Origin of the sequence: Pararhizobium mangrovi, from assembly GCF_006516965.1 — a bacterium.
Lineage (GTDB): Bacteria > Pseudomonadota > Alphaproteobacteria > Rhizobiales > Rhizobiaceae > Pararhizobium_B > Pararhizobium_B mangrovi.
Map to the genome: position 1 here is coordinate 1 of NZ_VHLH01000031.1, position 47,926 is coordinate 47,926.

A 47,926-nucleotide genomic window follows, 5' to 3' on the forward strand; every position below is an offset into this window, starting at 1 on the left:
CCGATCGGGCCCCTTCGTGCGTCGCGCCTGCCATCGCCGTGGCCGACTTTTATTCCGCCCGAGTGGCCTGGTTTGGCTCCGTCGTTGACAGTAGAGAACTCTGAAGCCGAAGGCCATCTCTCCGAGTGTTGAACGCCACTTCTGATAGAGCTCTCTGGTTTCCTCTTAGATGCGCGAGCATTCGTGCTCTACGTCGCTTCTGACCGCCATGGTTGTCATGTCTCTCTTTAGCTCACGAGTTGCACTCAACGTGACGGGACGAACGGCGTCAGACAAGTTATTCGCGCGCGCCCTGCTAGTTGGGAGGGTGCGGCTCCCTCTGCCGTGTCCCGGCCATCCGTTTGCTTTTGACCAGAATTGGAAAGGGGTGCCGGGGGAACCTTCGAGCGCTGCTATATATCAGATTGGCCGCTCAAATTTTTCTGCCAAACCTTCCGGGGTGTCGGCATTCAGCCAACGCCCGCCGATGATTTTTACGCGTGTTGGAACCTGCTAGCGAAAATCGCAGCATCAGGGAAGTTCAAGAGTTCATCCAATCTATAAACTCTCTCCAACTAACTTTCGGTCCCGATTGCGCTTTCCCGTTACACCACGTGAGGCCACTCTTTGTAATCTGGATGTCACCAAGGTATGACTTTCCATCAGGCGAGTATACGTCCAGCGTCATCCCCTTCGTTTTCACGTCCATGTCTAAACCAAATTCTTTGATCCGAACCTTCATCTATATATTCTCCCTTTACTTGATTTTTAATTCTTTTAACTTAGTAATCCAATAATATCAAGATAAAAACCTCAGTTTTTAGGAATAAATTACGAATTTAGGCTTACGAAAGAACTTTCGGTAAGGTCACCTTTCGGGCCGCCCTTAGGAGCTTCGGTGGGTTAGGCCCCGTGTAATACCTTCCGAGCCCCTGCCCTTGCTGCTTGTGACCAACAAAATAATCCGCGATGTGCCGCTCGATGTCACCACCAATCTCGATGAGTTTCACCGCCCGATAGCGCCAACTGTGGTTCGCAACGATCTCCGGGACGTCATTGATCTTGTCGAGGGCTCGCGCCACCCTCTTTTTGTAAGCGCTCTCGCGGCCGTTTTCCTTCGAGGCGCCATTGATAGCTTGGAAGACGTATCCCTCGCCTCGCCCTTGGGCACGCTCTTTGAGCCTAGAAGCAACGGTTTTGTTTACAACAGGCACGCTCCGCGCCGCCGCTTCGGTCTTGCCCTCAGGAATCGTGATCCACACTGCCTCGTCGGTGAACTCCAAGTCGTCAACGGTGAGGCTTGCCACTTCTCCTACGCGCATACCGGTGACGGCCATAAGCTCCGCGATGGCTAAATCGTCCGGGTACTTATGGGTTTGTTTTGCAAGGCTTGCCAGCAACGCGCCAGCCTCCTCCTCTGTAAAGGCACGTCGCTTTTGTTCGTCGCCTTCCCTTGGTTTGACGGATTGCCGTTCCCAAGGGTTTCGCTGATTATCTGGAAGGTAGCCACGGTCCACCATCCATTGCCAGTAACAGCGGTAGGTGGTCAGTCGCCTGTTTATCGACGCCGGCGCAAGGCGCTGCCGTAATACGTGTCTCACAAAGTCACTTGCGGCCCGGCGATCCACCTCGTCGGGAATGTCGAACCGTTCCTTTAAGTCGCGCATTGCGCGGCGGTGATCACTAGTGGTCTTCTCGGAAACGTCGTGATCGGCAAGCCATTCCTCGAAGTGCTCGTCAATCTCGATTGAATCGGTCAGCGCAACCTTGCCGAACTTATCGGCATCCGCCCAAGTGGTGCTTTGCGACTTGGCTTCCTTCATCGTGAGGGGGTCGCCTTCCTCATCACGGGTGTCTGGTGGCGGCGCTCCTCGCTGCCATATCTTGTCAACGCGATCGACAACGGCGTCTCTTAGAAGCTCTCGCTGTGCGGGGTCCCTCTCCTCGTGGATAAGCTTCCTCCACACTCGCGCTTCGATGACTGTCTCGTCATCACCTCGCCAATGATCGATTTCCTGTTTCCAATGCGCAACGAGAGGGGCAGCCAGTCGAAGGGCCTTGCTTTCGTTTTCGGTTTGCAGCGATTGGAAGAACCGACGCTTCCCGTGAACGTCCTTGGGAATATCAAGCGCAGCATACCATCGCCGCGCGCGCTTCTCGATGTAGTTCGGCACAAGGGCCTCCTTCCCCACATGTTTTCCCCACTTCTAAAGCGGAAAATATCAATCATGCAAGGATGTTAGGGGCTTAACGAGTAAAGCCGCCTCCTCCCCTTGGGCGTACCATTTTAATTATTTTGAGAACGTCATCTAAAGTTGTCTGTTAATTGGATTGTTCGCTAACGGTCGATGATGCTGTGATCGCACGATCGCGCTTCCGTTTGAAGAAACATCTAATAGAAGCCGCTTGGTCGAACGCAACTTCGCCAGAATGATCGTGCAGTCGATGACCAATGGGATGCTCGGAGAAGCAACCATGATCATCGCCAACCTTCCTCTCTTCCCATGTAACCGAGAGACCGTTCACTTCCGCCATGGCTAATATCCTCAAGGACGAAATCTGGGAACCGAACACGCAGTATCCAAGTATCAAAGCGGAGCTCTTTATTCTAACACGGTATGCAATCCGCAAATCCTCTTGGGAAGAAAGAAGTCCGATCGCGACGGAAGAGGGCTTCCTGGCCTGGTTCGAGGAACGCAATCGCTTGTTTGAACGCTGGTGCCTGCCTTCCGTCGCAGCGCAGACAAAGCTTCCGAAAAAATGGATTCTTGCGTTCGACGAAACGCGCAGGCCGCATGTCGAACGTTTTCTCGACAGACTGACCTTGGGGCGGGATATCATCGAGCCGGCTTGGCAGGACACCTCCGGCGCAAAACCGGAGTCCGACAGTCGGTTGTGCGCGAGGCGCGTATCCGAACTGCTTAATCCAAAAAGCGATTATGTTATCACCACACGTCTCGACAACGATGACGCAATTCACCCGGACTTCCTCCGGATCGCTCTGAAATACTGTACGGCTCTAGCGCATCGGTATCCGCAGGAACCGGATATGTGGGTTACCTTTCCTTTCGGCGCCCAAAAGACAAACGACACCGTTTCGGCCTATCTCTATTCGTACAACCCATTCGTCATTCGTATGCAGACACGAGAAGCCTTCGTTTCCGACCGGTCCGCTGGCTCCCTTCATGGCAACCATACGCGTCTGAAGGAAACCGGACACTCACATTTTGCTTTGACGAACGAGCCTATGTGGCTGCAGATCATCCATGAAGGAAACCTTCGCAACCGCGAGAAGGCAGCCCACCTTGCGTTCGAGCGGGGGATCGACCTGTTCTTCCCGCCGGACGTCGAGACGCTTGAGCCGTTAACCGAAACTGCAGAGGGTTCTCCGCCTTCGGCCAAAGCATCCTCGTGATCCGGTTCGACTGGCGACTACCCAAGCCGACGAAGGACGAGGGGCTGCAAGTTCGCCGTATGCTCGGCGTGCGGCCGACAATCAGCTGAATGCGGCGCCTATCCGTAATGCCACGAAGGCTTGTCCCTGGTGCCGTGAAACGCGACGCCGATGCGGTTGCCGGTGCGCCAGCGCCGTTCCGTTTCGTAGGCGACGCCGTCCTTCGCCACGTAGAGCAGGAAGGTCGGCGGGACGGGCGTTCCCTCCGGCACCTCGATCATCGCACCGTTCGGCGTCATGTTCCGGATGACGCATTCGGTTTCCGACTGCTCCGGTCCGCGAAGGATCGTCGCCCCCTTCAGGACGCGGTGGCGCTTGTCCTGGCGGCCGTCTTCCGGTGCCTCGTTCGCTGTGTCGGGCGGGTTCGGCTCGTCGTCACCGGTGGGTTCGATCGCGATCATGGCATCCCGTGCGTTTCGCGGAGAGAGCGCCTCGTGGATGGCGCCGAGGCTTTTTAACCGAGGTCGAGACCGGCACACAAGCGCTCGAGCATGAGGGGCGACACTGAAGCGAGCCGACCGTCGGACGGAGCTATCCCGTACCGAAGACGGGTGCGGCGTCGATAAGGCGGATCTGCACGCGGCGGTCGCCCTGCCACTGGTCGGCACCCAGCGTTCCGGCAAAGTGGAAGCTCGCGCCGCGGCCTGCAAGCAACGCCTGGCCGAGCGGCGTGTCGGCGCTTCGAAAGGCGATGCCGCCGATCCGTGCACGATCGGGCCCTTCCAGCGTTACCTTGACGTGGTTCTGGCCGACCGGCCGGGCGTCCGCCAGGCGGTGGGCCGGCAGTGCGAAAATCGGCTGCGGATGACCCGAGCCGTAGGGCCCGGCGCGTTCGATCTCGTCGATGAAGGTGAGCGAGGCGCCAGAAGCGGAAAGCGCGCCGTCGATGGCGAGCGTATCGTCGCCATCCAGTGCCGCGACGGTCCGGGCGGAGTAGCGCTCGAAAAAGTCCCGAAGCGCGCCCAGCTTGGCGCGCTCGATCGTGATGCCGGCGGCCATGGCGTGCCCCCCACCCTTTTCGAGCAGGCCTTCGGCGACCGCCGCGCGAACCATGGCGCCGAGGTCGAACCCCGGAACGGAGCGGCCCGAGCCGCTGCCACGCCCCTGCGCGTCGAAGGCGATGGCGAAAGCCGGCTTGCGCATGCGCTCCTTCAGCCGCGCCGCCAGCAGGCCGACGATCCCCGGATGCCACGTGTCGCGCGCGGTGACGATGACGCTCGGTGCACCGGCACCCGTCGCCTCGGCAGCAGCTTCGGCTTCGGCCTCGGCGAGCATGGCGGCCTCGAGCGCCTGACGCTGCTTGTTGAGACTGTCCAGTTCCTGTGAGATCGCCTCGGCCTCGTTCGTGTCGTCGAGGGTGAGCAGACGGCTGCCGAGCGCCGCGTCGCCAATGCGCCCGCCCGCATTGATCCTTGGCCCCAGCAGAAAGCCGAGGTGATGCGGCGTCAGCGGTCCGGTGATGCCGGCGCGCCTCGCGAGCGCCGCGAGGCCGGCATTGTGCATGCGGCGGATGACGACGAGCCCCTTGACCACATAGGCCCGGTTCAAGCCTCGCAACGGCACCACGTCGCAGACCGTCGCCAGCGCCACGAGGTCGAGCAGACCGAGGAGATCGATGCGCGCCGCTCTCGGGTCGCCGCGCATGCGCAGCATACGCTGGACGTTGACGAGAACGAGGAACACGACACCGGCCGCACATAGATGCCCGAGGCCGGAAAGGTCGTCCTGGCGGTTAGGATTGACGAGTGCGACGCAGGGTGGACGTTCGGCGCCGAGCTGGTGATGGTCGATGACGACCACGTCGACGCCACGTTCGCGCGCGCGTTCCAGCGCTTCGATGCTCGTCGAGCCGCAATCCACCGTCACGATCAGGTCCGCGCCACGGTCGACGAGTTCGTCGATCGCGGTGGGGTTCGGTCCGTACCCTTCGAAGATGCGGTCGGGAATGTAGATCTCGGTCGCGCTTTCGAAGATCCGGCAGAAACGCGCGACCAGCGCCGCCGAAGCGGCGCCGTCCACGTCGTAGTCGCCGAAGATCGCGATGCGCTTGCCCGCGGTCAGGGCGGCGACGATCCTTTCGGCCGCGGCGTCGCAATCCGTCAGCACGGAAGGATCGGGCATCAGCGAACGGATGGTCGGATCGAGAAAGCCCGGTGCCTCCTCGACGGCGACGCCACGTGCGGAAAGCACCCTTCCGATCAGTTCGGAAACGCCGTGCGTCTGCGCCATGGCGAGCGCGCGGTTGTGCCCGAGCTGGTCGAGCCGCGAGATCCACATGCGCCCGGCAAGCGACCGTTCGACGGAAAGGAAAGCGCGTTGGCGCGCCGGCGCGGCTTCGTTCATCGGAAGGCGAGCGTCCTTGGTTTCATTTCGGCGCGCAATGTGCGTCGCATCGTGCCGGCCGTGATCCATGCGCCGGCACGATGCAGGATATGACCGAGCTCTGGAGCATTTTCCAGCCAGACCGATCGAGCCTGGCTCCGCGAACACCGCGCGAAACAGAAATAGAGCGCTGGATCCGTTCAGTCAGGTCGCGAAGCGCTTCAGTCGAACTTGCCCTCTTCGCGATGGTGCGCGCGGATCTCGCGCACCGTCCGGCTGGAGGAACGCAGGACCAGCGTGTGAGTCGTAATGCGATCCTTCGAAAAGCGGACGCCGGAGAGCAGGCTGCCATCCGTCACGCCGGTCGCCGCGAAGATGACGTCGCCGGCGGCCATGTCCTCAACGGCGTAGATCCGGGCGGGATCGTCGACGCCCATGCGTCCGGCGCGCGTGATCTTTTCGTCGGTATCGAGGATCAGCCGCGCGCACATCTGTCCGCCGATACACCGCAGCGCCGCGGCGGCGAGCACACCTTCCGGCGCACCGCCGATTCCGAAATAGAGATCGATGCCGGTTTCTTCCGGATCGGTGGTATGGATAACGCCGGCCACGTCGCCGTCGCCGATCAGCCGGATCGCGACACCGGTCTCGCGGAGTTCGTCGACGAGCGCGGCGTGGCGCGGCCGGTCGAGCACGCAGGCCGTCACCTCGCCCACGTCGATCCCCTTGGCCTTCGCGACGGCATGGACGTTGTCGCGCGGCGTGGCGTCGAGTGCGATGGTGCCGGCCGGGTATCCAGGCCCGATCGCGATCTTCTGCATGTAGACGTCCGGCGCATGCAAGAGCGTACCGCGCTCGGCAAGCGCGATGACGGCAAGCGCGTTCGGCTGGTTCTTGGCGCAGAGCGTCGTTCCCTCGAGCGGGTCGAGCGCGATATCGACGGCCGGTCCGTCGCCGGCGCCGACCTCCTCGCCGATATAAAGCATCGGCGCTTCGTCGCGCTCGCCCTCGCCGATCACGACCGTACCGCGGATCGAAAGCATGCCGAGTTCGCGACGCATCGCGTCGACTGCGGCCTGGTCCGCGGCCTTTTCGTCGCCCCTGCCCCGCAGCCGCGCGGCCGCCACGCCGGCGCGTTCGGCCACCCGCGCGAGTTCGAGGGCGAGGACCCGGTCGAGCCCGCCTTTTTCGCCTGACATCGTCTCCATCGCCTCGCGCTCCCTCGCATTGCCCCGATCGAGCTTTACCCGGAGCGAACGGGACGCGCAACGTCGCGCTCGCGAGCGGCGAAGCCCGATCCATACTGGCCGATACGCACCGGATGCGGGCTATATCTACGCAGGCATGTCGTCAGTCGACGATCGGTCGCTCGATGCGGATGACCTGCGCGGTGCCGAGCACGTAGCCCTCGCTGGTGATGGCTGCGACGGCCTTGCGTACGGCGGCTTCCATCGTTGCGTGGGTGACGAGGACGACGGTCTGCGGCCTTGCGCGAACGGTATGATCGCGCGAGCGCTGGACGATGGACTCCAGCGAGATGCCGTTTTCCGCCATGCGCGCGGCGATGCTCGCGAAGACGCCGGCCTTGTCCTCTACCGAAAGGCGAATGAAGTAGCCGCCTTCGTGGCTGCGCATGCGCGCGCGCTCGTATGGCGCGAGCCGATCGGCGGGCGTGCCGAGCGCCGGCACACGCTGGGCGCCGGGCCGGCTCTTGGCGATATCGGCGATGTCGCCCATCACGGCCGATGCCGTCGCTTCGCCACCGGCACCGGGGCCGGACAACATCAGTTCGCCGAGGACGTCCGCCTCGACTGCGACGGCGTTGGTGACGCCATCGACCTGCGCGATCTCGGAACTGACCGGCACCATCGTCGGATGCACACGCTGTTCGATACCGGTATCGGTACGCTGCGCGACGCCGAGAAGCTTGATGCGGTAGCCGAGATCGGCAGCGGCGCGGATATCCTCGATCGAGATGTTCTCGATGCCTTCGAGATAGATGTCGTCCGCGGCGATTTCGGTGCCGAAGGCGAGGCTCGTCAGGATGGCGAGCTTGTGCGCCGTGTCGTGGCCGCCGATGTCGAAAGTCGGGTCGGCTTCGGCGTAGCCGAGGCGTTGCGCTTCGGCGAGGCATTCGTCGAAGGAGATCCCTTCGCGTTCCATCGTCGTCAGAATGTAGTTGCAGGTGCCGTTCAGGATACCGAAGACGCGACGCACCCGGTTGCCGGTGAGCGATTCGCGCATCACCTTCACGGCCGGAATGCCGCCGGCGACCGCGGCCTCGAAGTTCAGGATGACACCGTTTTCTTCGGCAATGCGGGCGAGTTCGACGCCGTGACGGGCAAGCAGCGCCTTGTTCGCGGTCACGACATGGCAGCCGCGTGCGAGCGCGGTGCGGACCGCGGCATGGGCTGGGTCGTCGTCCCCGCCGATCAGTTCCACGAAGACGTCGATTTCCGCTTCGCGCGCGAGCTTTACCGGATCGTCGAACCATTCGGACGCGGAAAGGTCGACGCCTCGGCGGCGATTGCGGTCGCGCGCCGAAACGGCCGTTACTTCGATGCGTCGGCCGCACAGTTCGGCGAGGTAGTCCGCTCGTTCGGCGAGCGTCGCGGCGAGTGCGGCGCCGACGGTGCCGAGCCCCGCAATGCCGATCTTGAGGGCACTGTCCATCGTCTTATCCGGATTCTCTTGCATGAACGAAATGGAGAGGAAGGACGGCGACGGCGCGAACGCGAACCACCCTTCGAGCATGGGCGCGGGTAGCGCGTTTCACCGAGCAAGGCAAGCTGCGGAGCCCGGAGGAGGCCGGGTCCGGTCATCCCGCCCTATTGGGCGGAGGTACCGGTCTGGCCGGCCTTGCTGTTCTGGCCGGTCTCTTCGATCGCCTTCAGCGTGTCGCGCGTGCTGTTCTTGGCGATGGCATCGAGAAGCTTGCGACGTTCGGCGACGGCATCGGGCGAATCCGCCTGTTGCTCGTTGGCCTTCATGCGTTCGTCCATCGTCTTTTCGAAGGCCTTCTTCTGAGCGTCCGTCATCTGCGTGGTCGCCTCCTTGGGCGGCACGAACTTCGGATAGGTATCGCCCTGGCGCGCGCCCTCATCGACGAATGGGGCATTCTGCGAGGCAGTGCCGGACTGGCGTGTCTGCCCGTTGGCGGCGGTCGTTCGGGCGGCCGCAGTCCGCTGCGGCGTCGTCGCGGCGGCCTGCGCGCGCGTTGCCTGGGCCTGCCGGCGCTGCCGGCGCACGTTCGAGGTCGTCGTCGACTTCGCAGCCGCCCTGACGCTCGACGGCGTCGTCGCGGTATCGGTTCCGACATTGCCGGAACTCGACGCGGTAAGGGCCGAGGTCGATGTCTCGGCATCGGTCGATGCGGTAGCCGTGCTGAAGGTGCCCTTCGTCTCGACGGGCGGCGGCACGGTCAGCGCCTCCTTCAGGCTCGTCTGCTGACAGCCCGTAAGAGCGGTGCCGAAGACGAGGACCGCCGCGAGCACGCCGCTGTTTCCCGATCGCACGGATCGCCACGGCACACGAGCGCCGCCCGACACGGCATTTTTTGCAAACCCCATCGCTTCGCACCTGACCAAAACGCAATACCCTTCCGTCATAATCCCTTAAACGGAAGATGTGTCAAATGATGGCAGAGTGCGAAATTCGCCGTTCGTCTCTTCCGTCGCGACGGCAAGCACTTACATCAGGCGGTGCGCTTCATGTAGGATCGCCGTAGAGCCTGCAGCTTGAGTGGAGGAAGCCGTGTCTGCGGAAAGAAGCGAGGCCGCCGCAGGAGGTGGCGCCGGCGGTTACGATTTCGACGCGGATGCGATCGAACGCTACGTCGTCAAAGATCCGGAGGCCTTCGCCCGCAACCTCGCGCGCATGCTGGAGGAACTCGGCCGTGCCGCCGCTGCCTGGCTGGGGCCGCGCGAACGTGGCGAACGCATCGACACCATGTCCGAATCGGTCAACGACGTGGTCCAGACGTTCTCCCGCATCACCGAATACTGGCTTTCCGACCCGCGCCGCGCCCTCGACGCGCAGACCCATCTGCTCAATGCCTACATGGCGATCTGGTCCGGCTCGATGCGCCGCTTCGCAGGCAGTGCCGACGGCGAGGCACCGGCGCCGGACAAGCGCTTCAAGGACGAGGACTGGCGGCGCGTCGCCTTCTTCGACGTCCTGCGTCAGGTCTACGTCGTCACGTCGAAATGGGCGGAAAACCTGGTCGACGATGCCGAAGGGCTCGACGAGCATACGCGCCACAAGGCGGCCTTCTACATGAAGCAGGTCACCAGCGCGTTGTCGCCGGCGAACTTCGTGATGACGAACCCGGAACTCTATCGCGAGACGATCGCGGAAAACGGCGCCAACCTCGTTTCGGGCATGCGCATGCTCGCCGAAGACATTGCCGCCGGCAAGGGCGAATTGAGGCTGCGCCAGACCGGCAGCGAGGGTCTGGCGCTCGGCGAGACGATGGCGACGACGCCCGGCAAGGTCGTCGCGCAGAACGAGCTCTGCCAGATCCTGCAATACGCCCCGTCGACCGAGACGGTGCTGAAGCGCCCGCTTCTCGTCTGCCCGCCGTGGATCAACAAGTTCTACGTGCTCGACCTCAACGCGAAGAAATCCTTCGTCAAATGGGCGGTCGACCAGGGCCACACGGTCTTCCTGATTTCCTGGGTCAATCCGGACGAACGCCACGCCAGCAAGGACTGGGAAGCCTATATCGACGAGGGCATCCGCTTCGCACTCGAAACGGTCGAGGCGGCGACTGGCGTACGAGAGGTGAACGCGATCGGCTATTGCGTCGGCGGAACCCTGCTTTCCGCCGCCCTCGCCCTGATGGCGAAGACGGGCGACGAGCGCATCCGCTCCGTGACGCTGTTCGCCACGCAGGTGGACTTTCGCCACGCCGGCGATCTCAAGGTCTTCGCCGACGAGGAACAGATCGCACATCTGGAAAAGACGATGGCGCGCACCGGCTATCTCGAAGGCTCGAAGATGTCGTCGGCCTTCAACATGCTGCGCGCGTCCGAACTCATCTGGCCGTACGTCGTCAACAACTACCTGAAGGGCAAGGAACCGATGCCCTTCGACCTTCTGCAATGGAATTCCGATTCCACGCGCATGACGGCGGCGAACCACTCCTTCTATCTGCGCAATTGCTACCTCGAGAACAATCTTTCGGCCGGCCGCATGACGCTTTGCGGCGAAAAGCTTTCGCTGAAGGACGTGCGCATTCCCGTCTACAATCTCGCCACGCGCGAGGATCACATCGCGCCGGCGAAATCCGTCTTCATCGGCAGCCAGTTCTTCGGCGGCGAAGTGACCTTCGTCCTTTCCGGATCGGGCCACATCGCCGGCGTGGTCAACCCGCCCGACCGGGGCAAGTACCAGTATTATACCGGCGGCCCGCCGGTCGGCGACGTTTCCGACTGGCTCGAAAACGCCGAGGAACACGCCGGTTCCTGGTGGCCGCACTGGCAGGGTTGGATCGAGACGATCGACGGAACGCAGGTCAAGGCGCGCAAGGTCGGCATTCCGAGACGAAAGCCGATCGAGGACGCACCGGGCTCCTATGTCCGCGAAATGGCCTGATCCGGCCCGTTGAGCACCGCGACGCCGGGCGGCGTCTTGCGCAGGCCATCGATACCGCGCTACGCCGGCCCATGCTGTTTGCCGAACCGCTCACCCCTGCCGTGCTCGTGCGCCGCTACAAGCGCTTCCTCTTCGATGCGCGACTGGATGACGGGCGGGCGATCACCGGATCGTGCCCGAACACGGGCTCGATGATGGGCCTGACGGCGCCCGGTTCGCGCATATGGCTGAGCGAGCACGACAGCCCCACGCGCAAGTACCGGCACGCACTGGAACTCGTCGAGGCGGATGGCACGATCGTCGGCATCAATACCGGACTGCCGAACCGGCTCGCCGAAGAAGCGATACTGGCTGGGCTCGTTTCCGATCTGGCGAGCTATGCCCACTTGAAGCGCGAGCAGAAATACGGCCAGGCCTCGCGTATCGACCTGCTGCTCGACGATCCGGTACGCGGGCGCGCCTATGTCGAGGTGAAGAACGTGCATCTGATGCGCAAGCCCGGACTTGCCGAATTTCCCGACAGCATCACAAGCCGCGGCGCTAGGCATCTTCAGGAACTCGCGGCGATGGTCGCGAGCGGCCACCGCGCGATCATGCTCTTCGTCATCCAGCGCAGGGATTGTCGACGGTTGCAACTCTGCCGCGATCTCGACAAGGCCTACTGCGCCGCCTTCGATCATGCGATCGCCGCCGGGGTTGAAGCCTACGCGCTCCGGTGCGAAATTAATACGGGATCGATCACACCGAGCGGTCTCGTTCCCATCGAAGAAGCCGGCGTTCCCGATCTGGAACCGGGACGCACTTACGAAAGTCGCACATCATGGTGAGCTACGTGGAGGCGGCGGCCGCGCCGCTCAAGAATACCGGCCAGATCCGCCTCTACGACGAGGAAGGCTTCGCCGGCATGCGCAAGGCCTGCGATCTCGCGGCGCGCTGCCTGGACGAACTGGCCGAACGCGTCGAGCCGGGTGTGACGACGGACGCGCTCGACCGTTTCGTCTATACGTTCGGCATGGACCACGGCGCCGTTCCGGCGACGCTCGGCTATCGCGGCTACACGAAGTCGTGCTGCACCTCGATCAACCACGTCGTCTGTCATGGCATTCCGAACGCCAAGCCGCTTCGCGACGGCGATGTCGTCAACATCGACGTCACCTACGTTCTCGACGGCTGGCACGGTGATTCGAGCCGCATGTACCCGGTCGGCACGATCCGCCGTTCGGCGGAGCGGCTGCTCACGGTCACGCACGAATCGATGATGCGCGGCATCGCCACCGTGAAGCCCGGCGCGCGCATCGGCGCCATCGGCGAAGCGATCCAGACCTTTGCCGAGGAAGAGCGCTGTTCCGTCGTGCGCGATTTCTGCGGACACGGGGTCGGTCGCCTCTTCCACGACACGCCGAACATCCTGCATTACGGCCGTGCGAGCGAAGGCGTGGAAATGCGCGAGGGCATGATCTTCACGATCGAGCCGATGATCAATCTCGGCCGCCCACACGTGAAGGTTCTTTCCGACGGCTGGACGGCCGTGACGCGGGACCGCTCGCTCTCGGCCCAGTACGAGCACACCGTCGGCGTGACGAAGGACGGTTGCGAGATCTTCACGCTTTCGCCAGCCGGCCTCGGCATGCCGGGCCTTCCCGCGGCGTAAGGCGGGTCGCAGGCCATGAACGGCGCGGACGGCGCCCCTTCGCAAGCGCTTCGCAATCGCGAGGCGTTCGGTCGCCGTCATCGGCGGATACCGAGGGGTTCGGCCGGTACGACGAGAGGGAGCGCTTCCGCATGACGACGAAACGCTCCAGGGCGGAACAGGACATTGCACCGGACGAAAGCGACGCGTTAGCCGGTCTTGCCGAGGCGAGCGTGATCGGCGACGTCTCCGGCCATCAAGGTCATCGCGACCGCCTTCGCCAGCGTTTCCGCAATGGCGGCGAGGCTGCGCTCGCCGATTACGAGCTCCTCGAGCTCCTGCTCTTCCGCCTGATCCCGCGGCGCGACACCAAGCCGATCGCCAAGGCGCTGATGACCCGTTTCGGCTCGCTGCCGGAAGTCATCGGCGCGCCCGAGAGATTGCTGTGCGAGACGAAAGGCATCGGCGAGAACGCCGCGACCGATCTCAAGCTCGTCGCCGCCCTCGCCCAGCGTTCCCTGCGCAGCCGGCTGACGGAACGGCCAATGCTCAGCTCGTGGACCGCCGTCATCGAATACTGCCATTCGGCGATGGCATTCGAGGCGAAGGAGCATTTTCGGGTCATCTTCCTCGACAAGCGCAACAAGCTCATCGCCGACGAAGTGCAGCAGACCGGCACCGTCGACCACACGCCGGTCTATCCCCGCGAAGTGGTGAAACGCGCGCTCGAGCTTTCGGCGACCGCGCTCATCCTCGTCCACAACCACCCCTCGGGCGACCCGACACCGTCGCGCGCGGACATCGACATGACCCACATGATCATCGCCTCGGCCAAGCCGCTCGGCATCACGATCCACGACCACGTGATCATCGGCAAGAGCGGCCACGCGAGCCTCAAGGGTCTCCGGATGATCTGAACCTCGCTCCGAGCGAAGAAGGACGCGCGGCTTGCGATAGCGCGTGCTACGTGCCTGCCCACCAGTCGTAGCCCTGGTCCTCCCAGTATCCGCCGTTGCCGCCATTGATGTTGGCGAAGCCCGAAACGAGCTCGATGGAGCGGATGTATTTGGCCATCTTGTAGCCGAGCTGCCGCTCGACGCGCACGCGAAGGGGCGCGCCGTTCGAAACGGGCAGCGTCTTGTCGTTGAGGCCGTAGGCGAGGATCGTTTGCGGATGGCGGGCGGAAATCAGGTCGATCGTTTCGTAATAGTACTGCACCCCTTCGAGCGTCGCGCCCATGGAATCGTAGCAGTGGAAGAGGACGTAGCGTGCCTGCGGCTTCACACCCGCCTGGTCGAGCAGGCGCGAAAGCTGCACACCGGTCCATTTGGCGATGACGCTCCACCCTTCCACGCAGTCGTGCCGGGTGATCTGCGAGCGAGCGGGCATGTTGCGAAGTTCGTCGAGGCTCAACGACAGCTTCTTGTCGACGAGCCCGCCGATTTCGAGCCGGTAATCGGCGAAATCGTTCTTCTGCAGCTTGGTGTAATCGTCCTGATTCGGGCTCGTCGAGCCGTTCGGACGCATCTGCTGGCGGATCTCGCTCGGCGCGTAGGTCCGCGCCAGCGCTTCCTCACCGAAAAGCAGGCGCTGGGCGCGATAGGTCAGCTGGTTGGCGCTCGCCAGTACGTCGCGAACGCGGTCGTTCTGGCCGAGCATGGCGTCGAAGGCGTCGCAGCCCCCGAGCGACAGCATGGAAGCGCCCGCCCCTGCCGTCGCCAGAAAACGCCGGCGGTTGAAGGATGGCCCGTCGCTCATCGCGCTCCCTCCTCTTCGCTTTCCTCGTCGTCCACCCGGTACCAGCCGGTGATGATCGAGCGCAGTTCGTTGATCGGCCCGGCCGCGACGACCATCAGCACGTGAACGATGAAGAAGAGGACCACCAGGAGCATGCATACGAAATGGATCGTGCGCGCCGTCTGTCGTCCCCCGAAGAGATCGAGCAACCAGGACCAGGACGGCACGACACCGGGCGACATGGTGAGCCCGGTCAGGATGAGGAGCGGGATGACGACGACGAGGATGCCCGCATAGCTGAGCTTTTGGAGCACGTTATAGGACCGCGTGTGATGGAAGCGCAGCCTTGCGTGATCGCCGATGTCGCTCGGCAGGCGCTTCAGATCCTTTCCGCCCGGCACGATGTCGCGCCACAGATGCCGATTGACGAGCGCCGAGATCCACCACACGAGCATCGTCGCCACGAGGATCCATGCGAAGAAGAAATGGACCACGCGGCCGGTGCCGAGATCGTAATAGGAAGGGATCGTCGCCCAAGCCGGAATCGCACGGATCGTCGGGTTATCCGCGCTGCCGCTGACGCCGAGGAATCCGGTCGTGTCGAATGGATGTCCGAAGACGCGCGTCACACCGCGCACGCCACCGTCACCGGTGCGTTCGGCACCGATGCTCAGCACGGTATTGTCGAACCCGAAGCCGGATTGCTGCCCGACGTAGAGATCCGGCCGGGCATTGAAGATCATCAGCCCGCTCGTCACCATGAAGAAGATGCACACCGCCCAGACCCAATGGGTCAGTCGCGTCCAGATGGACTGTCGGTAGACCAGCCTGCCGGAACGCCGGCTCGTCGGCCCGGTCTCTTCGCCTCTTTCGATCGCCGTCGTCCTCGACGCCATCAAGAATCCATCTCCACCTCAGCGAGCATATTCTTCGAGCATATCGCCCGCCCGCGCAGCGGCAACTTCACTTCGTCGTGTTTGCATGGGTGCGCCGCGCGCCAATGCGACGCGGCGGCCTTGCTTGCGGATAGCGCGCGGGTCAAGTTCCCGGCGTCGAATCGGGAGATGATCTTGCGCTCCACCATTCTTTCCTTCCTGGCCGCCCTCGCCATGACGCCGCTTCTCGCCTCCTGCTCGAAGGTGGCGCTCTTCGATACCCTCGTACCCTACGATTCCGGTGCGCGCCGGGTTGCACACGATGTCGCATACGGCGACGAACCGCGGCAATCGCTCGACATCTACCGACCGAAGAACGCCAGCGGAAGCACGCCCGTCGTCTTCTTCATCTACGGCGGTTCGTGGGACAGCGGCAGCAAGGCCAACTACGCCTTCGTCGGCAACGCCTTCGCTGCGGCCGGCTACGTCACGGTCATCGCCGATTACCGCCTGGTGCCCGAGGTGCGGTATCCGGCCTTCGTCGAGGACGACGCGAAGGCGCTCGCCTGGACGGTGCACAACATCGCGCGTTACGGCGGCGATCCGCACCGGCTCTTTGTAGCGGCGCACTCGGCCGGTTCGTACAACGCGATGATGCTCGCGTCCGATCCGCACTTCCTGCGTGCGGAAGGCCTTTCGCCCTCGGACCTGAGCGGCGTCGCCGCCCTGTCCGGTCCCTACGATTTCCTGCCGCTCGCCGCTCCTTCGACGAAGGCTGCCTTCGGCAACGCGCCCGACCTGAAGGCGACGCAGCCGATCAACCACGTCCATTCCGGCATGCCGCCGATCTTCCTTGCGACCGGCAGGGCCGACACGACGGTCAGACCACGCAACACCACGCTGATGGGCGAAAAGCTCGCTGCAGCCGGCGTGCCGCATACGGTGAAGACCTATCCGGATATCGGCCATGCCGGCATGGTCGTGGCACTCGCCCGGCCGTTTCGCGGCCGCGCACCGGTGCTGCACGATATGCTCGCCTTCTTCGCGCGCCACGGTGGCGTTGCGCCGTCACAGTGACTGGAGGAACTTGTCGGCGTCGGAGCGCATCGTCCGCTTCTTCGTGGCGTCCATGCGATCCATGGACTTCATAATAAGCTGCATGCGATGGTTGTCGCGCAGCGCCTCGGCGTTGCGCATCAGGAAGTCCCAATAGAGATAGTTGAACGGGCACGCACCCTCGCCCGTCTTCAGGCTGACGCTGTACGCGCAATGCTTGCAGTAATCCGACATGCGGTTGATGTAGGAACCGGACGCCGCATAGGGCTTCGAGGCAAAAAGGCCGCCGTCCGCAAACAGGATCATGCCGACGACGTTCGGCATTTCTACCCACTCATAGGCGTCGTGGTAGACGATCAGGTACCATTCCTGCACTTCCTTCGGGTCCAGACCCGCGAGCAGGCAGAAATTGCCGATCACCATCAGCCGCTGGATATGGTGGGCGTAGGCGTTCTCCCACGTCTCGTCGATCGATTGCTTCAGGCAGTTCATGTCCGTCTCGCCGGTCCAGAAGAATTCCGGCAGCGAGCGGTTCGCCTTGAAGAAGTTCTCCTTGCCGTAATCCGGCATGCGCAGCCAGTAGATGCCGCGGATGAACTCGCGCCAACCGATGATCTGGCGAATGAAGCCTTCGGCCGCGTTCAGCGGCACGTCGCCGTTCTGCCAGGCCTCTTCGGCGCGGTCGCAGACCTCCCGCGGTCCGAGCAACCCGCAATTGATGAGCGCGGAAAGGTTCGAGTGGAAGAGAAGCGGCGCGCCTTGGCGCATGGCGTCCTGGTAGGTGCCGAATTTCGGCAGCGCCGTCTCGACGAACCATTTCAGGTAGTGGATGGCCTGGGCGCGCGAGACGGGATATTCGAAGTTTTCAAGGCTGCCGCCGTGTTCGCCGAACCGATCTTCGACGAGGTCGAGAACCTCCTGCGTGATGTCGTCGACCTTGAAGTTCGGACGCTCCGGCTCCTCGATCGACGCCGGAAGGCTCTCGCGGTTCTGCTTATCGAGGTTCCATTCGCCACCGGCCGGCCCGTCGCCGTCCATCAGATAGCCGGTGCCCTTGCGCATTTCGCGGTAGAAGAATTCCATGCGCAGGCTCTTCGGCATGTCGCCGTCCTTCTTGCGCGCCCAGTCGAGAAAGAACTCCTGCGAGGCGAAGAAGCGCGTGTCGGAACGGATCTCGACGTCGCAGTCGAGTGTTTCCTGCCAGTCACGCATCATTTCGAGGACGCGGTATTCGCCCGGCTCCGTCACGACGACGGTTTTCGGCGAAAGATCCTTCACCGCCTTCTGAAGCACGTCGCTGAGGCTCGTCTCCCCGTCCTCGAGGCGAACGTAGCGCACCGTATATCCGTCGGTTTCCAGATCGCGCGCGAAATGGCGCATGGCGGAAAACAGGAAAGCGATCTTGCGCCGATGATGACGAACATAGGTCGTCTCGTCGGCGACTTCGGCGATCAGCACGACGTCGTTGTCACGGTCGACGCCTTCGAGCGCGGCGATGTGGCGGGAAAGCTGGTCGCCGAGGATGAAGCGCAGGGTCTCGGTCAAGGGGGCCTCGATATCCGGAACGTACGGGCAGCCCTTTGCCCGATCGAGGCCGATATGTCGCAGCCGGTCGACGGATCAACCCGCGCACAATGCGCCCGCGCGCCGCGGGAGCCCTTAGGGCTTCACATGAACGCGCGTGAACGCTCAGACGTTCTCGTTGCTGCCCGGCGCGAAAAGGGCCGGGTTCTGGTCGATGATCTGGCGCCCCTTGCTGAGGCTGAAGGATGCCGCTTCGTCTTTGGAGGCAAAGAGATCGGCGCGGATGAAGGCGCGCTCGACGGTCTCACCGTCGATCTGCTTGGTGATCCTGCCTGCCAGACGCCACTGCGAATCGGCCCGCATCGGCGTCGCGACGATCGTGCAGTCGCGATAGTTTTCCGATCCGGCCGCTTCGCCGCCGCTCTTCGCCTCGGGCTCGCCGCCCTCGGACCCACCGAACATCTTCTTCAAGAATGAGATCATGGACGTTTCCTAGCATGGTTCGCGTCATCGGCAAAGACGAGAACCCGGCTATCGAATGCCGCGTTCCGGGCCGCAGCTTTACCGGCCGTTTACCGAAGGCAAACCATACTCGGGACTTCCATATGGAAAGGATGTTCCGAATGTCCGCCGTGCAGTCAAAAGCTTCGAACCCGAGCGATGGCCGCGCTTGCCGCATCAAGGCGACCGCGCAGTGCCTCGGCCGGGAAACTCCCGCCGCCGTCCTCGAACTGTCGAGCCGATCGATCCAGATCTATCTGCGTGCCGATATCGGCGCCGAAGTCGGCCGGCCGATCGCCGTCAGCACCGAAGAACTCGGCATGCTTTCGGGCACGGTGGCATGGACCCGCCTGCCCTATGTCGGCGTGGAGGTCACGCGCTCTTCGAACACCTCGGCGCAGGTTTCGTCCTACTTCAAGGCGTTCGGATAGGCTTTCGTATCTACGCAAATGTGGTGCGGACGGGGGGACTCGAACCCCCACGGGGTTTCCCCCTACGGATTTTCGTACCGTCCACGGCTTTCGCCGCCGCCGACAAGCCGGCGTTTGCGGTCTGGACTATCCCTTCACCCTGCGCGGCGCGAAGTCCGCGTTTAGGTGCTGCCCGTCTAGTCTCTACACCTTCCCGGCTGCCGCCGGGCTTGGCTCGGGATCGCCAGATCAAAGGGTTCCCCGAGTTTGAGCAGTTCTGCACCGGCAGTTTCCCTCCGGGCACCCAATCCTTCAAGTCCGTTGCGTCTACCGATTCCGCCACGTCCGCTTGAGATGGGTTGGGTAGCCGCATCGCGCAGCGCGATCAAGGGCGGCGATGCCAAGCGCATTCGAGGCGCACCCGGCGACGATCAGGGGCCGATGCATTCGCGCACCGTCCCCGAGCACAAAAGATATGTTTCGCCTCAGCCTGCGAGTTTGGCAGCGATCTTCGCGACGTGATCGCCCTGGAAACGCGCGGCGTCGAGTTCGACCTTGGAGGGCATGCGCGAGCCGTCGCCATCGGCGATCGTCGTCGCGCCGTAGGGCGTTCCGCCCTTGACCTCGTCGACACCCATCTGGCCCTGAAAGGCGTAGGGCAACCCGACGACGACCATTCCGTGATGCAGAAGCACCGTGTGGAACGACTGGATCGTGGTTTCCTGGCCGCCGTGCTGGCTGGCGCTCGAAGCCATGACCGAACCGACCTTGCCGACGAGCTTGCCCTCGGCCCAGAGCCCGCCGGTCTGGTCGATGAAGTTCTTCATCTGCGAGGCCATGTTGCCGTAGCGGGTCGGCGTCGCGAAGATGATGCCGTCATATTGTGCCAGTTCCTGCGGGTCGTCGATGACCGGCGCATCCTGGTCCAGCTTGTAGTGGAACTGTTCCGCGACGTTCTGGGGAACGAGTTCGGGCACCCGCTTGACGGTCACGTCGGCGCCCGCACCGCGTGCGCCCTCGGCTGCCGCGTTGGCCATCTGCTCGATATGGCCCCAGCTGGAATAGTAGAGCACGAGTATCTTCGACATCGTCCGGCTCCTTGCCTGTTCATACGATCGATACCCAGCCCTATCGCATCGCGAAGCGATCGCGAAGGGCCGCGCTGGTCGACGCTGCGTTCAACGTCCGCGAGGATCGCTTGTGCCTTCCCGGCCGGGCCATATATTCCATGCCAGCCAGCAAGCCTTCTCCTTCCAGGATCAAAGATCGATGAGCGTTCCGACAGACGAAAGCCCCGTGACCGCCGCCATGCTCGCGATCGGCGACGAACTGCTTTCCGGACGCACGAAGGACGCGAACATCGCCCATCTCGCCGCGACGATGACGGCCGTCGGCATCGACCTGAAGGAGGTGCGCATCGTCGCCGACGACGAGGCGGCGATCGTCGAGGCCGTCGATGCCCTTCGCAAACGGTATCGCTACGTCTTCACCTCCGGCGGCATCGGCCCGACGCACGACGACATCACCGCCGACGCGATCGCCCGTGCCTTCGGCGTCCCCTGCCGTCACGACGATCGGGCCATGGCCGTTCTCGCCGAGCATTATCGTGGGCGCGGTGTCGCCTTCACCGAGGCGCGCCAGCGCATGGCGCGCATGCCGGAAGGCTCCGAGCCGATCGAAAACCGCGTATCGAAGGCGCCGGGCTTCAGGATCGGCAACGTCCACGTCATGGCCGGCGTGCCTTCGGTCTTCCAGGCGATGCTCGATGCGGTCCTGCCGACGCTTCAGACCGGTGGCACGGTCCACGCCCGCGCGATCGCCTCACCCTTCGGCGAAGGCGACATCGCCGCTCCCCTGGCCGAGATCCAGAAGGAGCACCCAAAGGTGTCGATCGGCTCCTACCCGCGCTTTCGCGACCGCAATTTTTCGCTGGAAATCGTCCTCCGCAGCCGCGACGAAGCGGCCCTTGCTGCCGCCGAGGACGCCGTTCGCGACATGCTGGAACACCGGTAAGCCAAACCCACGAAGCCATCCCGGCACGAAGCCGACGAGCCGGCGGCGGTAAGCCGATGTCTTCGAACCTCGTCACGATCGGTAAATCGTTTTCGAAAAGCGGCGCATCGTTCGGGCCGGCTGGAGCGGGTAGCGGGAATCAAACCCGCATATCCAGCTTGGAAGGCTGGACAAGGTTGAACAATTTCAACGGCCTGTGTCGACGCATTCGGCATCTTTCTCGATTTTCCCGGCGGTGTAATACTGGCGTGTCAAAGCCGGTTCCCTTACCGTCGCCATCACCACGGGGGGGGGAGCGGATCCAGCGCCAAAAAGACCCTTTACATCGTCCAGCAGTTCGAGAAGCAGGGCCACAAGCTCGTGCAGGGCCGGCAGACGGAACAGCCGTCGGCGGATGCGGCGCGCGGTAGGGCCGAGCGGGATGCCGAGCGCGTCTCCGGCGTCATCGCCGTCGCTCAAACCGTCGACACCGAGACCGGCGAAGTGCTGAACGAACCGGAGATCCTGGCACACTTTGGGGAGTTGCCTGCAGGTATTATCCCCGGGTGATCCTCGCGCTTCACATGTAGGTTTCAAGGAGTCGTAGATTTTCCCGCCGCTCGCGTCGGGTCCGGATCTGTCTGGTCGCTACACGCTGTGGCTGAAGGTAGGTTTTGCCCTCTTCGTTCGTAACCACATCGAACTTGCGTTCAGCTGCGATCGGCATGTCCTCCGAAGAATGAATAGCTATGACCTTCAATTCAATTCGCGAGGTCTGTTCGGAACGGTAGGCCGCAACGTCAGGGCCTCGGTGGCTCTCAAGTACACGGGTGGCTAGGTCGCGAAAGGACCCGATTTCTTGATACTGCCCACGCGCGAGGGGTCCTTGCCGAGTATATTTTTTTCGGTCTGCATCGCCCTCAAGTGCCGAAATGTCAGTTACAGCAAGGCTCCACTGTTCATCGCCAATCTCAACCGTGGCGATAATGCTCTCAACATAAATGGGCTGCGTGCTCATGTTGCTGATGATGCAACACCCGTCGAGTCCGGATCCCTCGCCCCGATTGATGAGGACTTTGGGTTTCCGCTCCTCTCGAAACGCCAAGAAGAAGAAGTTCAGATAAGCCAACCAAACCACCAGCATGCCGGCGTTCAGGAGTACGCTGAGAATATCCGTATGCTTGAAAAGCCATGCCCACATGGTGCGCATTCCCTACGTTTGCTGGAATTAGCACCCTAAGACAGCCATTTCGTGCAATGTTCCACAAGCCGCCGCCGACCGCTAAGGTCGGCGGGGGCGTCAGTTCGTTGAGGACTGATAAAACAAGATCAATCCTTGTGTTCCGGCATGTCCTTCAGTTGTTCTTTCGTCCAGCCTGTTACGGCGTGAACATTGCCGTTCTCGTCGCGCATGAACTTCAGCTCGGACGCTGAAACCGCAACGGACTTGGCTCCAACGCCAAGAAAGCCGCCGACGTCAACTGCTACCCGTGCGGCGGAACCGGCTCCATGCACATGGTCGACCGAACCAATCTTCTCGTCGCCGGGTCCGTAGATCGTCGCGCCATCGAGGGTGGCCTCGGTGAGCTCGTTTTCCGTCAGCGGAGTGTGGTTGCTATGGTCCATGAGTTTCCTCCTCGTTGAACGCCGTAGAAACCGACATCATCACGGCTTCGTTCCGCCAACTCACAACAATCGCTGCTAGGCAAACGCAAATAGCCCCGCCGACCGAGCTCGTTTTCCATGTCTCGACGAATGGGTAGGCCACGCCGGCAGGGTTACTCGATGTCGCGCACGGCATGGCGGGTGCGTCGATTGACGCGGCTGGTGATGCAGATGGCGGGATCGTTCGCGGCAAGACGCGATGGCCCGGGCCGTCGGCCAATGTGGTATCCCCTGATCTGGTCCTACGCGCCGATGCTACGTCGAAGACGGGGCGTAAAGCGCGCACGACCCGAAGCTTTGCCCATTGGTGATGCGCGTCCTGAAAGACCACAGCATGCCCGCCGTTGGGCCTCTTATCGTGTCCGAGAAGACCGGCATTCCCTACCGCGAGAAATACTACGCCACCGATTGGCGAGAGATCGCGAAAAAAGCTGGCGTTCCAAGCGAGGTCTGGTCGATGAACTCGCGATCGGGGGCAATCTCGGAGGAGGACGGCGCGACCGGTAATCTTGAACCGGCGCGGAAGTTCGCCACGCACAGCAGCACGAAGACGACGTTGCGGTACGCGAGGAACGACGTGCTGGAGAGCAACCGATCTGCCGCGCTCGCCCGGCAGAAACTGCGCCCGTGACGCGGCTATGACGCGCGTTGACACGGCACCATTGAGCTTAACCGTAGAACGGCAATAAAATTAGTCTGTTAAGCTGGAGCGGGTAGCGGGAATCGAACCCGCATATTCAGCTTGGAAGGCTCCGGGAAGCGCTGCAAAAACAATGCGCCGTTTCACTCCCTTAGTCATCCGTTCTGAAACAGGTTCACGGTTCGCCCTGCCGTTTCATCGCCCGTCACCTGGACAAAATAATCGCCCCAAGGCGCATTTTCGTGTTGCTAAGCGAAGCTTAAAATAGGATAATATTCCTATTCCGACATTCGCGAAAGCAAACACGATGGCCGACAAGGCCGTTCTCTCTCGATTCACGAATCTCTTCCGTGGCTCGCCTTCAACCAGCAGCACGGAAGAGGTAAAGAGCGCGCCAGCCGCCCAGCCGAACGGCTGGCCGCTCGACCTATTCAGCGCCCCGACGATCTCCGGTCCCTCCGTTACTTCGACGACGGCGCTCCGCGTGCCGGCAGTGCTTCATGCGGTGCGCTTGATCTCCGAAAACGTCGGCAGCTTGCCGGTGAAGGTCTACCGCCACAACGGCGACGGCAAGGACCAGGACAAGACGCATCCGGCTTATCGCCTTGTGCATGGCCGTGCGAACGAATGGACGTCGGCCGGCGATCTCCGCATGGCGATGACCCTCGACGCGCTCACGACCGGCCACGGCTACGCGCTCGTTACGCGCTACCCTGACGGCCGGCCCTTCGAGCTTCACCGCCTGGATCCCTCGCGCGTGACGCGCCTACAGGACGAATTCACCGGCGCCCCGATCTATCGCCTGAACCTCTCCGATGGCGGGCAACACGACTACGGTTTCCGCGACGTGCTCCACGTCTCCGCATTCGCCGGCGTCGCGCCGATCACGCTCGGCCGCGAGGCGATCGGCGTGGCGATGACCTTGGAGAAACACGCCGCACAGTTCTTCGGTTCTGGCGCCCGTCCCGCTGCCGTCATCTCGCGCGAAAAGGATGCCGGTGAACTCGGCGAGACTGCCGTCCGAAACGTCATGGCCGCTTACCGGCGCGCCTCGGACTCCGGCTTCAAAACGCCGCTCTTGCTCGACCAAGGCATGAGCTACGAACAAGCGTCTTTCGCCTCGACCGACGCCCAGTTCCTCGAACATCGCGTCGAGCAGATCAACGAGATCAGCCGTCTCTTCGGCGTGCCGCCGCACCTTCTCTTCAACCTCGACCGTGCGACGTGGAGCAACGCCGAGCAGCTTTTCGAAAGCTTCGTGACGCTCGCACTCCGGCCATGGCTCGACCGCTGGCAGGACGCTTATGCGACCGTGCTTCTCGACGACGAAGAGCACGACGACGTGTTTATCGAGTTCGTCGTCGACGATCTCGCCCGCGCCGACATCGCCGGCCGAACCGACGCTTTCGGAAAGCTCATCGCTGCGCGCGTCATGACCCCGAACGAAGCACGGGGCGCGATGAACCTGCCGCCGCGCGACGGCGGCGACGAACTCGCCAATCCCTACACCACGACCACGACGACCCGGCCGGCAACGCCGCCGGCGAAGGACGCCGCATGACGATCAGCACGATGCAGTTCTTCGGCGACGCCGAACGCGCTTTCGCCCTTCCGATGCAGCAGCTCGTCGAGCTTGAACGCAAGCTCGGCTGCGGTGCCGGCGCAATCCTGAACCGCCTCGTCGCTCACCAGTATGCCATCGCCGATCTCGTCGAGACCATCCGGCTCGGCCTCATCGGCGGCGGCACTTCCCCCTTCGAAGCGGAAGCCCTCGTCGTCGCCTATGCACACGACCGGCCGCTCGCCGAGATCCTTCCCGTCGCGCTCGCCGTGCTCGAAGCGCGCTTTTTTGGCACCGCTGCCGCCCAGGAAACGCCCTCCGATGAATGACCAGCTTCTGATTGAATGCAAGTTCGCCGTCTCCGACGCCGGCGAGATCGAAGGCAAGGCTTGGGAGTTCGCTTCCGCCGATCGCATCGGCGACATGATCGAACCGAAGGCTTTCGAGAACGCGCCCCTGCCGATCCCGATGCTCTTCGGTCACGACCATAACGACCCGGTCGGCTCCTGGACCGAAGCAACCATCAAGGAAGGCGGCCTGCACCTGAAGGGCAAGCTTCTCGTCGACGATCTTCCGCGCGCTCGCGAAGTGCGCGCGCTCGTGAAGTCTGGCGCCGTTCGCGGCCTTTCCGTTGGCTTCATCACCCGGAAGGCAGCGCCCCGCAAAGGCGGTCGCACGATCCATTCCCTCGAATTGCTTGAGGCGTCCCTTGTGACGATCCCCATGCATCCGGCCGCGCGCGTGACCAGCGCGAAGTCGGCGATCCAGGCGCTCGCGATTGCCGACGCCATCAACCGCGCAGCCGCGCACTTCAAAGGATAACGCTAGTGCAGCACACCCATATCGAACTGAAGGAAGCCGATCCGGTCGAACCGGATCAGATCGTCACGAAGGCACTCGCTGATTTTCAGCAGGCCGTCGAAGATCGTCTGAAGGCCGTCGAAGCGAAGTCGGCAGACAACGCCGCGCTCGTCGGCCGTCTCGACAAGATCGAAGCCAAGGTTTCCCGTCCCTTCGTCGCGAACGCCCCCTCGATCGTCACGCCCGACGAGAACGTCGAGCGGAAGGCTTTCGTGAACTACCTGCGCAGCGGCCGCGTCGAGGAAAAGACGCTCGCCTATGCACCTCCGTCCACCGGCGGCATCCTCGCCCCGGACCAGACGGCGAAGACGATCATCGAGCGCATCGCCGAGTTCTCGCCGGTGCGCGGCTTCGCCAGCACCATCAGCATGTCTGGCCCGCTCCTTCAGCTTCCTCGCCTCGTCAACGAAGTTCAGGTCGGCGAAGTCGGCGAGACGGATGACCGCCCCGAAAGCGAACCGTCCTTCGAGCAGATCGACCTGAAGCCGTTCGAAATGGCTGTCATCGTCCCGGTGACGCGCGTCCTTCTCGAAGATTCCCAGATCGACCTCGAAGCCTACATCGCCGCCCACGTCGCGCGCCGCTTCGGCCAGAAAGAGGCCGGATGGTTCGTAAAGGGCAACGGCACGACCCAGGCCGAAGGCGTGATGAACTCGGACGAGATCGGCACCGTCGAGGCGGGCACCGATGCCGTCACCGCGACCGACATCATCGATACCTTCTATGCCATCGCCTCCGGCTATTCCTCGACCGGCTCCTGGCTCATGAACCGCTCGACGATGGCGGCGGTGCGCAAGCTCACCGACGCGCAGGGTTCCTATCTCTGGCAGGCGTCGATTGCCGCCGGGACGCCGCCGACGCTTATGGGCCGCCCGGTCTATGAGGCCGTCGACATGGATGGCCCCGACGCGGGCAAGTCGCCGATCATCTTCGGCGACTTCGCTTCCGGCTACCTCATCGGCGACCGCGTCGGGATCTCGACGCTGCGCGACGAATACACCGGCGCCTCCAACGGCATCGTCAAGTTCCACGTTCGCCGCCGCGTCGGCGGTCGCGTCGTGCTCGGCGAAGCCCTCACGAAGCTGACGCTGAAGGCGTAACGATCATGCGGCTCGCAACTTCTCCCCTGACGATCGCGCACGGTTCCGACGCCGTGCGCCTTCGGCCATCGTTGCGGGCCGCGCATCTTCTCTACCAGGCGCACGGCTTCGGCAGGCTCGTCGAAGGGATCCAGATCACGACCATCTCGACGATCCTCGACATGATCGACGCCGGCACCGACTTCGACCCGCTCGGCCATCAGATCGTCGAACGCACGATCGACGAGCACGGCGTCATCGGCCTCTCCGCATTCTCCGAAGCGCTCTTCCGCTTCGTCGCCGAGACGTTCGGCGTCGACGAGACCGAAGAGCATCCGGCCGAACGTGACAAGCGCACGACCGGAAAGCCCTTCGACATGGGCAAAGCTCTCGACAACCTTTTCGAGATCGGCACCGGATGGCTCGGCTGGACACCGGAAACCACCTGGACCGCCACGCCCGCCGAGATCATCACCGCCCATCGCGGCCTCATCGCCAAGCTTTCGGCCATCCATGGCAGCGCCGACGACGAAGGCCAGCCCGGCCCCCATGACGACGGCGAGATCAGCCCCGAGCAGCTTCGTGAGAACATCGCCCGCTTGAAGGAACTCGCAGGGGGCGCAAGCTAATGGCCGCTCGCTTCCCCTTCCTCTGCACCTGCGGAAACGTCGTGCCCGCCGGCGAGCGCTGCGCCTGCCAGATCGCACGCGCTCGCGCCCGGAAAGCCCGCCACGACGCCCGCCGACCGAACGCTCGCGCACGCGGCTATAACCGGCGTTGGGAAGCGGCTCGCCGCGACTACCTCGACGCGTTCCCATTCTGCCGCCGCTGCGGCAACCCGGCGACCATCGTCGACCATATCACCCCGCACCGTGGCGACGACCGTCTCTTCTGGGACCGCTCCAACTGGCAACCGCTATGCGCGCCTTGCCACAACCGGCACAAGCAACGCGAAGAGCACCAGCAATGAACGCCGATACCCCGGTCACCTTCGACGGCATCACCCAACCGATCACGGAATGGGCGTTCGACTACGGCATCCCCGCTGACCTCATCGTTACACGGCTCGACGAAGGCATGCCGATCGAAGCGGCGATCACCACGCCGATGGTCGCCGTCGCTGGCCAACGCCTTCCGAAACCCCCGCGAACTCGGCTCTACACGCTCGACGGCGAAACCCTTTCGATCAAGGAATGGTCCGAACGCACCGGCATTCCGAAGTCGACGATTGCGCAACGCCTCTCGCGTGGCACTCCCCTTGAAGTCGCTATCGATCGCGAGAAGAACCCAAAAAAGAACCTTCCCCATACCCATGACGGCGAGACGCTGACGGTGGCCGAATGGGCGGCCAAGAGCGGCATCAGCTACGAGACGCTAAGTCATCGCATCCGAAAAGGCATGACGATCGGCGAAGCACTAACCATGCAAAAGCATGCGCATCCGCCGATTCCTAAGAAGACGGGAACGCTGACCAAGCCGACGAGCGCGAAGCGAAAACGTCGCACGGTGCCCGTCGAGAACGCGGTGACGATCACGGTCGGCACCATCCGCATCACCATCACGACCGCTGACGATGACCGGGGGGTGCCTTCCAATTGCGCGATCTCTTTGGAGACCGGCGGACGGTCCACGACACAAGATAGCGTCAATTTAGATTTTTCTGAAAGATCGCCCGAATGACGACCCTCGTCTCCATCGACCTTCTGAAGGCCCAGCTTAATCTCGTCGGCACCGACGACGACGTGCTTCTGGCTCACAAGCTCGGCGCTGCGGAAGCATGGCTTGCCGGCTACATCGGCAAACCCCTCTCGACCTTCGACCCGCTGCCGGCCGATCTCGTCGAGGCGGTCCTCCAACTCGCCGCCTATCACTACGAGCAGCGCGAGGCGGCGAGCTTCGGCGTCTCCACCCTTCCGGTTCCCTTCGGCGTCACCGACCTTGCCCGGCCGCACCGGGAATGGAGCTTTACCGATGCGTTCTGAAAGCGGCCTTCCCGAGACGCTTGCCGCCTTCGAACGCGTCGTCGAGGCTGCGCGCGAGGCAGTGAAGCCAGCGCTCGAAAAGTCCGGCGAGGAAATGGCGAACGCTATGCGCTTCGCCGCCATGCCCTCGCGTGCGACCGGCAAACTCATCGAAAGCATCGCCGTCACGCTGCCTGGCGAGACGACGCCGCCCTACTCGCAGCCCGGCGGCTCACGCGTTGCCGGACCCTTCGAGGCGATCGTCACCGCCGGGAACAAGGACGTGCGCTATGCGCACCTCGTCGAATACGGGACCAGCAAGGCGGAAGCCCAGCCGTATTTCTGGCCCGTCTATCGCCTCCTGAAGGCCCGAGCCACGCGCCGCATCACGCGTGCGATAAACAAGTCGATCAAGGAAGCTTTCGATGCGTGAACCGACCGTCGCGCTCGCTGCCGCTATCCGTTCCCGGCTCATCGCCGACCCGGCCGTCACCGCGCTCGTCGCACCCGATCTCGTGCGCGCCGGCTCGACGCGTCCCGATCGAATGCCGACGATCATCCTCGCCAGCGGACAAACGATCTTTCTCGGCAACGCCGCCGGCTCACAACTCGTCGCTACGGTCTACCTCAACACGCACATATGGGCGCTCGAAGACGGCGCCGAGACGGCAAAGGCGATCGGCTTCGCCGTGATGAACGCGCTGCGCATCGCTCCGGCTTCGCCCGACTTCGTCATCGACGAATGGGAGCACCTTTCCGTCCGATGGATGCGTGACCCCGATCCAGCACAGAACCTGACGCACGGCGTGATGACCGTCGAGGCGACGATGCGATGGGCGGCGGATGGCTCGCCGATCGGCGGTGAAGACGCCTACCAGCCGGCCGAACCGATGCCGGATCTCGTCGACCTCTTCAACGCGGGACTTCGATAATGCGTGCCGGCAAACTCGACCGAACGATCAGCCTCGAACGCCAGACCGAGACCGTCGCGGACAGCGGCGCCATCTCGAAGACATGGACCAAGATCGCCACGGTGCGCGCCGAAATTGTCACCGCGTCGATGCACGAGCGTCTGACGGGATACGGCGAAGCCGAGAACGGCAACGTCGTCTTCCGCATTCGCTACCTCGCCGGCCTCACGACCGCCGATCGCGTGACCTACGATGGCAAGCACTTCGACCTCGACGAGATCGTCGAGATCGGCCGCCGGCGCGGCCTCGAACTGCGCGGCACGTCCACGTCATGAGCACGCACCTTCGCGGTGTGAAGCCGCCTCTCTCGCAGGATCGCGAACCGCTGACGAAGGCGCCGCCGGTTCCCCGCTACTTCAACGATTATGCGAAAGCCGAATGGCGCCGCGTCATGCCGCGCCTCATCGAAGATCGGATCATCACGAAGGCCGATCTCGGCGGCATCGAGGATTTTTGCGTAGCGCGTGGCCGTGTCCGCGAGATCGAAGACGCCTTCCGCACCACCGGCCTCGATAAGACGCTCTTCGGGATGCAGAACCGCGCCATGCAGACGGCCCGGCAGCTTGCCGCCGAATACGGCCTTTCGCCGACCAGCCGCGCGCGTGTCCAGGCTGGCGAGCCGGCCGAAGCCGACGACAACCCGCTCGACGTGCGATGAAAGCGAGCACGTTCCCCGCCTGGATCTTCGACGAGACCCCGATCGACGACCCGCTCGGCTGCGGCGAGCGTGCCGTCAAATTCCTGCGCCGCCTTCGCCATCCGCAAAGCTCCGCACCCGGTCGTGCGTTTCAGCTTCACCCCTGGCAGGAACGCATCGTGCGGCGCATCTACGGCCCCCGTCACCCGGATGGCCGGCGGATCGTTGAGACGGTTTTCTTCATGATCCCGCGCGGCAACCGGAAGACTTCGCTCGCCGCCGCGCTTGCCCTTCTCCATACGCTCGGCCCCGAGCGCGTGCCGGCCGGGCAAGTCATCTTCGCCGCATCCGATCGCGAGCAAGCGGGCATCGGCTTCCGCGAGGCGGCGAACATCGTTCGCGCCGACAAGCGCCTCGTCGCCGCCACGAAGATAAACGATGCGTGGAACGCGCCGAAGCGGATCGTCTACAAGGCCGACGACGTGACGCTGATGGCGATCTCGTCGGATGGCGCCGCCCAGCACGGCAAGACGCCGAGCTTCGTGCTCGTCGATGAAATTCACGTCTGGAAGGGCCGCGAGCTATGGGAAGCGCTGCGCTCCGGCATGGCGAAGACCGCCGGCGCCCTCATGGTCGTTGCCACCACCGCCGGCCGTGGCAGCGAAAACTTGGGATTTTCGGAATACGAGTATGCCCGCCGCGTCGCCGCCGGCGAGATCGAAGACCCGGCCTTCCTGCCGATCATCTTCGAGATGCAGGACGGCGAAGACTGGCGCGACGAAGCAGTCTGGCACCGCGTCAATCCCGGCCTCGCCCATGGCTTCCCGAACCTCGACGCGCTGCGCACGCTCGCCCGCGAAGCCGAGCATCGACCCGCCGAACGGCACGCCTTCGAGCAGTTTCATTTGAACGTCTGGAAGGCGCAAAGCCGCGATCCACTCTTCGACATGGCGACCTATGACGCGGGGAAGTTCCCGATCGACCTCGACGACCTTGCCGGCCTGCCGTGCTTCATCGGCGTCGATCTTTCCATTTCCGGCGACCTGACGGCCATCGTCGCCGCGTGGAAGCACGAAGACGGCCGGATCACCATCCGCCCGACATTCTTCATTCCCGGTGACGATCTCGACGAGCGCGCGCACCGGGACGGCGTGCCTTACGGCCTATGGCGCGACCAGGGGCACCTCGTCGTCATCGATGGCCCGATCATCGAACCGACCGCCGTCGAGAACGCCATTCGCAACCTCTGCGCGACCTTCGACGTTCGCGAAGTCGGATTCGATCCGGCCCTCGCGCGCACCATGATGACGCGCCTCAGCCGGGACGGCATTCCCGTCATTGAGATGCGGCAAGGCCCGTTGACGATGGGACCGGCGATCGGCGATCTCGAGCGCATCGTCAACGGAAGGCGGATCAGACACAGCGGGCATCCGGTCCTTCGGCATCACTTCGATTCCGTCGTCGCGTCTCGCGGCGACACCGGCCTCGTGCGGATGCACAAGGCGAAGGCCACCGACCGGATCGACGGCGCCGTCGCCTGCGCCATGGCCGTATCGCGCGCAGCCAACCACCAGATCACCAAAAGTATCTTCGACATGGGCGCCGACGACTTCGATGCGCTTTTCGAAGCCGCCGCATAAGGACAAACGAAATGGCAAACGACGGGCAAATCCTCGCCGTCACCCTCGAAGCCAAGCTGAACAAGCTCGAAGCCGGAATGCGCCGCGCCGGCGTGCTCACCGACACCGGCTATCGACGCATGGAAGCACGCGCGAAGCAGTCCAGCGAGCGCATGGACTCCTACTTCACGAACGCCTTCAAGGGCATTGCCCGCTCGGCCACGGTCTACCTCGCCCCGCTCGCGCTCATCGGCGCCGCTGGCGCACTCGGCAAAAACTTCATTGAAAAGACAGTCGCGCAGCAGAACGCTGTCAACCAGCTGAACACGGTGCTCAAGTCGACGAAGGGCGTTGCCGGCGTCACCTCCGAAGCCGCACAGAAGCTCGCCGCCAGCCTTCAGAAGGTGACGACCTACGGCGACGAGACGATCCTTTCCGCGCAGTCGCTCCTGCTGACTTTCACGAACATCAAGCAGGACGTTTTCCCCCAGGCGACGGAAACCGTCCTGGATATGTCCAAAGCGCTCGGACAAGACCTGAAGTCTTCGGCGACCCAACTCGGCAAGGCGCTGCAAGACCCGATCCAGGGCGTCACCGCGCTACGCCGCGTCGGCGTGAACTTCTCCACCGACCAGCAAAAGGTCATCAAGAACCTCGTCGAGACCGGCCGGCAGGCGGAAGCGCAAAAGCTCATCCTGCGCGAGCTACAGACCGAATTCGGCGGCACGGCACGCGCTGCCCGCGACACGCTCGGCGGTGCGATCGAAGCGCTCGGCAATGCACTCGGCGATGCCTTCGAACTCCACGGCCCGGAAGTCGACGGCCTGCGCGAGAAGGTCGAAGACCTCATCGATACGGTTTCCGACCCGCGCTTCACCAACGCGATGACCGACATCGGCCAGGCGCTTTTCAACGCCATGCAGAACATCGCGTCGAGCATCATCACGATCGACGAAGCGGTGCATCATACGATGGACGCGCTCGACGAGCTTCACAAGAAGCTGAACACCTTCGGCAACTCCGGTTTCTTCGCCTCGACGGCGGAATTCCTGGCGAAGCACGGTCTACTGAACGGCGTCGAAATCCTCGACCCGAACCTCGCCCGCCAGGCCGGCCAGAAGCTTTCACCGGAAGCACGGATCAATGACGCGTTCAACGTGGCCGGCGCCGCCGGCGCGGCGGATGCCGCTGCCGCCAAGCTCGCCCAGGCGCTGAAGACGCGCTTCGGCACGATCGATGAACTGGCGAAGCGCTCCCTGCCGGCGCTGAAGCAGTCGCTCGTCGACCAGCGCAACGAACTGACGGGCACGAAGCCTCATCTCGATTCCGTCAACGGCGCGCTCGGCAACGTCAACACGTCGGCGACGAATGCCGCCTCCGGCTTCCGCACCTTCGCCGAAGCCATCCACGGGCTGAAGGAAGAGATCCCCGAACTCGCCGAGTCGCTGGCGACCCTCGATGCGAAGGCCCGGATCGACGACGCATATCAGGCCGCGCTCGCGAAAGCCGGTTCGGCACGCGAGGCCCAGGACGCCGCTCGCCTGCACGACCAGGCCCTCCACGCACTCACGACGAAGGACGCGCGCGAGGCCGCTAACCGCGGAATGCTCGACCTGATCGGCTTTTCGGAAGGCACCGACAAAGGCCGCGGCTACAACGAAACGCTCGGCTATGGCCGCTTCACCGGCGGCAACCGCAATCTCGTCACCATGTCGCTCGACGACATCGACAAGCTTCAGACCCGGATGCTTGCCGACCCTTCGAACACCTTCGGCTCGTCGGCACTCGGCAGATTCCAGATCACGCGGCGAACCCTGCGCGGCCTGCGCTCGTCGCTCGGCCTCTCCGGTTCCGACCTCTTCGACCGCGACATGCAGGACCGGCTCGCCCAGGAACTTCTACGCCAGCGCGGGAACAATCCGGCTGCGCTGCGCAAGGAATGGACCAGTCTCGCCCGCGTCGACGATGCCACGATCAGGAAAGCCTATGACGGGACCTCCGTCGACATGCCGGCGATGGACGTGACGAAGGCGGCGAACGTCGAGCACGCCCGCGAGCAGCGCGACGAGTATGCGCGCATCATCGCCGATAGTCAGCGCTACATTGCCGCGCAGGCCCAGGAACGCCAAGCGCTCGACATGACCGCCGTCGAAGCGTCGAAGCTCCGGCACGAGCAGGATCTACTCAATCAGGCCAAGGACGCCGGCATCAAGCTTTCGCCGCACCAGCGCACCGAGATCGGCAAGCTCGCCGCCGGCATGGCGGAAAGCGAAGAGAAGGTCCGGCAATACGCACAAAGCCAGAAGGACGCCGCCGAGGCACAGCGCCAAGCCGCCGAAGCTTCCCGGTATTTCGGCGAGCAGGCGACGAGCGCCCTATCGGGCATTCTCACCGGCAGCATGAGCGCCGAGCAGGCGCTACAACGGATGCTGCAAAGCCTCATCGAGGCGAGCATTCAGGCGTCTCTTCTCGGCGAAGGACCGCTTGCCGGCCTCTTCCACGTCTCGAAGGGTGGCATCTTCGGCAAGATTTTCGGCTTCTCATCGGGCGGCTACACCGGCGACGGTGGGAAGTATGATCCGGCCGGCCTGGTGCATCGTGGCGAATACGTCATGAGCGCTGACGCCGTGCGCACGCTTGGAGCTTCGAACCTCGACCAGCTTCACCGCTCGGCCTTGAAGGGCTACAGCGACGGCGGACTCGTCGGGCGCTCGCTCGCTCCGGCCGCTACCCGCTCGTCGAGCAAGGAAGCGACGACGACGATCTCAATCTCTGCGCCCGTCACCGTGAACGCGAGCGGCGGCACACCCGAGCAGAACAGCGACCTTGCGAAGCGCATCGGCCGCGAGATGGAAGGCACGATGCGCGGCGTCGTCGCCGACGAGATGCGCCGCCAGATGCGCGCCGGCAACATGATCGCCAACGCCGGGCGCTCGCGCTGAAAAAATCGCATCGGCGCCCGTCGCCGATGAACTTCAGGGCACGGACTTGCTATATACTTATGTGATAGTAACCCGACCCCGGAAAACGTAATGACCCAAACCATCAACGTCGGCCTTCCGGTCGAACGTCATGCCCAGCTTGCCGCCCTCGCACACCGCGATGGCACCTCACTCGCTGATACGATCGGCGGCTTCCTCACCACCGCCATTCACGAAGGCCGGATCGCCGACGAGCTTCCCGGCTGGACCGTCGAGCGCGTCGGCAACACCGTGCGTCTCGCGCATCCCGAAAGCGACCTTCACCTCCGCATGAAGCGCTCGACGGCGAAATCCGTCGCCGACTTGCTCGACCGGATGGCAGAACCGGCCGGCACGCAGAACGCCGGCTGGCTCGACCTCGACGAGTCCTTCGAGATCCTTCGGCGCGGGACGAGCGTGAAGATCACCGACACGACGACCGGCGCCTATCGAGCCGTCGCCCGTTCGATCGCCGGCGACCTCGCCCGCCTTCTCCGCAAGGCTGCGGCCTAACCTCAAAAAGAAAGGCCGGCGTGCTCGAACACGACCGGCCCCATGACTGTTTTCTCGATGGACAATCATACCACCACCCCGACCTTTAGTCATCCGAAATATGCGGCGCTCTATGCTCGCGTGGAAGCGTCCATCGCCGCCCGTCGCCAGCGTGAAGCCGACGCACGCCGCGAGATGGAACCCTTCGCCGCCGAGATCCGCGCGATCGTCGAGGCGAACCCGAAGCCGGTTCCCGGCCACATACAAGCCGTCCTCGACGACCTCGACCGGATGGACGCACCTGTCTGGAACGGCCTGACGCAACGCGAACTCGATGAACTCGACGCCGTGCTAGACCAACTTCAAAGCCCCGAAACGCCGTGCAAAATTGCGTCAACGCCGACAATCGAAAACCTCGACTTTCCCGAGCCTTTTCAGACCTTTGATCGCGCGCTGTCTGGCGGTCGTCTAGTAGCCCCACAAACACCCCTTCCTGCACCCACCCATCCGCCCCTTCGCACACCCTCTTCGCACACGTCTTCGGCTCCCTCTTCACGCGTCACTCTTCCCTCGTCGTCTACGTCGCCCGTCCTTCCTTCCACGTCGACCAGCGTCGCGCGCCCGTCGTCTTCATCGTCCTCTTCTCCTATCCGCTCGACGTGGCGCGCATCGTCACCGGAAGAGAAGTTCGTCGCATCGATCCGTGTCGCCGGCCGGCACAACGCTCTGGCCTTGTCTCTGGATCTCGGCATCGGACGCGAGGGAACGGCTCTTGACCATGCGGACCCGTGTCGCCTTCTCTCCAACGCCATCGGCAAGGAAATGCGCCGAACCTTCGGCCATGTCCTGCCGTTCGCGATCGGCTTCGAGGTGGCGCCCGGCGACGGGAAGCTGCATTTGCACGGCACCGTCATCCTCGACAACGCTTCCCTGGCCCATAGGAAGGCCGTGGCGCGTGTCTTCCGTCGTGCGGCAGGTGAGAAGCCGAAAGCGTCCCGTGCGCGCCAGTGCTCGTTAAAATCGATGGACAGGCCGGAAGGATGGGCGATCTACTCGTCGAAGAGCATCAAGCGCACACGCCAGCTTCTCGCCTCCGACAAGCTCACCTTCGTCAACCGTGACCTTCTCCGGCTCACCCGAGACGCCTGGGACGATCTCTGATAAGTCAGCGTTTACTTATCAAATATCTGAACTTAAACGAATATTCTGGATTGACGAAGGTAACGTTACTGATTCATAGATTCCTAGTCACTCACACTCCACGGACACCCCCAATGCGGCACGAAGCTTTCATCGAGACCAAAGCCTATCACCACATGATCGACCTTCTCCGGGACGTGAAGACTTGTCCCGTCACCGGCGAGCGCTCCGTCGATGAAATCATGCGCATCATCGGCGAAGTCGGAAACGTCTGGCCCGAGGCGATCAGACCGGCCGAAGCGGCGTGACGCGCGAAAACGACTCTTCGTCGCGGGACCGCTATATCGAAGACACCGGCGGCGCCTCGAAGCACCTGTCCATCGGATCATAGCGAAAATGCCTGCGCCGTTATCTCTCCCGGCCTGCGCCAAGTAGCTGCATCCCTACGGATCAATCGCGATGTGCGCCGCCGGCCGTCTTATCGTTCCAAGGAACACACATGACCAACGTGAACACAGAAGTCGAAAAGCATGTGCTGGCTACGCACTCGCAATTAACGGCCTTGGCACGTGCTACGGCCGAGTCCTCTATAGAAAACTACCATGGAGATCGCCGCGAAGACGAGCGAACGAAAGTGGCCTCAGCACGCGACTTGCTTCCGCTCCTCCGCGAGTTCGCAGAATCTCTCAAATCGAAGGAGGGAGGCGCTCGCATGATCCGCTCAGTCGCCGATGACGAGGTCAAAGCGATCCAGGCCCGGTCGGTGAAGGCCAACGCCCCCAACGTCAACATCTTCACCAACGTCCAGCGCGTGGAAGTCCACGCGACGAAAGACGGCCCGCTCGTCTTCATCCATGAAGGCGGCCGCGTCCATCTCGTCGAGTGTGGCAACGTCGACTTCATTGATTGACCGATCTTCCGGTCACGAACTGCTATATCGGAAGGGCGCCCATGTGGCGCCCTTTGTCGTCTCTTATTAACAGGTCCCCCAGCTATGCCGCTCACGAACGCCGAGAAGCAAGCGCGCTACCGCCAGCGCCATGAAGACAAGATGGCCGCTACCAGGGCGCTTGCGGTGCGCCACGACCTCCTTCGCGCACGTCTCTCCGGCCTTATCCTTAAAGCGAACGAAGACCGCCGGCAGACCGATCCGCGGGCGCCGAAGATCTCGATTAACGACGTTCTCGCCGACCAGGCGGCGGGCACAGACACGACCGGCGTCATGACCGAAGCTCGGCCGCTCTTCCTTGAAGCGCTCTTCCCCGAATGCATGCCTGCTGACAGCGACGAGCAGCCGCCGGCTACCGATGCAGCCGACGACACGTCGATCGACTCACACGCGCTCTATGGCCGTTTCTGAGTCGCTAGAGGTTTTTGAGATTCTCTAATTCTGGAAACGGATGATAGCGAAGTTGCGGATAGGAACAGGCCGGATCGTTGGGAGTCGGGCTAACGGCTTGTCCATCAAGTAATTGAACCGAAGTCGCGGTCCTCCCAGTGTATCCGCCCAATTGGTTTTTGGCATTTGCCTTAATACATACCGCCTTCAGCCCCTTATTATTTAGCGTCATTACGTCGGATATTTCCGCATCTCTAATTGAATACGGATCATATGCATAGTTACGCGCGGCATTTACAATTACCGATTTCTGTTGTGCGCTAGGCGGCCGTTGAGTTTCCATCAAAGCATTAACTTGTTCTTGTGTTACACACCCCGATACGGCAAGCGCCAAGAGCACGAATACAACTTTGTTCATAGGCTGCCCCAAATACTAAAAGCTCGAGAGCGTTAGCAGCTAGCCCCTAGTTGTCAATCAAAAGTTGAAGACAGCAATCGGTAAAGGCGGCTTGACGCATCAAGGCATATGTTCCTATTTCGTTCTCATGCCCGAAGGCTACCGACCAGACCGCAAAGCCCTCTCCATTCTCCTAAGCGATCACGAGCGCGACGGCTTCCTCGTGCGCGTGTCCTGCTACTGCGGATCAGTCCGACACTACCACCCCGGCGACCTCAAACGGCTTTTCGGAAACATCCCGATCCTCTCCGTCCGCAGCCGGCTCCGCAAATGCGCCGCCTGCGGCGAGCAGCACACGCTGAAGGTCGACTTCCTCGTCATGTCGGAAGCCGAGCGGATGAACGCGCATGTCCTGCGGCTCGTCGGCGTGAAGACGAAGCGCATCCCGATATGGGAGGATGAATAATTTCGGCGACACTCCGGCAGACGATCGGCCCGCCGCTATAAGTGAGGCATGACCTCGCCGCGCTTCATGAACGATACGCAACTGAAAGAGCACTTCGGTTTGAGCGACCGGGCTTTGACCCGGCTGCGCGCGACACACCTTTTCCCCCGCAAAGATGGCCTCATCGGCAAGACCGATAGCCGTGCCGTGCATTTTTTCTTTGACCGTCGAATCGGCTTGGACTCTGATTCGTCTCGCGACAACTTCGTCGCGGTGAATGACGGAAAGGAAAATTTCGATGGCATCTAAGCTAAGGCGGGACCGTCCCGGCTATCAGTCCCGAAAACGCACCGACGGCAGCGTCGTGCATTACTGGAACCCGTCACGCGCTTGCTCGAAGGCACCGAAAGGCTTGCCTGTAAGGCAGATCGCCCATGACGCCGACGAAGACCAGATCGCCGCTATCTGCCAAGCCTGGACGGACGAACTGCTAGGCGACTTGGAAGGCATGAAAACCGGCCCCGTCTTCGACGGCACGATCGGCTCGCTCATCCGCGTCTATCGCACCGACCCGGAATCGCCGTTTCAGTCTCTCAAGCACACGACCCGCATTCGTGACTACGAACCGACGCTGCGCATGATCGAAAAGACGGTCGGCGAGCGCGCTGTCGTCAAGCTGAAGGGCGACGACTTTCGACGCTGGTATCGAGAATGGGCCAAGGGAGATCACGTAAGGCGGGCGCACGGCGGCATCCGCAAGCTGCGCGCAATTCTCTCCTACGGGCTTCAGCAACGCTTACACGGTTGCAAAGACGCACGTGAAATTCTTTCGCTCATAGAGTTCGAAGCTCCCGCTCCGCGGAAGATCAAAATGGACTACGAGCACGCCCTCGCCATCTGCGACCAGGCCCTCAAGAGCAACCGGCCATCCATCGCCCTCACGCAAGCGATCCAATGGGACACCGGCCTCCGTCGTATCCATATCATCGGTGAATGGCTTCCCATCAAGGACGGCGAGCACGGCGGCATCGTGCGCGGCCGAACGAAATGGCAGGGCCTCACGGCGGCCGACATTGAAAACGACGTCCTCACGGTGCCGCTGACGGCGAAGAACAAGACCGCTACCCGGCACGACCTGACGGCCTGCCCGTTGGTCCAGCACGTCCTACAGCATGTCGACCTGCCGAAGGTGGGACCATTGATCGTTTCGGAGACGACCTCCCTGCCATACCGCGAAAACTACTATGCGACGGACTGGCGGGCCATCGCAGAATCAGCCGGCGTCGATAAGAACGTCTGGTCGATGGACTCACGCGCCGGTGCGATTTCGGAGGCGGAGGCTGCAACGGGAAGTCTCGACGCGGCTCGCAAGCTGGCAGGCCATACGAACGCCAGGACAACACAGGTCTACGTCCGCAACGACGATCTCGAAAACAATCGCCGCGTCGCGGCGGCAAGGGCCAGTCTGCACCCGGCGAAATAGCAGTGAAACGCCTCTGAAACGGCAGTGAAACGGCGCAATGAGCTTAATCGTAAAACAGCAGCAATTTCAGCTAGGTAGGCTGGAGCGGGTAGCGGGAATCGAACCCGCATATTCAGCTTGGAAGGCTGCTGCTCTACCATTGAGCTATACCCGCCAGAAGATCGCGCGTGCGAAGCGCCGGGAATGGTGGAGGGGGTTGGATTCGAACCAACGTAGGCTTAGCCAGCGGATTTACAGTCCGCCTCCTTTAACCACTCGGACACCCCTCCGGACCGGCAGGGCCACGCCCGGCGCGAGCGGCACCGGAAACGCCTTGCGCCGGTGCCGATCTGCGAGCGCGTTATGCAGACGCGTCCCGACCGTGTCAACATGCCGGCGTCGCAGATCGTGCGATCCGTCGCGCTTGCGTTGGCGCTCGCCGGCGGCTTCGGGTAAGAAGCCACCCATGAACGAATCTCCGAAGCCCAAGGATGCCCATTACGCCCGCCTCAGGCGAGCCCATCGCGACGCCAAGCGCGAGAGTACCACCTCGCCCGGTGTCCGCTCGGCATCGCCACCGGGCGCGAACGACGGGCCCGTGCGCCTCTACGGGATTCATACGGTGCGCGCCGCGCTCGACAACCCGGAGCGGCGCATCGCGCGCATGCTTGTCACGCGTAACGCGATGGCGAGGCTGGGGCTCGAGGATGCCTCGGCGCCGTCCTTTCCGTGCGAGATCGTCTCGCCGCAGGATATTGCCCGCGAACTCGGGCCCGATGCGATCCACCAGGGCGTGATGATCGAGGCCGATCCGCTGCCCGTCCGCCGGCTCGATTCGCTCGTCGACAGCCCGCTCGTCCTCGTGCTCGACCAGATCACCGACCCGCACAATGTCGGCGCGATCATGCGCAGCGCCGTCGCGTTCGATGCGGGCGCGATCGTCACCACCATGCGGCACAGCCCGCAGGAATCGGGCGTTCTCGCCAAATCGGCATCCGGCGCGCTGGAATACATTCCCTATATCCAGACGAAGAACCTCGCCGAGGCGATCACCGAGCTCGCCACCCTGGGTTTCCTGACAATCGGCCTCGATTCCGACGAAGCCGAGCCGCTGGAGACCGTGATTTCCGGCCCGCGGATCGCCCTCGTCATGGGCGCGGAGGGCAAGGGCCTGCGCCAGAAGACGCGCCAGACGGTCGATCGCCTCGCGTGCCTTTCGATGCCGGGGCGCATTCGTTCGCTCAACGTTTCCAACGCGGCCGCCGTCGCGATGTATGCCGTGAGCCGCCGGCCGCAGTAACGTGGAGATAGGAAGAACGCAGCCCCTTTCGGTGGATGGCCTGCGCATGCTTCTTCGCGGCGTTGGACGAACCCGTTATACTTGCGCCATGGATCTCTCAAGCACCGTCGGTGGCGGCCATTCGCGCCTCGCCGCCTCCAGCCATGACCCGGCGCTCTACGCCGACCCATACCGCACCTATGCGGCGATACACCGGGCGGGTGGCACCGTCTTCTGGGAAGATCTCGGCCATTGGTGCTTCGCCGGCCACGCACGCGTGAACGATCTGCTGCGCGACCGACGCTTCGGCCGACAGATCCTGCATATCGCCACGCGCGAAGAACTCGGGATGGCGCCGCCGGCCTCGCACGTGAAGGATTTCGATGCCGCGGAAGCCCATTCCCTGCTCGAACTCGAGCCGCCGGCCCATACGCGCCTGCGCACCCTCGTCAATCGCGCCTTCGTCTCGCGAAAGGTGGAAGGCATGCGCAGCGAGATCGAAGCCCTTGCCCATAACCTGATCGACAGCTTCGAAAGCGACGGGGAAGTCGAGCTTCTTTCGCGTTTCGGCGAGGTACTGCCCGTCACCGTCATCGCCTGGATGCTGGGCTTGCCCGCCACGGATGGCCCGAAGCTTCTCGCATGGTCGCACGCCATGGTGCGCATGTACCTGTTCGAGCGCACGCGCGAGGACGAAGTGGCGGCGAACACGGCGAGCCGCGCGTTCACAACGTACCTTCTCGAAAGGATCGCGGAGAAGCGCCGTCGGCCGGGTGACGACCTGCTGACGCACATGATCACCGCCGAACGCGGCGGGGAACGGTTGAGCGACGCCGAATGCGTCTCGACGGCGATCCTGCTTCTGAACGCCGGCCACGAGGCGACCGTCCATCAGATCGGCAACGCCGTACGGACGATCCTCGAATCGGATCGGGACGCGACGACGCTCTTTCGAACCGCCGAGCGGACCGCCGCGACGGTCGAGGAATGCCTGCGTTTCGACCCGCCGCTCCATCTGTTCATGCGGCACGTGCTGGCGGATTGCGAGATCGACCGCATCGCGTTGAAGAAGGGCGAGCGGATCGGCCTGTTTCTCGCAGCCGCCAACCGCGATCCCGTACATTTCGAAGAGCCGGACCGCTTCGATCCCGACCGCACGCGCAAGGACCATCTTTCCTTCGGTGCCGGCTTGCATTTCTGCCTCGGCGCGCCGCTCGCGAGGCTGGAACTTCAGATCGCCCTGCCCGCACTCTTCGCGCGCCTGCCCGGTCTTCGCCTCGCCCAAAAGCCCCAGGTCGCCGACACGTTCCATTTCCACGGGCTCGAGCGGCTGGACCTTTTCTGGTGAACGGCGCTCAGCCCTGCTGCTGGCCGGCCCTTCGCTGACGCCAGCGCGACCAGCGAACCGCGAACTTGCGGCGATGCCGGCGCACGAAGGCGAAGTCCTGCGAGAGGATCAGGAGGCCGAGCGGCAGCATCCAGATGCCGAGCACTGGTAGGAAGGAAAAAATACCGCCGAGCACGAACAGGCAGCCGACACTGATCCGCGCGAACCGGTTCTTCGGCAGGCTGATGGTTCGCCCGGCAATCGAAAGACTGCTCGTGCCCGGGTGGTAGGCGAAGAATTTGGCGTTCTGACGGGAAGGCATCGGAAAATTGGGAAACCGGATTTTTGACGCACCAACGGTGCGAAGACATCATGGAGGCCACACCTCAATGAAGGTTTCTCTAAGGCGCGACAAGCGAAAGGAAGTTTTTTGGACGAAACGGCTTGGAAGGCGGAAACACGTTTGCTATAGCGCGCCCAACTGCGAATGCGCAGGTGTTCCCCGGTAGCTCAGTGGTAGAGCGCTCGACTGTTAATCGATCGGTCGCTGGTTCGAATCCGGCCCGGGGAGCCACTTTCTTCTTTTCGTACATTCCCGATTTCTAGAGACCGTTTCGATTACGTACGGACGACGACGAAGTGCGCCCCGTGCGCTGCTTGCGCATGGCTGCGACACCAGGCCACGGTGCGGGCGCGGCGCGCCGGGAACCTTCGCTCGTCCTGCCTGTTCCGGGACTGGCTAAACAGGAACGAAACGTCATGAGCAACGAGAAGCTGCGCCGGCAGATCGGCGAAAAGCTCGATGAACTTCCTCGCGAGGCTCATCCCGTGGATGTCGGCACCATTGCCGGCAGTATCGATCTCGACGAATCCGGCGTCCCGGAGAACGAGGTGCACGAGATCATCGCCGAGGAGGCAGCAAAGCGGAACATTCCCGTCGGAAAGGCATCGGGTTGAACCGGATCCGCATGCCGCCGCGGGCAAGGCTCGCGAGCGCCGGGAAGGACCGTCGATTGATCCACCTTTCGATTTAGCTCCGAAACCGTCCAACATCGTGTTCCCATCTCATATCCAGATAATTATCACGCTTCCGTGAGCGGAAAGGTCATATGCGGCCTTGCGCGGTATATGTCGCGCTGAAACCATCGCTTCGTCGCCCTCGTATCCGGACCATCGGAATGGCGAGAACGGCGGCGTCGGAATGCGACACGAGAAAGGAAGCATGGGACACGGTGTGCACACCGCACTCGGATCGGGGGGACGGATCTTCTCACCGGCATCGCTGAACGATCGCGCAGGGGCATTCACCGGATGAGTGCGGCCCCACCGTTCGCACGTTCCGGCGGAGCCAAGCGTATCGCCGTCGTCGGCTCCGGCATCTCCGGCGCCAGCGCCGCATGGGCGCTTCGCGATGTTCACGACGTGACGCTCTACGAATCGCGAGCTCGGCCAGGCGGCCACACGGCGACGGTCGAGGTCGACTACGACGGAACGCCGATCGCCGTCGATACGGGCTTCATCGTCTACAACGAGGCGAACTACCCCAACCTTACCGCGCTCTTCTCCCATCTCGGCGTCGGCACGCATGCGAGCGATATGAGCTTTTCGCTGTCGATCGACCATGGCCGCATGGAATGGTGCGGCAACGGCCTCGGGGGGCTCTTCGCACAGAAGAGCAATCTCCTGCGTCCGCGCTTCCTGCGCATGGTCGCCGACGTCGTTCGCTTCAATCGGCAGTGCCTTGCCGATCGTCGTTCGGGCCGACTTGCGGGCAAGTCGGTGGGCGACTATCTCGCCGACCGCCGGTTTTCGAAGAGCTTTGCCGAGCTTTACCTCGCCCCGATGGCCGCGGCGATCTGGTCGACGCCATCCGAGAACATTCTCGACTTTTCGGCCGAACAGTTGGTCACGTTTTTCGACAATCACCGGCTGATCTACGCGCGACAGCAGGACTGGCGCACCGTGACGGGCGGCAGCCGGCGCTATCTCGACCGGCTGCTCGCTCCGCTCGGATCGCGCGTGAAGCTCGGCCGTGGCGTCCTTTCTATCCGCAGACGGGACGGCGAGGTCAGCATTCTCGACGACACGGGCACCGAAACGGTGTTCGACCGCGTCATTCTCGCCACCCATTCGGATCAGGCGCTGGGTGTCCTCGAAGAGCCGACGCCGGAAGAACGGGCGATCCTTTCCGCCATTCCCTACAGCGCGAACCGCGTCGTCCTGCACCGCGATCCGGCGTTCATGCCGAAGCGCCGGCGCGCATGGTCGTCGTGGAACTACCATCGCTCGCACGCCGGCCCCGGCGATGCCGCCGTCTCCGTCACCTACTGGATGAACCGGCTGCAGGACATCGATCCGGCCTGTCCACTCTTCGTCACGCTCAACCCCGAGCGCGAACCGGCCGAAGGGTCCGTCTTCGGCGAGTTCTCCTATGCCCACCCCCAGTTCGCCGGCGAGGCGATGGCCGTGCAGGCGCGGCTCGAAGCGATCCAGGGGCTGAATGGAACCTTCTTCGCCGGCGCGTGGACCGGATACGGATTTCACGAGGACGGGCTCGTCTCCGGGCTCGCCGCCGCCGAGGCGCTCGGCGGCGTCATCCCCTGGCGCATCGGCAAAGACGAGCCGGAGCCCGCCCTACCCGCGGCGGCGGAATAGCGATCATGACCGTTCGCCCCGCCATGGAAACGCTCCGGCCGGCACGCGCCCGACCGCACCGCCTGCCGCCGCTCGCCCTGTACAGTGGCAAGGTCATGCATGCGCGACTGAAGCCGGTCGCCCACCGCTTCACCTACGCCGTCTTCTCGATGGTCGTGGATATCGACCGGCTGGCCGAAGCCGGGAAAAGCTGTCGCCTTCTTTCCGTGGACCGTGCCAACGTCCTGAGCTTTCATGCGGCCGATCATGTTGATGGCGGACATGCGACGCTGCGCGCCTACGTCGAAAGCCTGCTCAACCAGGCGGGTCTTGCGGGAAAGGCGCGGCGGGTGCTTCTCGCCTGCTATCCGCGCGTGCTCGGCTACGTGTTCAACCCGCTTTCGATCTATTACGCCTACGACGCCGAGGATCGACCGATCGCGCTGATCTATGCCGTGCGCAACACCTTCGGCGAACGCCACACCTATGTATGCCCGATCGCCGAGGGCGAGCAGACCGCTGCCGGTATTCGCCAGCGCTGCGACAAGGGCTTCCACGTCTCGCCGTTCGTTCCAATGGCGATGCGATACCATTTCCGCATCGGCGAGCCGGCCGAAGCGCTGCGCTGGCGGATCCTCGAGACCGATGCGCAGGGCCCCCTCCTCTCGGCGACCTACAGCGCCCGGCGGCTGCCACTGAACGACCGGACGGTCCTCGGTCTGCTCGCGCACATGCCGGCAATGACCTGGAAGGTGATCGCCGGCATCCACATCGAGGCGTTCCGGCTTTGGGCGAAAGGCGCGCGCTACATTCCGCGGCCGGATCCGCCGGCGCCGGTCAGCGTTCACCGCGCGGGAATACGTCTGGACGGGGACGACAGGGAAGGTGACGCCGAATGGCGCATACACGGAGCGACGAGATGAACGCATTCGCCGGTCCAGCGGACTTCGTACAGGCGGCCGAACCGCTCTGTGGCAAAACGATTGCCGAACAGGTGCGCGGCCTGCCGCTGCGCGCCCGCTTCGTGCTGAAGCGGCTGGTGCACATGCGCCGCGGCTCGCTCGTCGTCGCCACGCCCGAGGGGCGCGTTTTCCGTATCGAGGGGGCCGAACCCGGCCCCGCCGCAGCGGTGAGGCTCGCCAACTGGAACCTGCCGCGCCGTGCGCTTGCCGGCGGAACCGTGGGCGTTGCCGAATCCTACATCGACGGCGATTGGGAAAGCCCGGACGTCGCCGTCTTCCTGCAGCTCTTCCTCGCCAATGCCGATCTCGCCGCCGACATGGGCGGCAGGGCCGGCGGCGTGGTTCGGCTCGTCTCGCGTCTGCGCCACTGGCTGAACGCCAACACCCGCGCCGGCTCACGCAAGAACATCGCCGCGCACTACGACCTCGGCAACGCCTTCTACGAGCAATGGCTCGATTCCACGATGTCGTATTCCGCGGCGCTCTATTCGAACGGGGCCAACGATCTGGCGAGCGCGCAGCACGCCAAGTATCGTGCGCTCGCGACCGCCATGGGCATCGAGCCCGGCGACCACGTGCTGGAGATCGGCTGCGGCTGGGGCGGCTTCGCAGAATACGCCGCACGGGAGATCGGCTGCCGCGTCACCGGCCTGACGATCAGCAGGGAACAGCACGATTTCGCGCGTGCACGGCTCGCCGAAGCGGGTCTCGGCGAACGCACGGAGATCGCCTTTCGCGATTACCGGGACGAGACCGGCCGCTACGACCACGTGGTGTCGATCGAGATGTTCGAGGCCGTCGGCGAGAAATACTGGTCGACCTATTTCGACCGCGTCCGCCGCTGCCTGAAGCCGGGCGGAAAGGCCGGCCTTCAGGTCATCACCATCAACGACGCCGCCTTCGAGCGGTACCGGTCCAATCCGGACTTCATCCAGCGCTATGTCTTTCCGGGCGGCATGCTGCCGACGATGCGTCACCTGCGCGACGTCGCGGCGCGAAGCGAACTGAACCTAACTGCCGAGCACGCCTTCGGCGGCGACTATGCCCGCACGCTCGTCGAGTGGCGCGATCGCTTTTGGCGCGCCTGGTCGACGATCCGCCCTCTCGGCTTCGACGAGCGCTTCCGGCGCATGTGGGAATTCTACCTGCAGTACTGCGAGGCCGGATTCCGCGCGCGCCATATCGACGTGAGGCAAGTCGTCTACGAATAGCGGTACCCTGCCCTTCGATCGTACCATGGGCATCTCTTCGTTCCGCCGATAAAACGCTGTCGGCAGGGATTTCGGTGCACGGAGCGATACCGGAAGGCTGGCCAAGACTTCCGTTCGCCTTAGATGTGGAGCCTCAACAGGTTGTCCTGATCGAGACCGAGGCGGCTGATGGGCACGGTGTCGTTTATCCCGCCATGGGGACGGTGCCA

General features: G+C 63.3%; 54 protein-coding genes and 3 tRNA genes. 38 read left to right on the plus strand and 19 right to left on the minus strand.

The window, feature by feature from the left end; translation table 11 throughout:
• Positions 1-824: 824 nt before the first annotated feature.
• Positions 825-2,153: a tyrosine-type recombinase/integrase gene (locus FJU11_RS14885; protein WP_141167869.1), complete on the minus strand. Its 1,329-nt coding sequence runs from the start codon at positions 2,151-2,153 to the stop codon at positions 825-827.
• Between the two features lie 359 nt (positions 2,154-2,512).
• Here FJU11_RS14885 and FJU11_RS14890 point away from each other — a divergent pair, with 359 nt between their 5' ends.
• The gene (locus FJU11_RS14890; protein WP_141167870.1) at positions 2,513-3,394 is read left to right on the plus strand and encodes a glycosyltransferase; all 882 of its coding nucleotides are present in this window, start codon (positions 2,513-2,515) and stop codon (positions 3,392-3,394) included.
• A gap of 98 nt (positions 3,395-3,492) precedes the next feature.
• Here the strand turns inward: FJU11_RS14890 and FJU11_RS14895 are convergent, their stop codons facing one another.
• The 5 genes from FJU11_RS14895 to FJU11_RS14915 all read right to left on the minus strand — a co-directional run bounded on the left by FJU11_RS14895 (position 3,493) and on the right by FJU11_RS14915 (position 9,249).
• Entirely contained in the window at positions 3,493-3,834 is a 342-nt protein-coding gene (locus tag FJU11_RS14895; RefSeq protein WP_235891049.1) for a PilZ domain-containing protein, read from the minus strand.
• Between the two features lie 130 nt (positions 3,835-3,964).
• On the minus strand, positions 3,965-5,776 hold the full coding sequence (gene recJ, locus FJU11_RS14900) for a single-stranded-DNA-specific exonuclease RecJ (protein WP_141167871.1): 1,812 nt from the start codon (positions 5,774-5,776) through the stop codon (positions 3,965-3,967).
• Between the two features lie 200 nt (positions 5,777-5,976).
• Positions 5,977-6,963: a class II fructose-bisphosphatase gene (glpX, locus tag FJU11_RS14905; protein WP_407946732.1), complete on the minus strand. Its 987-nt coding sequence runs from the start codon at positions 6,961-6,963 to the stop codon at positions 5,977-5,979.
• Positions 6,964-7,105: 142 nt separating this feature from the next.
• The gene (locus FJU11_RS14910) at positions 7,106-8,428 is read right to left on the minus strand and encodes a homoserine dehydrogenase (RefSeq protein ID WP_141167873.1); all 1,323 of its coding nucleotides are present in this window, start codon (positions 8,426-8,428) and stop codon (positions 7,106-7,108) included.
• Positions 8,429-8,583: 155 nt separating this feature from the next.
• Complete coding sequence (locus FJU11_RS14915) at positions 8,584-9,249, minus strand: hypothetical protein (RefSeq protein WP_141167874.1); 666 nt, start codon at positions 9,247-9,249, stop codon at positions 8,584-8,586.
• A gap of 259 nt (positions 9,250-9,508) precedes the next feature.
• On the opposite strand from FJU11_RS14915, the gene FJU11_RS14920 reads away from it, so the two are divergent.
• From FJU11_RS14920 to radC, 4 genes are all read left to right on the plus strand, one after another.
• Positions 9,509-11,350, plus strand: coding sequence for a PHA/PHB synthase family protein (locus FJU11_RS14920; protein ID WP_141167875.1), 1,842 nt, complete (start codon positions 9,509-9,511; stop codon positions 11,348-11,350).
• 71 nt (positions 11,351-11,421) lie between these two features.
• Complete coding sequence (gene sfsA / locus FJU11_RS14925) at positions 11,422-12,177, plus strand: DNA/RNA nuclease SfsA (protein ID WP_141167876.1); 756 nt, start codon at positions 11,422-11,424, stop codon at positions 12,175-12,177.
• Positions 12,171-13,001: a type I methionyl aminopeptidase gene (gene map, locus FJU11_RS14930; RefSeq protein WP_141167877.1), complete on the plus strand. Its 831-nt coding sequence runs from the start codon at positions 12,171-12,173 to the stop codon at positions 12,999-13,001. Before sfsA ends, map begins: the two co-directional genes overlap by 7 nt.
• A gap of 131 nt (positions 13,002-13,132) precedes the next feature.
• Complete coding sequence (radC, locus tag FJU11_RS14935; RefSeq protein ID WP_141167878.1) at positions 13,133-13,897, plus strand: RadC family protein; 765 nt, start codon at positions 13,133-13,135, stop codon at positions 13,895-13,897.
• Between the two features lie 46 nt (positions 13,898-13,943).
• On the opposite strand, the gene FJU11_RS14940 is transcribed toward radC, so the two are convergent.
• The 3 genes from FJU11_RS14940 to FJU11_RS14950 are packed head-to-tail and all read right to left on the minus strand — an operon-like array spanning position 13,944 to position 15,801.
• Positions 13,944-14,738 (minus strand): molybdopterin-binding protein, encoded by a 795-nt coding sequence (locus FJU11_RS14940; protein ID WP_141167879.1) that lies wholly within the window; start codon positions 14,736-14,738, stop codon positions 13,944-13,946.
• Positions 14,735-15,613, minus strand: a complete 879-nt coding sequence (locus FJU11_RS14945) for a cytochrome b/b6 domain-containing protein (RefSeq protein ID WP_141167880.1) — start codon at positions 15,611-15,613, stop codon at positions 14,735-14,737. The genes FJU11_RS14940 and FJU11_RS14945 overlap by 4 nt, the downstream gene beginning before the upstream one ends.
• Positions 15,613-15,801 (minus strand): hypothetical protein, encoded by a 189-nt coding sequence (locus FJU11_RS14950; protein ID WP_141167881.1) that lies wholly within the window; start codon positions 15,799-15,801, stop codon positions 15,613-15,615. The genes FJU11_RS14945 and FJU11_RS14950 overlap by 1 nt, the downstream gene beginning before the upstream one ends.
• On the opposite strand from FJU11_RS14950, the gene FJU11_RS14955 reads away from it, so the two are divergent.
• Complete coding sequence (locus FJU11_RS14955) at positions 15,788-16,669, plus strand: alpha/beta hydrolase (RefSeq protein ID WP_235891050.1); 882 nt, start codon at positions 15,788-15,790, stop codon at positions 16,667-16,669. The genes FJU11_RS14950 and FJU11_RS14955 overlap by 14 nt on opposite strands.
• Here the strand turns inward: FJU11_RS14955 and FJU11_RS14960 are convergent.
• Together FJU11_RS14960 and FJU11_RS14965 are read right to left on the minus strand one after the other, a co-directional pair.
• Positions 16,661-18,193: a cryptochrome/photolyase family protein gene (locus FJU11_RS14960; protein WP_141167883.1), complete on the minus strand. Its 1,533-nt coding sequence runs from the start codon at positions 18,191-18,193 to the stop codon at positions 16,661-16,663. The genes FJU11_RS14955 and FJU11_RS14960 overlap by 9 nt on opposite strands.
• Before the next feature lie 144 nt (positions 18,194-18,337).
• The gene (locus tag FJU11_RS14965; protein WP_141167884.1) at positions 18,338-18,655 is read right to left on the minus strand and encodes an HlyU family transcriptional regulator; all 318 of its coding nucleotides are present in this window, start codon (positions 18,653-18,655) and stop codon (positions 18,338-18,340) included.
• A 140-nt stretch (positions 18,656-18,795) separates the two neighbouring features.
• Here FJU11_RS14965 and FJU11_RS14970 point away from each other — a divergent pair, with 140 nt between their 5' ends.
• A complete protein-coding gene (locus FJU11_RS14970) occupies positions 18,796-19,104 on the plus strand; it encodes a PilZ domain-containing protein (protein ID WP_141167885.1) in 309 nt (102 codons plus the stop codon).
• Positions 19,105-19,568: 464 nt separating this feature from the next.
• On the opposite strand, the gene wrbA is transcribed toward FJU11_RS14970, so the two are convergent.
• Positions 19,569-20,171 carry an NAD(P)H:quinone oxidoreductase gene (wrbA, locus tag FJU11_RS14980; RefSeq protein ID WP_141167887.1) on the minus strand — a complete coding sequence of 201 codons (603 nt, stop codon included), beginning with the start codon at positions 20,169-20,171 and terminating at the stop codon, positions 19,569-19,571.
• A gap of 181 nt (positions 20,172-20,352) precedes the next feature.
• Between wrbA and FJU11_RS14985 the strand changes: the two genes are divergently transcribed.
• Positions 20,353-21,096, plus strand: coding sequence for a competence/damage-inducible protein A (locus FJU11_RS14985; RefSeq protein ID WP_141167888.1), 744 nt, complete (start codon positions 20,353-20,355; stop codon positions 21,094-21,096).
• Positions 21,097-21,282: 186 nt separating this feature from the next.
• On the opposite strand, the gene FJU11_RS18380 is transcribed toward FJU11_RS14985, so the two are convergent.
• The 3 genes from FJU11_RS18380 to FJU11_RS15000 all read right to left on the minus strand — a co-directional run bounded on the left by FJU11_RS18380 (position 21,283) and on the right by FJU11_RS15000 (position 22,701).
• Complete coding sequence (locus tag FJU11_RS18380; protein ID WP_181408203.1) at positions 21,283-21,609, minus strand: hypothetical protein; 327 nt, start codon at positions 21,607-21,609, stop codon at positions 21,283-21,285.
• 46 nt (positions 21,610-21,655) lie between these two features.
• The gene (locus FJU11_RS14995) at positions 21,656-22,276 is read right to left on the minus strand and encodes a hypothetical protein (protein WP_141167890.1); all 621 of its coding nucleotides are present in this window, start codon (positions 22,274-22,276) and stop codon (positions 21,656-21,658) included.
• A 128-nt stretch (positions 22,277-22,404) separates the two neighbouring features.
• Positions 22,405-22,701: a PRC-barrel domain-containing protein gene (locus FJU11_RS15000; RefSeq protein WP_141167891.1), complete on the minus strand. Its 297-nt coding sequence runs from the start codon at positions 22,699-22,701 to the stop codon at positions 22,405-22,407.
• A 397-nt stretch (positions 22,702-23,098) separates the two neighbouring features.
• Between FJU11_RS15000 and FJU11_RS15005 the strand changes: the two genes are divergently transcribed.
• The 20 genes from FJU11_RS15005 to FJU11_RS15095 all read left to right on the plus strand — a co-directional run bounded on the left by FJU11_RS15005 (position 23,099) and on the right by FJU11_RS15095 (position 38,021).
• Positions 23,099-23,371, plus strand: a complete 273-nt coding sequence (locus FJU11_RS15005; RefSeq protein WP_141167892.1) for a hypothetical protein — start codon at positions 23,099-23,101, stop codon at positions 23,369-23,371.
• A 316-nt stretch (positions 23,372-23,687) separates the two neighbouring features.
• Entirely contained in the window at positions 23,688-24,941 is a 1,254-nt protein-coding gene (locus FJU11_RS15010) for a phage portal protein (protein WP_141167893.1), read from the plus strand.
• Positions 24,938-25,270, plus strand: coding sequence for a gene transfer agent family protein (locus FJU11_RS15015; RefSeq protein ID WP_141167894.1), 333 nt, complete (start codon positions 24,938-24,940; stop codon positions 25,268-25,270). Before FJU11_RS15010 ends, FJU11_RS15015 begins: the two co-directional genes overlap by 4 nt.
• Positions 25,263-25,763 carry an HK97 family phage prohead protease gene (locus FJU11_RS15020; RefSeq protein WP_141167895.1) on the plus strand — a complete coding sequence of 167 codons (501 nt, stop codon included), beginning with the start codon at positions 25,263-25,265 and terminating at the stop codon, positions 25,761-25,763. The genes FJU11_RS15015 and FJU11_RS15020 overlap by 8 nt, the downstream gene beginning before the upstream one ends.
• Before the next feature lie 5 nt (positions 25,764-25,768).
• Entirely contained in the window at positions 25,769-26,902 is a 1,134-nt protein-coding gene (locus tag FJU11_RS15025; protein WP_210242896.1) for a phage major capsid protein, read from the plus strand.
• A gap of 5 nt (positions 26,903-26,907) precedes the next feature.
• On the plus strand, positions 26,908-27,510 hold the full coding sequence (locus FJU11_RS15030; protein WP_141167897.1) for a hypothetical protein: 603 nt from the start codon (positions 26,908-26,910) through the stop codon (positions 27,508-27,510).
• A complete protein-coding gene (locus FJU11_RS15035) occupies positions 27,510-27,851 on the plus strand; it encodes an HNH endonuclease signature motif containing protein (RefSeq protein ID WP_141167898.1) in 342 nt (113 codons plus the stop codon). Before FJU11_RS15030 ends, FJU11_RS15035 begins: the two co-directional genes overlap by 1 nt.
• Positions 27,800-28,561, plus strand: coding sequence for a hypothetical protein (locus FJU11_RS15040; protein ID WP_141167899.1), 762 nt, complete (start codon positions 27,800-27,802; stop codon positions 28,559-28,561). Before FJU11_RS15035 ends, FJU11_RS15040 begins: the two co-directional genes overlap by 52 nt.
• On the plus strand, positions 28,558-28,863 hold the full coding sequence (locus FJU11_RS15045; protein WP_141167900.1) for a head-tail connector protein: 306 nt from the start codon (positions 28,558-28,560) through the stop codon (positions 28,861-28,863). The genes FJU11_RS15040 and FJU11_RS15045 overlap by 4 nt, the downstream gene beginning before the upstream one ends.
• Positions 28,853-29,275 (plus strand): HK97-gp10 family putative phage morphogenesis protein, encoded by a 423-nt coding sequence (locus tag FJU11_RS15050; RefSeq protein WP_141167901.1) that lies wholly within the window; start codon positions 28,853-28,855, stop codon positions 29,273-29,275. Before FJU11_RS15045 ends, FJU11_RS15050 begins: the two co-directional genes overlap by 11 nt.
• A complete protein-coding gene (locus FJU11_RS15055) occupies positions 29,268-29,774 on the plus strand; it encodes a DUF3168 domain-containing protein (protein WP_141167902.1) in 507 nt (168 codons plus the stop codon). The genes FJU11_RS15050 and FJU11_RS15055 overlap by 8 nt, the downstream gene beginning before the upstream one ends.
• Positions 29,774-30,088 carry a phage head closure protein gene (locus FJU11_RS15060; protein WP_328591732.1) on the plus strand — a complete coding sequence of 105 codons (315 nt, stop codon included), beginning with the start codon at positions 29,774-29,776 and terminating at the stop codon, positions 30,086-30,088. Before FJU11_RS15055 ends, FJU11_RS15060 begins: the two co-directional genes overlap by 1 nt.
• Positions 30,085-30,471 carry a phage terminase small subunit P27 family gene (locus FJU11_RS15065; RefSeq protein ID WP_141167904.1) on the plus strand — a complete coding sequence of 129 codons (387 nt, stop codon included), beginning with the start codon at positions 30,085-30,087 and terminating at the stop codon, positions 30,469-30,471. Before FJU11_RS15060 ends, FJU11_RS15065 begins: the two co-directional genes overlap by 4 nt.
• Positions 30,468-32,090: a terminase large subunit gene (locus tag FJU11_RS15070; protein WP_141167905.1), complete on the plus strand. Its 1,623-nt coding sequence runs from the start codon at positions 30,468-30,470 to the stop codon at positions 32,088-32,090. Before FJU11_RS15065 ends, FJU11_RS15070 begins: the two co-directional genes overlap by 4 nt.
• Before the next feature lie 11 nt (positions 32,091-32,101).
• A complete protein-coding gene (locus FJU11_RS15075; protein WP_141167906.1) occupies positions 32,102-35,011 on the plus strand; it encodes a phage tail length tape measure family protein in 2,910 nt (969 codons plus the stop codon).
• A gap of 90 nt (positions 35,012-35,101) precedes the next feature.
• Entirely contained in the window at positions 35,102-35,542 is a 441-nt protein-coding gene (locus FJU11_RS15080; protein ID WP_141167907.1) for a hypothetical protein, read from the plus strand.
• A gap of 711 nt (positions 35,543-36,253) precedes the next feature.
• Positions 36,254-36,682: a hypothetical protein gene (locus FJU11_RS15085; protein WP_141167908.1), complete on the plus strand. Its 429-nt coding sequence runs from the start codon at positions 36,254-36,256 to the stop codon at positions 36,680-36,682.
• Between the two features lie 113 nt (positions 36,683-36,795).
• Positions 36,796-36,969, plus strand: coding sequence for a hypothetical protein (locus FJU11_RS18385; RefSeq protein WP_181408204.1), 174 nt, complete (start codon positions 36,796-36,798; stop codon positions 36,967-36,969).
• Between the two features lie 191 nt (positions 36,970-37,160).
• Positions 37,161-37,571 carry a hypothetical protein gene (locus tag FJU11_RS15090; protein ID WP_141167909.1) on the plus strand — a complete coding sequence of 137 codons (411 nt, stop codon included), beginning with the start codon at positions 37,161-37,163 and terminating at the stop codon, positions 37,569-37,571.
• A 141-nt stretch (positions 37,572-37,712) separates the two neighbouring features.
• Complete coding sequence (locus tag FJU11_RS15095; protein ID WP_181408205.1) at positions 37,713-38,021, plus strand: hypothetical protein; 309 nt, start codon at positions 37,713-37,715, stop codon at positions 38,019-38,021.
• A gap of 4 nt (positions 38,022-38,025) precedes the next feature.
• Here the strand turns inward: FJU11_RS15095 and FJU11_RS15100 are convergent, their stop codons facing one another.
• Positions 38,026-38,418 carry a hypothetical protein gene (locus FJU11_RS15100; protein WP_141167911.1) on the minus strand — a complete coding sequence of 131 codons (393 nt, stop codon included), beginning with the start codon at positions 38,416-38,418 and terminating at the stop codon, positions 38,026-38,028.
• Between the two features lie 91 nt (positions 38,419-38,509).
• Here FJU11_RS15100 and FJU11_RS15105 point away from each other — a divergent pair, with 91 nt between their 5' ends.
• Genes FJU11_RS15105 through FJU11_RS15115 form a run of 3 tightly spaced genes read left to right on the plus strand, consistent with a single transcriptional unit; the run spans position 38,510 to position 40,325 of the window.
• On the plus strand, positions 38,510-38,863 hold the full coding sequence (locus FJU11_RS15105; protein WP_141167912.1) for a hypothetical protein: 354 nt from the start codon (positions 38,510-38,512) through the stop codon (positions 38,861-38,863).
• Positions 38,864-38,911: 48 nt separating this feature from the next.
• Positions 38,912-39,151 (plus strand): hypothetical protein, encoded by a 240-nt coding sequence (locus FJU11_RS15110; RefSeq protein WP_141167913.1) that lies wholly within the window; start codon positions 38,912-38,914, stop codon positions 39,149-39,151.
• Positions 39,141-40,325, plus strand: coding sequence for a site-specific integrase (locus FJU11_RS15115; RefSeq protein WP_141167914.1), 1,185 nt, complete (start codon positions 39,141-39,143; stop codon positions 40,323-40,325). Before FJU11_RS15110 ends, FJU11_RS15115 begins: the two co-directional genes overlap by 11 nt.
• Positions 40,326-40,405: 80 nt before the next feature.
• Here FJU11_RS15115 and FJU11_RS15120 read toward each other — a convergent pair.
• Positions 40,406-40,479: transfer RNA gene (locus FJU11_RS15120), tRNA-Gly, on the minus strand.
• Positions 40,480-40,509: 30 nt separating this feature from the next.
• Positions 40,510-40,594: transfer RNA gene (locus FJU11_RS15125), tRNA-Tyr, on the minus strand.
• 176 nt (positions 40,595-40,770) lie between these two features.
• Between FJU11_RS15125 and FJU11_RS15130 the strand changes: the two genes are divergently transcribed.
• Entirely contained in the window at positions 40,771-41,604 is an 834-nt protein-coding gene (locus tag FJU11_RS15130) for a TrmH family RNA methyltransferase (protein WP_141167915.1), read from the plus strand.
• Positions 41,605-41,692: 88 nt separating this feature from the next.
• A complete protein-coding gene (locus tag FJU11_RS15135; RefSeq protein WP_141167916.1) occupies positions 41,693-42,931 on the plus strand; it encodes a cytochrome P450 in 1,239 nt (412 codons plus the stop codon).
• Between the two features lie 7 nt (positions 42,932-42,938).
• Here FJU11_RS15135 and FJU11_RS15140 read toward each other — a convergent pair whose 3' ends face one another.
• Positions 42,939-43,232 carry a hypothetical protein gene (locus FJU11_RS15140; protein WP_141167917.1) on the minus strand — a complete coding sequence of 98 codons (294 nt, stop codon included), beginning with the start codon at positions 43,230-43,232 and terminating at the stop codon, positions 42,939-42,941.
• Positions 43,233-43,409: 177 nt separating this feature from the next.
• On the opposite strand from FJU11_RS15140, the gene FJU11_RS15145 reads away from it, so the two are divergent.
• The 5 genes from FJU11_RS15145 to FJU11_RS15165 all read left to right on the plus strand — a co-directional run bounded on the left by FJU11_RS15145 (position 43,410) and on the right by FJU11_RS15165 (position 47,717).
• Positions 43,410-43,484, plus strand: a tRNA-Asn gene (locus FJU11_RS15145).
• A gap of 185 nt (positions 43,485-43,669) precedes the next feature.
• The gene (locus FJU11_RS15150) at positions 43,670-43,867 is read left to right on the plus strand and encodes a hypothetical protein (RefSeq protein ID WP_141167918.1); all 198 of its coding nucleotides are present in this window, start codon (positions 43,670-43,672) and stop codon (positions 43,865-43,867) included.
• A 354-nt stretch (positions 43,868-44,221) separates the two neighbouring features.
• Positions 44,222-45,565: an NAD(P)/FAD-dependent oxidoreductase gene (locus FJU11_RS15155; protein ID WP_141167919.1), complete on the plus strand. Its 1,344-nt coding sequence runs from the start codon at positions 44,222-44,224 to the stop codon at positions 45,563-45,565.
• A 5-nt stretch (positions 45,566-45,570) separates the two neighbouring features.
• Positions 45,571-46,467 (plus strand): DUF1365 domain-containing protein, encoded by an 897-nt coding sequence (locus tag FJU11_RS15160; RefSeq protein ID WP_235891051.1) that lies wholly within the window; start codon positions 45,571-45,573, stop codon positions 46,465-46,467.
• Positions 46,464-47,717: an SAM-dependent methyltransferase gene (locus FJU11_RS15165; protein WP_141167920.1), complete on the plus strand. Its 1,254-nt coding sequence runs from the start codon at positions 46,464-46,466 to the stop codon at positions 47,715-47,717. The genes FJU11_RS15160 and FJU11_RS15165 overlap by 4 nt, the downstream gene beginning before the upstream one ends.
• The last annotated feature ends 209 nt before the right edge of the window (positions 47,718-47,926 follow it).

Excerpts from the sequence above, each read along its gene's own strand:
- FJU11_RS14890 (WP_141167870.1), top strand. The coding sequence starts at position 2,513 with ATGGCTAATATCCTCAAGGACGAAATCTGGGAACCGAACACGCAGTAT.
- FJU11_RS14895 (WP_235891049.1), bottom strand. The coding sequence starts at position 3,834 with ATGATCGCGATCGAACCCACCGGTGACGACGAGCCGAACCCGCCCGAC.
- recJ (WP_141167871.1), bottom strand. The coding sequence starts at position 5,776 with ATGAACGAAGCCGCGCCGGCGCGCCAACGCGCTTTCCTTTCCGTCGAA.
- glpX (WP_407946732.1), bottom strand. The coding sequence starts at position 6,963 with ATGGAGACGATGTCAGGCGAAAAAGGCGGGCTCGACCGGGTCCTCGCC.
- FJU11_RS14910 (WP_141167873.1), bottom strand. The coding sequence starts at position 8,428 with ATGGACAGTGCCCTCAAGATCGGCATTGCGGGGCTCGGCACCGTCGGC.
- sfsA (WP_141167876.1), top strand. The coding sequence starts at position 11,422 with ATGCTGTTTGCCGAACCGCTCACCCCTGCCGTGCTCGTGCGCCGCTAC.
- map (WP_141167877.1), top strand. The coding sequence starts at position 12,171 with ATGGTGAGCTACGTGGAGGCGGCGGCCGCGCCGCTCAAGAATACCGGC.
- radC (WP_141167878.1), top strand. The coding sequence starts at position 13,133 with ATGACGACGAAACGCTCCAGGGCGGAACAGGACATTGCACCGGACGAA.
- FJU11_RS14940 (WP_141167879.1), bottom strand. The coding sequence starts at position 14,738 with ATGAGCGACGGGCCATCCTTCAACCGCCGGCGTTTTCTGGCGACGGCA.
- FJU11_RS14945 (WP_141167880.1), bottom strand. The coding sequence starts at position 15,613 with ATGGCGTCGAGGACGACGGCGATCGAAAGAGGCGAAGAGACCGGGCCG.
- FJU11_RS14950 (WP_141167881.1), bottom strand. The coding sequence starts at position 15,801 with ATGGTGGAGCGCAAGATCATCTCCCGATTCGACGCCGGGAACTTGACC.
- FJU11_RS14965 (WP_141167884.1), bottom strand. The coding sequence starts at position 18,655 with ATGATCTCATTCTTGAAGAAGATGTTCGGTGGGTCCGAGGGCGGCGAG.
- FJU11_RS14970 (WP_141167885.1), top strand. The coding sequence starts at position 18,796 with ATGTCCGCCGTGCAGTCAAAAGCTTCGAACCCGAGCGATGGCCGCGCT.
- wrbA (WP_141167887.1), bottom strand. The coding sequence starts at position 20,171 with ATGTCGAAGATACTCGTGCTCTACTATTCCAGCTGGGGCCATATCGAG.
- FJU11_RS14985 (WP_141167888.1), top strand. The coding sequence starts at position 20,353 with ATGAGCGTTCCGACAGACGAAAGCCCCGTGACCGCCGCCATGCTCGCG.
- FJU11_RS14995 (WP_141167890.1), bottom strand. The coding sequence starts at position 22,276 with ATGTGGGCATGGCTTTTCAAGCATACGGATATTCTCAGCGTACTCCTG.
- FJU11_RS15000 (WP_141167891.1), bottom strand. The coding sequence starts at position 22,701 with ATGGACCATAGCAACCACACTCCGCTGACGGAAAACGAGCTCACCGAG.
- FJU11_RS15010 (WP_141167893.1), top strand. The coding sequence starts at position 23,688 with ATGGCCGACAAGGCCGTTCTCTCTCGATTCACGAATCTCTTCCGTGGC.
- FJU11_RS15015 (WP_141167894.1), top strand. The coding sequence starts at position 24,938 with ATGACGATCAGCACGATGCAGTTCTTCGGCGACGCCGAACGCGCTTTC.
- FJU11_RS15020 (WP_141167895.1), top strand. The coding sequence starts at position 25,263 with ATGAATGACCAGCTTCTGATTGAATGCAAGTTCGCCGTCTCCGACGCC.
- FJU11_RS15030 (WP_141167897.1), top strand. The coding sequence starts at position 26,908 with ATGCGGCTCGCAACTTCTCCCCTGACGATCGCGCACGGTTCCGACGCC.
- FJU11_RS15035 (WP_141167898.1), top strand. The coding sequence starts at position 27,510 with ATGGCCGCTCGCTTCCCCTTCCTCTGCACCTGCGGAAACGTCGTGCCC.
- FJU11_RS15040 (WP_141167899.1), top strand. The coding sequence starts at position 27,800 with ATGCGCGCCTTGCCACAACCGGCACAAGCAACGCGAAGAGCACCAGCA.
- FJU11_RS15045 (WP_141167900.1), top strand. The coding sequence starts at position 28,558 with ATGACGACCCTCGTCTCCATCGACCTTCTGAAGGCCCAGCTTAATCTC.
- FJU11_RS15050 (WP_141167901.1), top strand. The coding sequence starts at position 28,853 with ATGCGTTCTGAAAGCGGCCTTCCCGAGACGCTTGCCGCCTTCGAACGC.
- FJU11_RS15055 (WP_141167902.1), top strand. The coding sequence starts at position 29,268 with ATGCGTGAACCGACCGTCGCGCTCGCTGCCGCTATCCGTTCCCGGCTC.
- FJU11_RS15060 (WP_328591732.1), top strand. The coding sequence starts at position 29,774 with ATGCGTGCCGGCAAACTCGACCGAACGATCAGCCTCGAACGCCAGACC.
- FJU11_RS15065 (WP_141167904.1), top strand. The coding sequence starts at position 30,085 with ATGAGCACGCACCTTCGCGGTGTGAAGCCGCCTCTCTCGCAGGATCGC.
- FJU11_RS15070 (WP_141167905.1), top strand. The coding sequence starts at position 30,468 with ATGAAAGCGAGCACGTTCCCCGCCTGGATCTTCGACGAGACCCCGATC.
- FJU11_RS15075 (WP_141167906.1), top strand. The coding sequence starts at position 32,102 with ATGGCAAACGACGGGCAAATCCTCGCCGTCACCCTCGAAGCCAAGCTG.
- FJU11_RS15080 (WP_141167907.1), top strand. The coding sequence starts at position 35,102 with ATGACCCAAACCATCAACGTCGGCCTTCCGGTCGAACGTCATGCCCAG.
- FJU11_RS18385 (WP_181408204.1), top strand. The coding sequence starts at position 36,796 with ATGCGGCACGAAGCTTTCATCGAGACCAAAGCCTATCACCACATGATC.
- FJU11_RS15090 (WP_141167909.1), top strand. The coding sequence starts at position 37,161 with ATGACCAACGTGAACACAGAAGTCGAAAAGCATGTGCTGGCTACGCAC.
- FJU11_RS15095 (WP_181408205.1), top strand. The coding sequence starts at position 37,713 with ATGGCCGCTACCAGGGCGCTTGCGGTGCGCCACGACCTCCTTCGCGCA.
- FJU11_RS15100 (WP_141167911.1), bottom strand. The coding sequence starts at position 38,418 with ATGAACAAAGTTGTATTCGTGCTCTTGGCGCTTGCCGTATCGGGGTGT.
- FJU11_RS15110 (WP_141167913.1), top strand. The coding sequence starts at position 38,912 with ATGACCTCGCCGCGCTTCATGAACGATACGCAACTGAAAGAGCACTTC.
- FJU11_RS15115 (WP_141167914.1), top strand. The coding sequence starts at position 39,141 with ATGGCATCTAAGCTAAGGCGGGACCGTCCCGGCTATCAGTCCCGAAAA.
- FJU11_RS15130 (WP_141167915.1), top strand. The coding sequence starts at position 40,771 with ATGAACGAATCTCCGAAGCCCAAGGATGCCCATTACGCCCGCCTCAGG.
- FJU11_RS15135 (WP_141167916.1), top strand. The coding sequence starts at position 41,693 with ATGGATCTCTCAAGCACCGTCGGTGGCGGCCATTCGCGCCTCGCCGCC.
- FJU11_RS15140 (WP_141167917.1), bottom strand. The coding sequence starts at position 43,232 with ATGCCTTCCCGTCAGAACGCCAAATTCTTCGCCTACCACCCGGGCACG.
- FJU11_RS15150 (WP_141167918.1), top strand. The coding sequence starts at position 43,670 with ATGAGCAACGAGAAGCTGCGCCGGCAGATCGGCGAAAAGCTCGATGAA.
- FJU11_RS15155 (WP_141167919.1), top strand. The coding sequence starts at position 44,222 with ATGAGTGCGGCCCCACCGTTCGCACGTTCCGGCGGAGCCAAGCGTATC.
- FJU11_RS15160 (WP_235891051.1), top strand. The coding sequence starts at position 45,571 with ATGACCGTTCGCCCCGCCATGGAAACGCTCCGGCCGGCACGCGCCCGA.
- FJU11_RS15165 (WP_141167920.1), top strand. The coding sequence starts at position 46,464 with ATGAACGCATTCGCCGGTCCAGCGGACTTCGTACAGGCGGCCGAACCG.